General features: G+C 64.9%; 45 protein-coding genes (2 of these 45 cut by a window edge). 37 read left to right on the top strand and 8 right to left on the bottom strand.

The window, feature by feature from the left end; translation table 11 throughout:
- The 12 genes from LQG66_RS21365 to LQG66_RS21310 all read left to right on the top strand — a co-directional run.
- A protein-coding gene (locus LQG66_RS21365) for an N-6 DNA methylase (RefSeq protein ID WP_231317656.1) crosses the window boundary here: on the top strand, window positions 1-782 show its 3' portion. Its footprint begins 673 nt before the window's first position; only the last 782 of its 1,455 coding nucleotides appear in the window; its start codon lies off the left edge, out of view; the stop codon is at window positions 780-782.
- Complete coding sequence (locus LQG66_RS21360) at window positions 779-2,470, top strand: restriction endonuclease subunit S (protein ID WP_231317655.1); 1,692 nt, start codon at window positions 779-781, stop codon at window positions 2,468-2,470. Before LQG66_RS21365 ends, LQG66_RS21360 begins: the two co-directional genes overlap by 4 nt.
- Window positions 2,467-3,390 (top strand): DUF5655 domain-containing protein, encoded by a 924-nt coding sequence (locus LQG66_RS21355; protein WP_231317654.1) that lies wholly within the window; start codon window positions 2,467-2,469, stop codon window positions 3,388-3,390. Before LQG66_RS21360 ends, LQG66_RS21355 begins: the two co-directional genes overlap by 4 nt.
- A gap of 1,136 nt (window positions 3,391-4,526) precedes the next feature.
- Entirely contained in the window at window positions 4,527-5,852 is a 1,326-nt protein-coding gene (locus LQG66_RS21350; protein ID WP_231317653.1) for a DUF3422 domain-containing protein, read from the top strand.
- 196 nt (window positions 5,853-6,048) lie between these two features.
- A complete protein-coding gene (locus LQG66_RS21345) occupies window positions 6,049-6,741 on the top strand; it encodes a DUF2848 domain-containing protein (protein ID WP_231317652.1) in 693 nt (230 codons plus the stop codon).
- Window positions 6,742-7,081: 340 nt separating this feature from the next.
- Entirely contained in the window at window positions 7,082-8,236 is a 1,155-nt protein-coding gene (locus tag LQG66_RS21340) for a glycosyltransferase (protein ID WP_231317651.1), read from the top strand.
- A 27-nt stretch (window positions 8,237-8,263) separates the two neighbouring features.
- Window positions 8,264-10,564 (top strand): GumC family protein, encoded by a 2,301-nt coding sequence (locus tag LQG66_RS21335; protein ID WP_231317650.1) that lies wholly within the window; start codon window positions 8,264-8,266, stop codon window positions 10,562-10,564.
- Complete coding sequence (locus LQG66_RS21330) at window positions 10,561-11,718, top strand: glycosyltransferase (RefSeq protein WP_231317649.1); 1,158 nt, start codon at window positions 10,561-10,563, stop codon at window positions 11,716-11,718. The genes LQG66_RS21335 and LQG66_RS21330 overlap by 4 nt, the downstream gene beginning before the upstream one ends.
- Complete coding sequence (locus LQG66_RS21325; protein WP_231317648.1) at window positions 11,715-13,094, top strand: O-antigen ligase family protein; 1,380 nt, start codon at window positions 11,715-11,717, stop codon at window positions 13,092-13,094. The genes LQG66_RS21330 and LQG66_RS21325 overlap by 4 nt, the downstream gene beginning before the upstream one ends.
- Complete coding sequence (locus tag LQG66_RS21320; protein WP_231317647.1) at window positions 13,091-14,611, top strand: lipid II flippase MurJ; 1,521 nt, start codon at window positions 13,091-13,093, stop codon at window positions 14,609-14,611. Before LQG66_RS21325 ends, LQG66_RS21320 begins: the two co-directional genes overlap by 4 nt.
- The gene (locus LQG66_RS21315; protein ID WP_231317646.1) at window positions 14,608-15,630 is read left to right on the top strand and encodes a polysaccharide deacetylase family protein; all 1,023 of its coding nucleotides are present in this window, start codon (window positions 14,608-14,610) and stop codon (window positions 15,628-15,630) included. Before LQG66_RS21320 ends, LQG66_RS21315 begins: the two co-directional genes overlap by 4 nt.
- Entirely contained in the window at window positions 15,623-16,801 is a 1,179-nt protein-coding gene (locus LQG66_RS21310) for a glycosyltransferase (RefSeq protein WP_231317645.1), read from the top strand. Before LQG66_RS21315 ends, LQG66_RS21310 begins: the two co-directional genes overlap by 8 nt.
- 4 nt (window positions 16,802-16,805) lie before the next feature.
- Here the strand turns inward: LQG66_RS21310 and LQG66_RS21305 are convergent, their stop codons facing one another.
- Window positions 16,806-17,993 (bottom strand): glycosyltransferase family 4 protein, encoded by a 1,188-nt coding sequence (locus tag LQG66_RS21305; RefSeq protein WP_231317644.1) that lies wholly within the window; start codon window positions 17,991-17,993, stop codon window positions 16,806-16,808.
- Between the two features lie 135 nt (window positions 17,994-18,128).
- On the opposite strand from LQG66_RS21305, the gene LQG66_RS21300 reads away from it, so the two are divergent.
- The 3 genes from LQG66_RS21300 to LQG66_RS21290 all read left to right on the top strand — a co-directional run bounded on the left by LQG66_RS21300 (window position 18,129) and on the right by LQG66_RS21290 (window position 20,958).
- A complete protein-coding gene (locus LQG66_RS21300; protein WP_231317643.1) occupies window positions 18,129-19,361 on the top strand; it encodes a hypothetical protein in 1,233 nt (410 codons plus the stop codon).
- 207 nt (window positions 19,362-19,568) lie between these two features.
- Window positions 19,569-20,480 carry an acyl-CoA acyltransferase gene (locus tag LQG66_RS21295; protein WP_231317642.1) on the top strand — a complete coding sequence of 304 codons (912 nt, stop codon included), beginning with the start codon at window positions 19,569-19,571 and terminating at the stop codon, window positions 20,478-20,480.
- 91 nt (window positions 20,481-20,571) lie between these two features.
- The gene (locus LQG66_RS21290; protein WP_231317641.1) at window positions 20,572-20,958 is read left to right on the top strand and encodes a hypothetical protein; all 387 of its coding nucleotides are present in this window, start codon (window positions 20,572-20,574) and stop codon (window positions 20,956-20,958) included.
- A 41-nt stretch (window positions 20,959-20,999) separates the two neighbouring features.
- Here the strand turns inward: LQG66_RS21290 and LQG66_RS21285 are convergent, their stop codons facing one another.
- Together LQG66_RS21285 and LQG66_RS21280 are read right to left on the bottom strand one after the other, a co-directional pair.
- Window positions 21,000-21,356 carry a hypothetical protein gene (locus LQG66_RS21285; RefSeq protein ID WP_231317640.1) on the bottom strand — a complete coding sequence of 119 codons (357 nt, stop codon included), beginning with the start codon at window positions 21,354-21,356 and terminating at the stop codon, window positions 21,000-21,002.
- Between the two features lie 61 nt (window positions 21,357-21,417).
- A complete protein-coding gene (locus LQG66_RS21280) occupies window positions 21,418-23,415 on the bottom strand; it encodes a glycosyl hydrolase family 28-related protein (protein ID WP_231317639.1) in 1,998 nt (665 codons plus the stop codon).
- A 369-nt stretch (window positions 23,416-23,784) separates the two neighbouring features.
- On the opposite strand from LQG66_RS21280, the gene LQG66_RS21275 reads away from it, so the two are divergent.
- Both LQG66_RS21275 and LQG66_RS21270 read left to right on the top strand, forming a co-directional pair.
- Window positions 23,785-24,156 carry a helix-turn-helix domain-containing protein gene (locus tag LQG66_RS21275; protein ID WP_231317638.1) on the top strand — a complete coding sequence of 124 codons (372 nt, stop codon included), beginning with the start codon at window positions 23,785-23,787 and terminating at the stop codon, window positions 24,154-24,156.
- Between the two features lie 222 nt (window positions 24,157-24,378).
- Window positions 24,379-24,996 (top strand): transglutaminase-like cysteine peptidase, encoded by a 618-nt coding sequence (locus LQG66_RS21270; protein WP_231317637.1) that lies wholly within the window; start codon window positions 24,379-24,381, stop codon window positions 24,994-24,996.
- Between the two features lie 9 nt (window positions 24,997-25,005).
- Here LQG66_RS21270 and LQG66_RS21265 read toward each other — a convergent pair whose 3' ends face one another.
- Window positions 25,006-26,268, bottom strand: a complete 1,263-nt coding sequence (locus LQG66_RS21265) for a hypothetical protein (RefSeq protein WP_231317636.1) — start codon at window positions 26,266-26,268, stop codon at window positions 25,006-25,008.
- A gap of 339 nt (window positions 26,269-26,607) precedes the next feature.
- On the opposite strand from LQG66_RS21265, the gene LQG66_RS21260 reads away from it, so the two are divergent.
- The 7 genes from LQG66_RS21260 (at window position 26,608) to LQG66_RS21230 (ending at window position 35,099) form a co-directional block, all read left to right on the top strand.
- Entirely contained in the window at window positions 26,608-27,762 is a 1,155-nt protein-coding gene (locus LQG66_RS21260) for a polysaccharide biosynthesis/export family protein (RefSeq protein ID WP_486598882.1), read from the top strand.
- Between the two features lie 352 nt (window positions 27,763-28,114).
- Complete coding sequence (locus tag LQG66_RS21255) at window positions 28,115-29,212, top strand: O-antigen ligase family protein (RefSeq protein WP_231317634.1); 1,098 nt, start codon at window positions 28,115-28,117, stop codon at window positions 29,210-29,212.
- 124 nt (window positions 29,213-29,336) lie between these two features.
- Window positions 29,337-29,978: a hypothetical protein gene (locus tag LQG66_RS21250; protein WP_231317633.1), complete on the top strand. Its 642-nt coding sequence runs from the start codon at window positions 29,337-29,339 to the stop codon at window positions 29,976-29,978.
- A 96-nt stretch (window positions 29,979-30,074) separates the two neighbouring features.
- Window positions 30,075-32,342, top strand: a complete 2,268-nt coding sequence (locus tag LQG66_RS21245; protein WP_231317632.1) for a polysaccharide biosynthesis tyrosine autokinase — start codon at window positions 30,075-30,077, stop codon at window positions 32,340-32,342.
- Window positions 32,343-33,095: a hypothetical protein gene (locus tag LQG66_RS21240; RefSeq protein ID WP_231317631.1), complete on the top strand. Its 753-nt coding sequence runs from the start codon at window positions 32,343-32,345 to the stop codon at window positions 33,093-33,095.
- The gene (locus LQG66_RS21235; protein WP_231317630.1) at window positions 33,083-34,225 is read left to right on the top strand and encodes a glycosyltransferase family 4 protein; all 1,143 of its coding nucleotides are present in this window, start codon (window positions 33,083-33,085) and stop codon (window positions 34,223-34,225) included. Before LQG66_RS21240 ends, LQG66_RS21235 begins: the two co-directional genes overlap by 13 nt.
- 34 nt (window positions 34,226-34,259) lie before the next feature.
- A complete protein-coding gene (locus LQG66_RS21230; RefSeq protein WP_231317629.1) occupies window positions 34,260-35,099 on the top strand; it encodes a glycosyltransferase in 840 nt (279 codons plus the stop codon).
- Between the two features lie 62 nt (window positions 35,100-35,161).
- On the opposite strand, the gene LQG66_RS21225 is transcribed toward LQG66_RS21230, so the two are convergent.
- A complete protein-coding gene (locus LQG66_RS21225; protein ID WP_231317628.1) occupies window positions 35,162-36,655 on the bottom strand; it encodes a hypothetical protein in 1,494 nt (497 codons plus the stop codon).
- Window positions 36,652-37,791, bottom strand: a complete 1,140-nt coding sequence (locus LQG66_RS21220) for a glycosyltransferase (RefSeq protein ID WP_231317627.1) — start codon at window positions 37,789-37,791, stop codon at window positions 36,652-36,654. The genes LQG66_RS21225 and LQG66_RS21220 overlap by 4 nt, the downstream gene beginning before the upstream one ends.
- A gap of 250 nt (window positions 37,792-38,041) precedes the next feature.
- Here LQG66_RS21220 and LQG66_RS21215 point away from each other — a divergent pair, with 250 nt between their 5' ends.
- The 3 genes from LQG66_RS21215 to LQG66_RS21205 are packed head-to-tail and all read left to right on the top strand — an operon-like array spanning window position 38,042 to window position 41,313.
- Window positions 38,042-39,427 (top strand): lipopolysaccharide biosynthesis protein, encoded by a 1,386-nt coding sequence (locus LQG66_RS21215; protein WP_231317626.1) that lies wholly within the window; start codon window positions 38,042-38,044, stop codon window positions 39,425-39,427.
- A 6-nt stretch (window positions 39,428-39,433) separates the two neighbouring features.
- Window positions 39,434-40,543 (top strand): glycosyltransferase family protein, encoded by a 1,110-nt coding sequence (locus LQG66_RS21210; RefSeq protein ID WP_231317625.1) that lies wholly within the window; start codon window positions 39,434-39,436, stop codon window positions 40,541-40,543.
- Between the two features lie 5 nt (window positions 40,544-40,548).
- Entirely contained in the window at window positions 40,549-41,313 is a 765-nt protein-coding gene (locus tag LQG66_RS21205; protein ID WP_231317624.1) for a class I SAM-dependent methyltransferase, read from the top strand.
- A 36-nt stretch (window positions 41,314-41,349) separates the two neighbouring features.
- On the opposite strand, the gene LQG66_RS21200 is transcribed toward LQG66_RS21205, so the two are convergent.
- Window positions 41,350-42,807 carry an exopolysaccharide biosynthesis polyprenyl glycosylphosphotransferase gene (locus tag LQG66_RS21200; RefSeq protein WP_231317623.1) on the bottom strand — a complete coding sequence of 486 codons (1,458 nt, stop codon included), beginning with the start codon at window positions 42,805-42,807 and terminating at the stop codon, window positions 41,350-41,352.
- A gap of 253 nt (window positions 42,808-43,060) precedes the next feature.
- On the opposite strand from LQG66_RS21200, the gene LQG66_RS21195 reads away from it, so the two are divergent.
- Entirely contained in the window at window positions 43,061-43,519 is a 459-nt protein-coding gene (locus tag LQG66_RS21195; protein ID WP_231317622.1) for a hypothetical protein, read from the top strand.
- Between the two features lie 15 nt (window positions 43,520-43,534).
- Here the strand turns inward: LQG66_RS21195 and LQG66_RS21190 are convergent, their stop codons facing one another.
- Window positions 43,535-44,179 (bottom strand): ParA family protein, encoded by a 645-nt coding sequence (locus LQG66_RS21190; RefSeq protein WP_231317621.1) that lies wholly within the window; start codon window positions 44,177-44,179, stop codon window positions 43,535-43,537.
- 484 nt (window positions 44,180-44,663) lie between these two features.
- Here LQG66_RS21190 and LQG66_RS21185 point away from each other — a divergent pair, with 484 nt between their 5' ends.
- From LQG66_RS21185 to LQG66_RS21150, 9 genes are all read left to right on the top strand, one after another.
- Window positions 44,664-45,992 (top strand): calcium-binding protein, encoded by a 1,329-nt coding sequence (locus LQG66_RS21185; RefSeq protein WP_231317620.1) that lies wholly within the window; start codon window positions 44,664-44,666, stop codon window positions 45,990-45,992.
- Window positions 45,993-46,212: 220 nt separating this feature from the next.
- On the top strand, window positions 46,213-46,815 hold the full coding sequence (locus tag LQG66_RS21180; RefSeq protein ID WP_231327880.1) for a class I SAM-dependent methyltransferase: 603 nt from the start codon (window positions 46,213-46,215) through the stop codon (window positions 46,813-46,815).
- Between the two features lie 193 nt (window positions 46,816-47,008).
- A complete protein-coding gene (locus LQG66_RS21175; RefSeq protein WP_231317619.1) occupies window positions 47,009-49,276 on the top strand; it encodes a peptidase domain-containing ABC transporter in 2,268 nt (755 codons plus the stop codon).
- Window positions 49,266-50,609: an HlyD family type I secretion periplasmic adaptor subunit gene (locus tag LQG66_RS21170; protein ID WP_231317618.1), complete on the top strand. Its 1,344-nt coding sequence runs from the start codon at window positions 49,266-49,268 to the stop codon at window positions 50,607-50,609. Before LQG66_RS21175 ends, LQG66_RS21170 begins: the two co-directional genes overlap by 11 nt.
- 10 nt (window positions 50,610-50,619) lie before the next feature.
- Window positions 50,620-52,647 (top strand): tetratricopeptide repeat protein, encoded by a 2,028-nt coding sequence (locus LQG66_RS21165; protein WP_425601232.1) that lies wholly within the window; start codon window positions 50,620-50,622, stop codon window positions 52,645-52,647.
- Window positions 52,648-52,686: 39 nt separating this feature from the next.
- A complete protein-coding gene (locus LQG66_RS37270; protein ID WP_256460581.1) occupies window positions 52,687-52,812 on the top strand; it encodes a hypothetical protein in 126 nt (41 codons plus the stop codon).
- Between the two features lie 118 nt (window positions 52,813-52,930).
- Window positions 52,931-56,761, top strand: a complete 3,831-nt coding sequence (locus LQG66_RS21160) for a glycoside hydrolase family 99-like domain-containing protein (protein WP_231317616.1) — start codon at window positions 52,931-52,933, stop codon at window positions 56,759-56,761.
- A 75-nt stretch (window positions 56,762-56,836) separates the two neighbouring features.
- Window positions 56,837-57,280 carry a hypothetical protein gene (locus LQG66_RS21155; protein WP_231317615.1) on the top strand — a complete coding sequence of 148 codons (444 nt, stop codon included), beginning with the start codon at window positions 56,837-56,839 and terminating at the stop codon, window positions 57,278-57,280.
- A 111-nt stretch (window positions 57,281-57,391) separates the two neighbouring features.
- Window positions 57,392-57,671 carry the start of a polysaccharide pyruvyl transferase family protein gene (locus LQG66_RS21150; RefSeq protein ID WP_231317614.1) on the top strand. The gene runs 821 nt beyond the window's last position, so the window shows 280 of its 1,101 coding nt (coding positions 1-280); its start codon is at window positions 57,392-57,394; the stop codon falls past the right edge of the window.

Genomic DNA, 57,671 nt, shown 5'->3' with positions numbered 1-57,671 from the left:
TCGAGAAGAAGCAGCTTCCGCACATGCTCTGCGTTACCAACATGCTGCTGCACGGCATCGAGGACCCGAGCTTCGTCCGCCACGACAACACGCTGGCCCGTCCTTTGATCTCCTGGACCAAGGACGAGCGTATCGACATCGTCCTCACCAATCCGCCATTCGGCGGCCGCGAGGAGGACGGCATCGAGAACAACTTCCCGACCTTCCGCACCAAGGAGACCGCCGACCTGTTCCTCGCGCTCATCGTGCGTCTCCTGAAGCAGGACGGCCGCGCCGCCGTTGTGCTGCCCGACGGCACCCTGTTCGGCGAGGGCGTCAAGACCCGGCTGAAGGAGCACCTGATGGAGGAGTGCAACCTGCACACCATTGTCCGGCTGCCCAATTCCGTGTTCAAGCCCTATGCCTCGATCGGCACTAACCTGCTGTTCTTCGAGAAGGGAACGCCGACGAAGGAGATCTGGTTCTACGAGCACCGTGTGCCCGAGGGCCAGAAGGCCTATTCGATGACCAAGCCGATCCGGCTGGAGCACTTCCAGAACTGCATCGACTGGTGGCGTGGTTCGGAGCGAAAGGGCCGCGCCGAAACGCCGCAGGCGTGGCGCGTCTCCATCGATGAGGTCAAGGCGCGCGGCTACAATCTCGACGTCAAGAATCCGCATGCGGTAGCCGACGATCACGGTGACCCCGAGACGCTGCTCGCCGATCTGCGCAAGGCCGAGGCCGAGACGGCGGTGTTGCGCGATCAGCTCAAGGCGATCCTGACAGAGGCGCTGGCACGATGAACGCCGAGCGTCTGCTGGCGCATTATGAGGAGATTGCCGAAGCGCCGGACGCGATAGCGCGGCTGCGGCGGTTCATTCTGGGTTTGGCGGTGCGGGGGAAGCTAGTGCCGCAGAACCCGAGTCACGATCCGGCATCGGAGTTACTAGAGAAGATCGCCAAAGCAATAAACTCATCTGTGCCCAGCGCCGATAAGAGCGAGCCACCGCTCTTTGACTTGCCGCCAAGTTGGGTTTGGGCTCGACTTGGCCAGCTGGTTCTTCACTCGGACTCTGGATGGAGTCCTAGGACAGAAAACTATGCTCGAAGTGGTGATGAGTGGGGAGTGCTGAAGGTCAGCGCTGTCTCCTGGGGCGAATTCCGCGCGTCCGAAAATAAGCAGGTTCTGCCAGGAACGGAACCGAGAGCTAACGCGGTGGTGAAGAAAGGAGACTTTTTAATCTCCAGGGCGAACACTGCCGAGTTAGTTGCTCGTGCAGTCATCGTGAACGAAGATCCCGTCAGGCTGATGATGAGCGATAAGATCGTCCGTCTTCGTCTCGTCAATGAGTGCGATCATCGATTTGTCCTGCTGGTCAATAATTATGCGGATTTTTCTCGAGAGCACTACAGTAAACATGCTTCTGGGGTTAGTCCTTCCATGAAGAATGTTTCTCGCGATGTGATCTTGAGCTTGCCAGTCCCGCTTCCGCCGCTGGCCGAGCAACATCGTATCGTCGCCAAGGTTAAAGATTTGATGGCTCTTTGCGATCGGCTCGAAGCAGCGCGAGCCACACGCGAGTCGACGCGCGATCGGTTGGCAGCAGCGAGCCTCGTCCGCCTCAACGCACCTGATCCCGAAACTTTCCAGTCCGATGTGCGTTTCGCGCTCGACGCGCTGCCGGCGCTCACCGCGCGTCCCGACCAGATCAAGCAGCTTCGTCAGACCATCTTCAATCTCGCCGTCCGCGGCAAGCTCGTGCCGCAGGACCCGAACGACGAGCCGGCGCAGGTGCTATTGAAACGGCTGCGAGCTAACCCTTCGGATGCGAATTTCCACCTGAAAGACCCTCTCGCTCGTGGCTGGGAATGGGCCGCGATCGAGGACTGCTTTACTGTTTCGGGCGGAATGCAAAAGACTCCGGCTCGAACCCCGAAGACGAACGCGTTTCCGTATCTTGGTGTTGGAAATGTATATCGCGGTCGTTTGGAGCTTTCCAACATAAAGAGGTTTGAGCTTCTGGATGGTGAACTCGAAAGGTTCCGCCTTGAACCGCAAGATATTTTGGTTGTTGAGGGAAACGGAAGCCCTAGCGAAATCGGGCGCTGCGCTGTTTGGAACGGCGAGATTGCAAACTGTGTTCACCAGAACCACCTCATTCGCTGTCGTCCAAAGGAGGTTTTGCTGACTCCATATGTAGCATTGTATCTGAATTCGCCGGACGGAATGAGCGAGATGAAGAAACTTGCCATAACCTCGGCAGGCTTATTTAGCTTGAGCGTCGGTAAGATCAGAAAAATCCCATTTCCGCTTCCTCCCCTTGCTGAGCAGCAGCGCATAGTCGCCAAGGTCAACTCGCTAATGACGCTTTGCGACGAGCTTGAAGCGGTACTTCTTTGTGCGGCGAAGGTCCGAATTGATCTATTCGACGCTCTTCTTCGCGTAGCGCTATCGCCTGAGGCGGATCGTGAGCTGGAGGCGGCCGAATGAGCGATATTAAGTTGTTTCGTGTCGGCTCGGGAAAGGTTGATGAACTCGTCGGAACGACGGACACGGTCGAGAAGTCTGTCCAAACCCTATTCGAGCGAAACTTGGAGGCTCTGCTGGGTGTCCGCTTTCTGGCCTCGGAGTTCGTGACGTCCAACGGTGGTCGCGTCGACACGCTGGGACTGGACGAAAACGGCTGCCCGGTCATTCTCGAGTACAAGCGCGCATCGAACGAGAACGTGATCAATCAAGGCCTCTTCTACCTCGATTGGCTGATGGACCATCGGAAGGATTTCCAATGGCTGGTCATGGAGAAGTTGGGCAAGGAGCAGGCCCAGACGGTCGACTGGTCGGCGCCGCGCCTGATCTGCATTGCCGGCGATTTCAATCGCTATGACGATCACGCGGTGAAGCAGATTCAGCGCAACATCGAGCTGATCCGTTATCGCCGTTTCGGTCCTGATCTCCTGATGCTCGATCTGCTCGTGGCGACGTCCGTCAAGGCGCAGGCCGCGGTCGTATCCAGTTCCCAGGGCAGCGAGCCAGGATTGGCTGGTTCTGGAAGATACAAGACGATCAGTTCGGTCATGGAAGAGCTGGACGCCGCCATGATCGATCGTTTCGAGGCCCTGCGGGCCTACATGCTGGCGCTGGGCGACGACGTGCAGGAAACGAAGCTGCAACTCTATATCGCTTTTAAACGGATCAAGAATTTCGCGTGCGTGGAATTTAGGCCCACTGCCTCGAAGATCCTCATGTTTGTGAAGGTCGATCCTTCCAGCGTGACGCTGGAGCCTGGCTTTACACGTGACGTTTCAAATCTGGGACATTTCGGTACGGGTGACCTGGAGATCACGCTCACCAAGCCAGAGGACCTGGAGCGGGCAATGCCGCTGATCAAGCTGAGCTACGAAAACTCCTGAAACTTTGATTTTCGTCCGCCCTCCGGTTCGAGAGCCTGCTCACGGCGGCTCGATCGGCACGTCGCAATGATCCAAATCGGGCTGTTCTGGCTAGTTTGCGGGCCCAGCCTGGTTGGGTCCAAAAGATTCCTATTGCTAATTTTCAGAAATTATGCTCTTATCTCCCGCATCCCGTCCTCATGCAGAGGGGCGTACGCGTCGTCACGATACGTTGAGGCGGGGAGCGGTGGCCGCGGGCTTGTCAGGTGCTGTTGCGCTGGACGATTGGCAGCTCGCGGACGTTCAAGCCGTGTGGTCCTGGCGCCCCGACGCTGGCGCTAAGTCCGTGTGACATGACGTGTCATCAGGATGACGGGGGCAAACAAGCCCGGTCCCCGGGGAGAGCGCGGAGCAGACGTTAAAACTATCGCGCAGGGAGGGCCGGGTCATCCGGCTGAACCTGTGGTTCCTGCCCCGTGCAATTTTTCCGCACGGGGGCCACGGGCCTCAGTCGAGGTCCGGCCTTCCCTGCGCCCTCGGCATTGTCGGAGGGCTTCATTGAGATCAATCTCGGGTGCGATCGCGCCGCGGGAGGTGTTGGTGTGTCCAGGCGAGTCATCGGCGGTGTGCTGCGTGGACGCCACGCGTGGCCTCTGTGATCTTCAGATGTATGAGCCCAGCTATCTCGGCGCGGGCGGTGCGCTCCCTCTCCCCGTTCTTCACGGGGAGAGGGTTGGGGTGAGGGGCAGACACACGGGCAGTGCGAGTGGTTAGACCTGTACCCCCTCACCCGGATTGCATCTTCGATGCAATCCGACCTCTCAGCGCGAGCGAAGCTCGTCGCGCCCCCGCATCCGCCTTCGCTCTGCGAGCTGCGGCGGACAAGAGCGGGGCGAGGTGCACCGAGCAAGCCGCGCGATGTGGGCTCGAACTGGCCCGAAGAGGAAGCTGCAGCAGTCGCAGTGCCATCCCCCACAACATCGCCGCAGCCGTGGCGCCGTCATCGAATTGCGCTACAGTGGTGTCACACACTGCTGGCGCGTTGGCGGCCGGGCGACAATGGAAGTCAGGGGGATGCACGGCATGACGGGGGTGATCAATTCAGGCGCAGCGCGATCGTCTGCGTCAGGTGTCGCTCTCACGCACGGACTCCCCCGATGACCGCCTCGCTCGACATGTCCGCCTTCACGCCGCATGCCCTTCGCGAGAGCGTGCTGAACGAGGTGCATGCGCGGCCGTTCACGCCGCTGACCCAGCCGGTGCTGGTGATCCGCTTCGGCTTCATGGCGAAAGGCGACAGCGCGGCGACCGACCGCGCCAGCCTCGCCGCGTTCTGCGCGCAGCACGGCGCGCCGCCGCCGGAGCCTGGTATCAAGCATCACCAGGTCGATCTTGGCCCGGTCAGGCTGCGCTTCGAGCAGCATTCGGAATTCGCCACGCTCACCTGGATCTGGAGCCCGCGGGCCGGAGGGAGCCCGCGTCGCTTCGGCGACATTGCGCCGGAGCTGCAGGCGCTGATCGCGGCGCTGCCGCAGGCCGGCGAGCTGCTGGTGGCGGTCAAGCTCGAGGTCGAGAACGGGGTCGATCCGGTGGCGCGCGCCGAGCAGATTTTCGACAAGAGCAGCCTCGCCATCGTCGCGATCAAGGGCAGCGCCGGCGCGGTCGCCTCCGACTTCCGCCTCGACGACGACGGCTTCACCCGCATCCTGGTCTGCGCCGACGGTCCGACGCCGGAGCGGCTCGGGGCGCTGGTGCAGCGGGTGCTGGAGCTCGAGACCTACCGCACTCTCGCGCTGCTCGGCCTGCCCGCCGCGCTCGCGCTGGCGCCGCAGGTCGACCGCATCGAGCGGCGGCTCGGCGAGGTGCTCGAGGAGATGCAGGGCGCCGAGACGCTCAAGCTCAACAACCATCTGCTCACCGAGCTCACCGAGCTCGCGGCGTCACTCGAGCGCGGCGCCACCGGCAGCCTGTTTCGATTCGGCGCCAGCCGCGCCTATTACGACCTGGTGCAGGCGCGGCTCGCGGTCATCGAGGGCGAGGCGATCGCGCCCTATTCGAGCTGGTCGTCGTTCCTCGCCCGCCGCATTGCGCCGGCGATGCGCACCTTGAACGCGCTGGAGGGGCGGCAGTCCGAACTGTCGCGCAAGCTCGCGCGCGCCGCCGACCTGCTGCGGACCCGGGTGGACGTCGAGCTGGAGGAGCAGAACCGCGACCTGCTGCGCTCGATGAACGAGCGCACCAAGCTGCAGCTGCGGCTGCAGAGCACGGTCGAAGGTCTGTCGGTGGCCGCGATCGGCTATTACGTCGTCAGCCTGTTCGGCTACCTCGCCAAGGGCGCGCACGACACCGGCCTGCCGGTCGAGCCGACGCTGGCCACCGCCGCCTTCGTGCCGGTCGCGATCGCGCTGATCTGGTTCACGACGCATCAGATCCGCAAACGCCACCTCAAGGAGGATCACGAGGCGGAGCAAGAGAAGGAGTGAGGGGGCGGCCGTCCTTCGAGACACCCGCCTGCGGCGGGCCCTCAGGACGAGGATCGCTCTCTGGGCGGAATTCAAGACCCTCATGGTGAGGAGCGCCTCTTCGGCGCGTCTCGAACCATGAGGCCCCAATCGCTGGCTTGCCAGCGGGCGGCGGGGCGGGTAAGCGGCGCGCTGGTCATGAAGAGGCGATGAGACGATGAGCGGCACGACGATCGAGGTCCTGGTTCACGCTGATGGTGCGACGACGCGGCAGCAGATCACGCCGAAGCGCCTCGTCATCGCCGGCTGGACCGGCCGCGATCCGGTCGCCCGCGACAAGCACATCGCCGAGCTGGAAGAGCTCGGCATTCCCCGGCCGGCGACGACGCCGATCTATTACGAGGTCGCGGCCAGCCGGCTGACGACCGCCGACAGCATCGAGGTCAGCGGGGCTGACTCCTCCGGCGAGGTCGAGTTCGTGCTGGTGAAGTCGGGCGGGAAGCTGTTCGTCGGCGTCGGCTCCGACCATACCGACCGCAAGGTCGAGACCTACAACATCACCGTCTCCAAGCAGATGTGCGACAAGCCGGTCGCGCCGGAGCTGTGGCTGGTCGACGACGTCGCCGCGCATTGGGACCGGCTCATGCTGCGCGCATTCGCGACCATCAATGGCGAGCGCGTGCTGTATCAGGAGGGGACGCTGAGCGGCATGCTGGCCCCCTTCGACCTGATCGCGCGCCGCTACGGCGATGCTGGTCTCCCCGAGGGCACCGCGATGTTCGGCGGCACTTTCGCCGCCAAGGGCGGCATCCGCCCGGCCGACCGCTTCGAATTCGAGCTGGTCGATCCCGTGCTGAACCGCGTGATCCGCCACGGCTACGGGATCGCGCAGCTCGCCGTCGCCGGCTGACCGGGCGGCCGGCGCGATCACGATCGTGTGCGGCCGGGCGTTGAGCGCGCGAGCGCCCGCGCGGCAAGGGGCTGGCAAGGGCCTGTTAAGCAAGACGGCCTAGGGTGTCGGAGTGTGCCGAAGCGGGACCACCGCGCGTCAGGCGTTCCGGTCCGGCACGATCATGTCGCGACATGAGACGCGGAGCGGCTGGCAAATCCTTAACCGATCCCTACCTGATCAGCGTGCATTCGACGGGTCGGAGGACAAGGGCGATTAACTAGAAGTTTAGGAACCGGTTGTGCGCGTGGATACCTCCCTTAAGGGTTTTATTAAATACCCCGGGAATTGGGAGAGTGCGATGCGCGTCGCGATCGTCCACGATTGGCTCTACGTTGTCGGCGGCGCCGAGAAGGTCCTGCAGGAGATCCTGCGCTGCTATCCCGGCGCCGATGTCTTCACGCTGTTCGACCTGCTGCGCCCCGAGGACCGCGCCAGGCTCGGATTCGAGACGTCGCAGACGAGCTTCCTGCAGAAGATGCCGTTGTTGCGGAAGTATCACCGCTCCTATCTGCCGCTGATGCCGCTCGCGATCGAGCAGTTCGACCTGTCGAACTATGATCTCGTCATTTCGAGCAGTTGCGCCGTGGCCAAGGGCGTGCTGACCGGGCCGGAGCAGCTGCACATCGCCTATGTGCATTCGCCGATGCGCTATGCCTGGGACCTGCAGCACCAGTATCTCAAGGAGAGCGGCTACGCGACCGGCGTCAAGGGCCTCGTCGCCCGCACGCTGCTGCATAAGATGCGGATCTGGGACGCGCGCACCGCCCACGGCCCCGACGCCATCTTCACCAATTCGCAGTTCGTGGCGCGCCGCATCAAGAAGATCTACGGCCGCGACGCCAAGGTGATCTATCCGCCGGTGACGATCGCGCAGCGCGATGCGATTCTGCCGGTCGGCAACCACTTTCTGGCCGCCAGCCGGCTGGTGCCCTACAAGCGCATCGAGCCGATCGTCTGCGCCTTCAACACGATGCCGGATCTGGAGCTGGTCGTGGCCGGCGACGGTCCGGAGGCCGCGCGGCTCAAGGCGATCGCGGGGCCGAACATCAAGTTCGCCGGCTTCGTCCCCGACAAGCAATTGCGCGACCTCATGACCACCGCGCGCGCCTTCGTGTTCGCAGCGGAGGAGGATTTCGGCATCATCCCGGTGGAAGCGCAGTCCGAAGGCGCCCCCGTTCTGGCGTTGGGCCGCGGCGGCGCGCGCGAGTCGATCCTCACGACGGGCCCGCGCCCGACCGGCATGTTCTTCGACAGGCCCGCGCCGGAGGCGATCGCGGCCTGCGTGCGGTCGTTCGTGGCCAGGGAGAAATCGATCTCGCGTCTCGACTGCCGGCAGCGTGCCGGCTTCTTCTCGGCCGAGCGCTTCCGCAGCCAGTTCGCAGCGGCGGTCAATGAGGAGCTCGAGCATTTCCGTGCGGGACATCAGGGTCGCGCGACGCGGCTCATTGCGTAGAGTTCGTATGTGGTGAAAGTACAGATCATGAGGCAGGCGGATGTAGCGGAAGCCTTGTCCGGCTTTGACGCCGTTGCCCGGATCTGGCGCCGTCGCGGCGTGTTCGCCATCGTGGCGGGCGCGACGCTGCTTGTTGCGATCGCCGCCCTCGTCCTGCTCCCGGTGCGCTATCTCGCCACCGCCTCGGTGATCATCGCCGAGCAGGAGCCCGGCGCCAACACCTCGGCGGCGTGGGCGCAGAAGATCGGCGATCCAGCCGACATGGAAAGCCAACTGCTGGTGATCCGGTCGCCGCGCCTGTTGCGCCAGATCATGTCGACGCCGGGCGTCGTCGACGCCGTGGTCAGCGAGTGCGAGCGTGGCCGTCTGCTCGGGTCGACGGATGCCTGCCAGCGGCTCAAATCCGATACCGGCGCGTTCATCGATCACGTCGAGAGCCGGTTCAGCGTTGCGTCGGCCGGCCGCTCGCGCGTCATCAACATCTCCTATCAGTCCGGCCTCGCCGAGGTGTCGCAGGCGCTCGCGAACGCGCTGACGCAGACGTTTCTCGAGGATCAGCGCACCGAGGGCGCCAACAGCCGCGAGGTCGCGAGCTCCTGGCTGTGGCAGGAGCTGAAGCAGCTCGACCAGCAGCTGCGCGAGTCCGACGAGAAGATCCAGAAATTCCGCCGCACCAAGGGGCTGATGCGCGGCGCCAACGCGCCGATCTCCTCGGAGCGATTGACGAGCATCGGCCAGCAATTGTCGCAGGCCGAGGCGGCGCGGGCCGAAGCTGCGGCGCGGCTGCAGGAGATCAAGTCCGAGCAGGAGCGTGGCCCGACCGACGCACCGTCAGTGCTGCAGAGCCGGACCATCGCCGACCTCAAGCAGCAGCTGACGAGCGTCAGCGCGCAGCTCGCGAGCGCGGCCGGTGTGCTCGGCCCGAAGCATCCGTCGATCCTGGCACTGACGCGCGAGCAGGCGACGATCCAGCAGCGGCTGGTCGACGAGATGCAGTCCATCGCGGCCAGCGCGCAGAAGGCGTTCGACGCCAATGATACGCTGGTAAACACGCTGAAGAAGCGGATGGACACCGCCAAGGCGGAGGCCGGCTCGGCCACGCTGGACGAGGCGTCGATCGAGAGCATGGTCCGCGACACCGAGATCAAGCGGCAGCAATATGCCGAGCTGTACAAGAAGGCGAGCGAGCTCGAGACCGAGCGGCGCGTCCTGCGCGGCAGCACGCGCCTCGTCAGCCTCGCCGAGCTGCCGAGCAAGCCGTTCTTCCCGAAGAAGATCCCGTTCCTGGCCGCCGGAATGACGCTTGCAATCATCTTCGGCGTCGGCGCTGCGCTTCTGGCTGATCAGCTCGGCTCGCGTGCGATCAAACACTCGGCCCCCGTCGCTCCTCCGGAGGTGGCCCCGCAGCCGGCAGCGGCCGTGGCCGCCCGCGACGAGGTTGCGCCTGACGTCGATGATGCGCCGGCGAGTGTTCCCGAACTGCCGGAGCAGGCCGCAGAGCCGTCAGCGCCGGTAGAGCCGTCATTAACGCCCGAGCGAAGATCTCACTTTCCCAGCGTCGCGGATGTCTCGATCCTGGCCTGCCTGCCGCGGCTGAAGACCCTGCGGCAGATGTCCGCGCTCGGCGCCATTCTGCAGGGCCATCAGCCGCTCGCGATTCCGCAGGTGTTGCGCCTGGCCTCGGAAGACACTGAATTCCAGCACGCGCTGCACGATCTCGTTCGCGAGCTGGGGCTGGATCAGCCGCAGCGGCCGCAACGCATCGCCGTGACGTCTCCTGACGCAGGCGACGGCAAGACCACGACCGTCTGCGCGCTGGCCGAACATCTGGCCGCAGCCGGACGTCGCGTGCTCCTCGTCGAATGCGAGCTCGCGCGTCCGGCATTTGCACAATTGATGGCGCTGGCACCGACCTCGGGATGGCTGCGCGCGCTGGACCACGGGGCACCTGTGCGTGACGCGGTCATGCGTACTGATCACGCCCATCTCGACGTGCTACCGGTCGGCACGACGACCGGTCCGGTCGGCGACATCCTCGAAGCGCTCACTCTCGACGCACTCCTCTCTGGTCTCGACGGCTACGACGCGATTCTTGTCGACACGCCGCTCCCGGCGCAGGGGGGCGATTTCCTGACCGGCATCGACTGGGCCATCGTCTGCGTGGGCAGCGATCGATCCTCGATCGAGCCTGCCGTCAAGGCGGTGAGCCGGAGCAGGGCGCTCGGAGCCGGCGATGTCGGCATTGTCGTGACGATGACCGAGTCCGAGCGGCGCGCGACGTCGCGGCCAGAGCAGGTCTCGACCGCAGCCTATGCCAGGGCGGGATGATGGCGACCGAGCGCGTGCTGTTCGTTGATCACACCGGACAGATCGGCGGCGCCGAACTGATCCTTCTCGACGTGGTGCAGGATCGAACGCAGTCGTCGGCATTTCTGTTCGAGCAGGGGCCGCTCGCCAAAGCGCTGGCTGAGCGCGGACTTCCCGTCACCACGTCACGCTGGGGGCAGGGCCTGGCGCAGTTCCGCCGCGACAGCTCATGGCTCAAGGTTCTGCCGCTGTTCGGTCGGCTGGCCGCGATCACCGTCGAGCTTGCACGAACCGCCCGCAAGCATGACGTCGTCTATGCCAACTCGCAGAAGGCCTTTGTGCTGTCGGCGTTCGCCAACATCGTGGCGCGGAGACCGCTGATCTGGCACCTGCACGACATCATCAGTCCTGCGCATTTCGGCACCCTGCAGCGCCGCCTGCAGGTGTTCCTGGCCAACAGTTTCGCGGCAAAGGTCATCGTTCCATCCGAGGCGGCTGCCGCGGCCTTCGTCGATGCCGGCGGCCGGCGGTCTCTCATCGAGGTCGTGCCGAATGGTCTCACCGTTCAGCCCGAGCCCGTCTCGCGGCAGGAGCTGAGGCGGCGGCTCGGCCTGCCACCCGGATCGCTGGTCGGCGTCTTCAGCCGGCTCGCAGCCTGGAAGGGGCAGCACGTCCTGATTCAGGCGTTGGCCGATCTGCCAGATGTCCACTGCATCATCGTTGGCGATGCGCTGTTCGGCGAGCAGGACTATGCGGTGCAGTTGAGAAGGCTGGTTGCCGATCTCGGTCTCGGCGATCGGGTCCACTTCCTCGGCCACCGCGGCGACGTGCCCGTGCTGATGCAGGCGGTGGACGCGATGGTGCATCCGTCGATCGATCCCGAGCCGTTCGGCCGCACCCTGGTCGAAGCCATGCTGGCCGGCGTGCCGGTGATTGCCACCGATGCCGGAGCTGCGCCGGACATTCTCGAACATGGCCGGGCCGGCCTGCTCGTGCCGCCCGGTGACGCGCGTGCGCTGGCGGAAGCTTTGGAGGCCGTCCTTGCTCAGCCGGAGCTTCTGGAGCCTCAGCTGGACTATGCGTCGCGCCGGGCGCGCACGCATTACAGCCTTGCGCGCATGCTCGAGTCGATCGGGCTCCTGATCCGCCATGTCCGCGCGGGAGCGGCGGTGTGAGCACGATCCTCACATCTTCCCCCACCGAGCGGAATTGGCGCGTGCCCGGCTGGGCCGCCGCGATCCTGGTGCTGATGCTCACCGCGACCGCGGCGAGCGTGCTCGGCGGCGCATCGCGCGCGCTGTTCGTGCTCGGGTGTGGCGGCGCCGGCTGGTACGCGTGGCGGCAGGGGCCGGCCGTGCACCTGCAGGCCGCGCTGATCCTCTTCAGCTTCGCGCCCTTCGTGCGGCGCATCGTCGACCTCTCGGCCGGCTACGATCAGTTGGGTCTGATGCTGATCGGCCCGCTGTTCGCCATTCTCGCACCGGTGGCATCGCTGCCGAAATTGCTCGAGGAACGGCAACTGCCGGCGCGCTGGATCTGGCCGCTCGGACTCGTCGCGGTCTGCGTCGTCTACGCCGGGCTGTTGTCGCTCGCGCAGGCTGACTGGACCAATGCCGCCTCGGGACCACTGAAATGGCTGGCGCCGCTGCTGTATGCTGCAGTGCTGATGCTGAGTGCCGATCGCCGTGAGCTGATCGATGCGGCCACTTCCGCCTTCGTGATCATCCTTCCCGTCACCGGTCTCTACGCGATCTATCAGTATGTCGATCCGCCGGACTGGGATCGCTATTGGATGGAATTCGCGCCGATCATCTCGATCGGCCAGCCGGTCCCCTACGGCGTGCGCTCGTTCAGCACCATGAACGCGCCCGCGGTCTACGCCAGCTTCACGGCGGCCGGGCTACTTCTCGTTGCGTTCAGTCGTCGCTCGTGGCCCGCGCTGCTTCTTGCGTTGCCGGCGGGGCTCGGTTTCCTGCTGTCGATGTATCGCACAGCCTGGATCTCGCTCGCGGTGGGGTTGCTGTTCTGCCTGCTGTTCTCGCAGACGCGGCGCCGCGCCGGCCTGATCCTGATCGGCCTAGGCGTCGCCGTGGTGCTGGCGGCGACATTGACGCCGTTCGGCGACGTGGTCGCCGATCGCCTCTCGTCATTGAGCGAAGGGACGCAGGACGGCAGCGCGCAGGAGCGGCTGCAGGAGTTCGTCACGCTGTGGAATCTGCCGGATAGTTCGTTGTTCGGTACAGGCTTCACGATCACCGACGTCGGCGCCGCCGGCGCGATGCCGGTCGACGGCATGATCATCGCGTGCTGGCTGACGATGGGCATCATCGTTGGCGGCTTCTGCCTGGCGGCCTTGTTCTGGGCGATCGGCAATGCGTTGGCCTCCGCGTGGGCGGACCGATCGTCGGAGGCCGTCATCGTCGGTGCGTTGGCGGCCGGCGCACTGATGCAGCTTCCGCTTGCCAACATCACCTCGGGCGAGAACGGCTTCCTGTTCTGGACCTTCGCAGCCCTCCTGGTCCCGCCGGCTCCGAGGGAGGAGGCGACATGAGCTCCTCCGGTCATTCGCTCCGGCGCTTCAGCGCGCTGCTGATCAGCGGCGCGCTGGCCAGCAAGATGCTCGGCTTCGGGCGTGAAGTCCTGATGGCGCATGTGCTGGGCGCCTCGCTCGTTGCCGACGGCTTTCGCGCTGCCATGGCCGCCGTGCTGATTCCGCTCGCGTTCCTGCAGAACGAAAGCGTGCCGGCGATTATGATCCCGATGCATCGCGAGGCGCTGCAGCGCCCGGATGCCGCCCGCAGCCTGGGCGCGCTGACGATCGTGATCGGCCTGGTGTCGCTGGTGGTGATGGCGATCATCCTACTGCTCGGCGAAGTGTGGGTGAACGCGGTCGTCGGCGGCTTCTCGGCGGAAGGGCGCGAGCTCACCCTGCACTTCGTGCGCATGATGTCGTTCGGCATGCCGGCCTCGGCGGTCCTCAACGTGCTGGCGGCCGGCGAGATCGCGCTCGGGCGCACGCGGCTGACCAATGTCCGCGCCAGCCTCCTGAACGTGGCCGTGATCGGCGGCATCGGCCTGCTCGTTCTGACGGGCGACGCCTATGCGCTCGCCTGCTCCTTCACACTTGCGTTCAACGGTCTCGCGGCGTGGGGCCTGTTGACGCTGTGGCGCGAGGGAACGCTGACCTTCTCCGGCCTCACGGGCCGCCTGGTGGTCGACAAGGGCATCGAGTTCTTCCGCCGGCTGCGCGTGCTGCTGGCGCTGCCGCTCGCCGAGCAGGGCAATGTCTGGATCGAGCGCCTCACCGCGTCGCGCCTGACCACGGGCGCCGTCGCCTCGTTGGATTACGCGCGCTCGCTGACGGAGAGCGCGTTGCTGCTGATCAGCCAGCCGCTCGGCATGGCCGTGCTGTCGCAGCACGCGCCGGCTGATCCGCGCGCGCAGACCGAAGCGCTGCTGCGGCCGCTGCTGGCGCTGACGCTGCCGGCGTCCGCATTCCTGCTGCTGTTCTCGACCGATATCGTCCGTCTCATCTATTTCCGCGGCGCATTCGGCGACGAGGCGCTGCTGCTGACATCACACGCCTTGAAGGGGATCGCCTGCGGCGTCTGGGCGGCGACGCTCGGCTGGATCCTGATCCGCCTGCTCAACGGCGCCGGCCGCAACGGCGTCGCCGCGCTGATCATCGTGTCGGCCTATCTCGCCAACATGGCGTTCAACCTGGTGGTCCCCCTGTTCGATCCGTCACCGGCTGCCGGCATGCAACTGCTCGGCATCGGCGAAGCCATCCGCAGCCTCGTGCTGCTGTTCGGCGTCGTGTTCGTGCTCGGAGACGCGCGAAAGCTGCTGACCGTGATCGGTCTCGCTCTGCTGCCGGCCGCGCTGATGGTCGTGCTCGGGCTGATGATTCAGGATGCCGTGCCAGGTCTGCTCGCGCGCCTGTTCGCGGGCGGCATCGCCTATCTGATCTGCCTCGCCCTGGCGGTCGGCATGCTGATGCCCGCCGTCGCAAGCGCTGCGCTCAGGCATGCTCGCCGCACGTTCCGGATGAAGGGAGAGCTGAGTTGACGTTGTTGGCGCTCGCTGCAGCAAAAGCCATGATGGCCTCCAGTGCGTTCGTCCTTCCGCTCGCCAAGGCCGCCGATCGCGTGCTCGGTCCGCGCGGCTGCTGCCTGACCTTCCATCGCACCGCTTCGTCGCAGCATTGGGAGCGTTTGCCCAATCGCGACTTCTACGTCGATGCTGATTTCCTAGATAGGTTCCTCGGTTATGTGCTCGGCCAGGGCTGGGACGTCGTGACCATCAGCGAGGCGCTGCGTCGGACGACGAGCGCCGAGCCGGCCGGTCGTTACATCAATTTTTCGATCGACGATTGCTATCGCGACACGTTCGAGCTGCTGGTGCCGGTGTTCCGCCGGCACAACGTGCCGGTGACGCTGTACGTGACCACGGGCATTCCCGACGGCACCTTGCCGCTGTGGGCGGCGGGCCTGGAAGATGCGCTGCTGCACAAAGGCCACGTCACGGTCGATGGCGCGCGCATCGAATTGTCGAGCGCCGGGCAGCGTCGCGCCGTGTTTGCGCGGATCGCGGCCAACTGGGACGGTCCACAAGCTGGCAATCGCTACGCCGCGTTCTGTGCCGCCAACGACATCGACATCGACGCGATGCACGGGAAGCACGCGATCTCCTGGGACATGCTGGATGTGCTCGCGCGGGATCCGCTGGTCGAGATCGGTGCGCATACGGTGTCGCATGCGCGCATCGCGTCGCTGTCGCCGGACGACGCGCTGAGCGAGCTGGCGGACGGCCGGCTGCGCCTGAACGAGCGTCTCGGGATCGACGTCCAGCACTTTGCCTTTCCTTATGGGCGTGCAGCCGATTGCGGTCCGCGTGATTTCGCGCTGGCGCGGCAGGCGGGATTTGCCAGCGCCGCGACCACGCGCAAGGGACTGGTTCTCGCCGGGCAGGATGCGTTCTCCATCCCCCGCAACACCATGAATGGCGCTCATCGCAGTCTGGCTGCGATGGAGATGCATCTGACGGGTCTCAGCGGCGCCGCAGCGAAGGTGATGGGCCGTGTCTAGCAGCGGGCGCTTGCGGATCGTCTCGATTGCGCATCCGGCCACCAGCAGCGAGGCTGGCCGGTTGCGCTATCGCCATCTCGCATCCCGGCCCGACGTCGATCTGCACCTCGTCATGCCCGAGGTCTGGAAGGAATTTGGCCGCACGATCGTCGCCCCGCCCTGCGATGAAGGCTTTCCCATCCATCGGCTGCCGATCCGGCTGCCCGAAGCCGGCCCGATGAAGTGGTACGTCCATTTCTATCCAGCCCTGCGACGGCTGCTGCGCGAGCTCGATCCCGACGTCATCCAGCTCTGGGAAGAGCCGTGGAGCATCGTGGCGCTGCAGGCCCAGATGCTGCGCGGGCGCGCGGCGCTGGTGATCGAGGTTGATCAGAACATCCTGAAACGGCTGCCACCTCCATTCGAGGCGATCCGCAAATTCGTGCTCGGGCGAACTGATCACGTCCTTTCGCGCAGTCCCGATGCAACGAATGTGGTCAGGGCGCGAGGCTATTCGGGGCCGGTGACGCCGATCGGCTATGGCGTCGATCTCGCGACGTTCACGCCGGCCGTGGCCAGACTGGCAAAGCCCGCCGGAGAGCAGCTCCGGCTCGGCTATGTCGGCCGGCTCGTGGTGGAGAAGGGGTTGGACGACGCGCTGGAGGCGCTCGCGCGCAGCAAGTCACCGATCAGGCTGAGCATCATGGGCGAGGGGCCGCACGAAGCGCATCTGCGCCAGCGTGTGGATGAGCTCGGATTGGGTGACCGCGTCGATATCAAGGGGTGGGATTCGCCGGCCGCGGTCGCGTCCTTCCTGCGCAGCCTGGATACGCTGCTGCTGCTGACGCGGACGACGCGCGCGGTGCGCGAGCAGTTCGGCCGGGTGATTATCGAGGCCCAGGCCTGCGGGATTCCGGTGATCGGATCGACCTGCGGCGCCATTCCGGATGTGGTCGGCGACGGCGGATGGATCGTGCCCGAGCGGGATCCAGGCCGACTGTGCCAGCTGCTCGATGAGCTCGATATCGATCGCGTGCAGCTCGCTGCGCGGGCCGAAGCCGCACGTGCCAATGTGCTCAGGCGCTTCACCTACGATGCCGTCGCGAGCGCGATTGAAAATGCCTGCCGCGCTGCAGACCAGTCGAGAACTGGTTCCCGCGTCGTTCGGAGCCAGCCGCTGCAAGCCAATTAGTCAGCTACGATGCCTCGGCGGAGAGCGGCAATGCGGGTCGGCGCACCGCGCGCTTCTCGGCATCGATCTGCCTGAGCAGCTCGATATATTGCAGCCCAACCTGATCCCAGCCATAGGCCTGCGCGGTCGCGCGCGCGCCGTCCCGGAGTTGCTGCATCAGTGCGGGATCGGCGAATGCCGCAGCGATCTTGGCGGCGATGTCGTCGGCGTCGGCCAGGATGCGGAAGCCGTTGACGCCGTCGCGGAGATAGTCCTCGATGCCGCCGACCGGCGTTGCGAACACCGGCACCGAGCAGGCCATCGCTTCCATGCAGACCAGCGAGAACGTCTCATAGCTCGTCGGCAGCACGAAGGCGTCGGCGGCGGAATAGAGCGCCGTCATGTCGGAACGCGGGCCGGCGAAGATCAGGCGATCCTGTGCCTTGCGTGTCAGCTTCCGGTACGGCGCGGGATTGTCCGAGCCAACGACCAGCAGTCGGACATCGTCGCCCAGCCGGTCGAGTGCGCCGACCGCATGCGCCAGTCCCTTGCGATGAAATTCGTGGCCGACGAACAACAGCAGTCTCGCGCTCTCCGGTATGCCGAACTCGCGGCGGATGGCCTGGCCGCGGGTTTCGTCGCGGCGAAAACGATCGAGGTCGATTCCGTTCGATATGACGTGGATGCGCGACGGCGGCACGCGATAGATTCGCTGCAGCTCCGCGGTCACGCGCTCCGACACGGCCACGAATGCGCGATAGCGCAAGCCTCCGATCATGAACCGGTCGCGCAGGCTGACCCAGAGATGCATCGGATTGAGCAGCCAGCGCCAGCTGCCGGCGGCGCGCTTCTCCGCAAGGCTCTGCGCATTGACGGCATGAACGATCAGGACGTCGCCCTTGAGACTGTCGCCGTGGCTGATGATGACGGCGTCGGGATGACGTGCGAGCGCCCGCGTTGCAGCGAGCGTGAACAGGGGCACCACGATGGCGCGTCCGATATGACGGAAAAGCCCGCGGGTCGGAATGCGTGCAAGCCATGGCGCGACCGGCTCGACCCTGATCGACTGTTCGAGATTCTCAGCGACCGTGCTCGCGAGGACGATGTTCGATAAACCATTTCGACCGAAAACGCGGGCCAGCTCGATGGCGACGGTTTCCACGCCGCCGGCATTGCTTATCTCTTGCACGACCTGGACGATCTCAAAATTCATCACAGAAATCTACGGGATCAGACATTGCGACTTCGTTCCAATCTGGTGGTTATTAGCATAGCCCTGTTAACGATTGTCTCGTTCGTTCAGTCGAGCACGGCCCGGTCGGGCGAGTTGGTCGGACCCGCATCGCGGATGTCCGACCGCATTGGCGGCGGCAATCTCGTGACGCATCTCGCCGGCAAGAGCACGCAGATCTATCAGGCGCTGCATGGGGTCGGTGCCGGGATGGGGCGGATGGATTCCTACGGCTGGCGCACGCTCGCGCGGGTGCCGACGCCGCGCGATTTCGATGCCGCCATGCTTGAGGCGCACAAGAGCGGCATCACGCCGCTGATCCTGCTCGAATATGAAGGCAGCTATCAGACCCTGAACCCGCCGCAGCCGATCGGGTCCTATCAGGACTGGTTCGCCGCAGGGCAGGCGATGGCCAAGCGTTTTCGCCCCGGCGGCGACTGGGGCCGGGAAAACGGTATTCCCGACTGGGGCGCGACCGTCTTCACCGCGATCAACGAGCCGGATGTGCAGGCGTCGATTCCGCGCAAGGACTATCACGACGCGCTGGCGGGGCTCGCCGACGGCGTCCATAGCGTGGATCCCATGCTGCGCGTCGTCCCCGGCGGCTTCGCCACCTGCAACTCGCACGGCGACGCCACGCTGCGCGGCTATGGGCCTGCGATCGCCGATCTGCTCGAGGACGGCCGCCTCGACGGCGTCGATCTACATACCTACTACAATGATCGATGGTATCCGATGACCAGGGGACGGGAGTTCTCGGTGCAGACCTGCTTCGATCGGATCAAGCAGGCGATGGGCCTGAGCCGGGACGTCAACTTCTACGCGACCGAGTTCAATGTGGCGCGGGCCGGCGCATGGCAGGATGAGCACGTCGCGGCCAAACTGTTTCTCAACGCGGTCTGGGACCAGCTTGCCGTGGTCGGGAAGGATGGCCGGTCGCCAGTCTCCGTCCTGGCATTCCCGTGGAATCTCGGCGATACGCCGGATGTCGATGGCCTCGCCTATGCGATGGCTGCGAGCAACAATCCGTGGGTGCCGGAGGCGCGGAGTCTCGTCCTGAAGACGGTGCTACAGCTCGCCGGTCACATGAAGATCGTTGCGACCGACCGCCGTCTCGCGCTCTACACGTTGAGCGGACCCGACGCCGATCTGATCGTCTGGCAGAACATCGCAGGCTGGACCGACCGGCCGGGCCGGGCGGTCGAGATCGAGCTGCCTCAATGGGCACGCAGCATCGAGGTCTGGGGATGGGATGGGCTGCAGCGCCGGATCGAAGCGAGGCCCGGCCGCTTCTTCGTCGACGGGCTCAACGCCAATGAGACCTACATGTTTCGTGTACCGCGGCCGTGACGATGGCGGCGGTTGGCGATTGCCGGCTCGACCGTCGCGGCGTCCGACGGCCGACCGCGCCGATCCCGCGAAGCAATCTGTTAACGCAACGGTGAGAGCGGTCGCCGGTTCGCGTGCGACGGGACGGAGTCTTGCCGGAATTGCGATAAAGGACGTTCACTTCGGATGATGAGCCCGCACATCGAATCTCGATCGGATGACGCTGGAATGCAGCCGCTCAGAAAGACCGACGTTGCGAACGATACGCAGCCGGCACCAGCCGCCGGCGGCGTGCGTGTCCGCGAAATCAGGACAGCGGATCTGGCGGCGGTCGCGGCGCTGCTCACGCGCGGCTTTTCATTCCGCAGCGAAGCGTACTGGCTGCGCGGCCTCGATCGCCACGCGACGCGTCCAAGGCCGACTGGCTTTCCTACCTTCGGCTACTGCCTCGATCATGGCGGCGTGCCGGTCGGGGTGATCCTGCTGTTGTTCTCGGAACTTCCGGCCGACGATGGCACGACCATCGTCAGGGCGAATGTCTCGAGCTGGTATGTCGAGCCTGCGTTCCGAGCTTTCAGCTCGATGCTGGTTCGGGCAGCGACACGCGACAAGACCGTCACCTATTTCAACATCACGCCTGCGCCGCACACCTGGCCGCAGGTCGAAGCCCAGGGTTTCTCGGTCTATTGCAAGGGGCAGATCTACGCGGCGCTGGCATTGTCGCAGCCGCCAGCGAATGTGAGGGTTGGCGAGTTCGCGGAGCGCGATGCGGCAGGGCTCTCCGCATTCGAGGCCGATCTGCTGCGGCAGCACGCGGCCTGGGGCTGCCTGAGCCTCGTCGTCCATGACGGGCCGACGGCCTATCCATTCGTCTTTCAGAAGCACCGTGTGAAGAACGTTCTGCCGGTGTATCGCTTGTTGTACTGCCGTGACGTCGCGAGCCTGGTCAGGCTGGCGGGCAATATCGGACGATTTCTGCTCCGGCGCGGCGGCCTGCTGGTTCGCTTCGATGCCAACGCGCCGGTCGCAGGCCTTGCCGGCTGGTACTCGGACAAGCGCGGCCGCAAATATGCCAAGGGGCCCCATCCGCCACGCCTTGGCGACCTGGCCTTCACCGAGGCTGCGCTGTTCGATGGGTGAGCATTCATCCATTCGGGCAGGAGCGCGCCTCACCTTGGGGCCGCGCCGGGCAGGATCGCCGTCAACGCCGGTGCGCGGCTCGGGGCGTGGAATGGACGGCTGGATGCGAGGCCTGATGGTCGCGAGCTGCCTGGCGCTCTCATCGGGGCTGCCGTCGGGGGCGGCTGCCGAGGACGTCGAGGGAGCGGAGCCGGCAGATCAGCTGTCGCCGGACAGTGTCATCTCGCGCGAGGCCTGGACGCAGAAGGTGCGGCAGGCCCGCGAGCGGGCAGAGCAAGCCCGGCGGGAAGCGGCGGCGCAGCCGCGCGAAGAGGCACCCTTGCCGCCCTCACGGGAACGGCTCGCGACCGATCGCGTGCTGCGCGACGAGACGCTTCAGGCCGGGGACGTCGTCGCGACTGAAAGCGGCCTATTCCTGGTTCGCGGGAGGGCGGCGGGCGGCGAGCTGATCCTGCAGCCCCTGCCGCGGCGGCCATAGCAGCCGGGCAGGACTGGACCCGGCCGCCTTCCCCCGGAGCGCTAGCAGACCCAGATCGTGAGAGGGCCGGCAAACACGTCGTCGCTGTGCAGCATGCACGCGTCGGATGGAGTCCGAGCATCGATCTTCGTCAACGTGCGCGACGCGTCGAATGCGCGTTTCAGGCCGATCGGCGACGTCAGCAGGCCCGCGTGGGCTGACGGTACGCTGGCGAGCATCGCAGCGACGGCAACAAATGTGAGTGTGTGTTTCAGCATGATATGTCCCTCCGCGCTGCAATCTACGCGGCGGAGTTTGAGATCCCGCTGAAAATTCGCTTCAGATCGCAGCGACTTCTTGCATCGTTTGTTAAGCATCGCGGCGCTGCGCCTGAAAGCGGCAGCCCGGCCGCCGGTCATCTGCCGTGTCGCCTCTGGCCAATTGTGTTCGACGAGATGGGCGGCGCGTCCTGCGTCAACGTCAGGCGTCTCGTTCGACCTCACAGAACGCGATACGCGCAGACTTCACGGTGATGCCGGCCGCCAGCCCTGCCGGTTTGTCGATCCAGGCCGACACCTCGACCAGATTGGCCGGCCGGCGGTCGACCTTGCCGGTGAAGGAGGTCCAACTCGGCCCGGCGCCGGGTCGGGTCCTGACCGGGCCGGCGACCGTGAAACGCTCAGGCTGGTGAAAGGCGCCGCCGAAGAATGTGACCGCAAGGTCGATATCGATCTCCGTCGCGCTCGCAGGCGCGAGATCCACCGTCAGCGCCTCGGCGCCCATCACCCGGATGCGGACATGGGCCGGGAACGACGGAGCCTCGGCCCACGCCGATATCTTGATCGATACGACATCGCCGCAGCAGATCGTCATATCCGCGACCAGCGGGAACGCGAGCTGCAGGCGGGGCTTATCGGCCGACCAGACGGCTCCTGGCGCAGCCATCACGGCGGCCGCGGGTTGCGCATCGATCCGGCGGCAATCGATATAGCGCGCGTGTGCGAGCATTTCCGGCGAGGCGAGCCGGGTAAACGCGCAATGGCGCAGCACGACCTCGCTCAGAGGAGGAGCCGGCGCGCCCGAGGCCGGGACACCGGAGGGACGTTCTGCGCCGGACGCGTCCATCGCCACCTGGCCAGGGCCGCGAACGCCGTCGAACAGGATATTCCTGTGTCGGCCCTTGTAGAACCAGATCAGGTTTCGTTCGGGACGGATGCCGCGTGCCCTGACTTCACAATCAGCGATCGTTACGTTCCGGACCTCCCCGTCAGGGTAGTCACAGTGCAGGATGAAGCCATGATTGAAGCCAATCGTCGGGTCTGATGTCTCGATTGTGAGATGGCTCATTGCGAGTCCGAGCTCACCGAGCTGATAACGTTCGGGTTCACGCACCCAGTAATCGAGCACTTTGTCGACCGATCTTGCGGTCACCTCGATGTTCTCGAAGCGATGCCCTCCGCTCATGACCTCGAAGACGTTGCCGAGATCCGTTCCGGCCGCGGCGATCCTGACGTTACGCAATGCGGTCCGGCGCGAGAATTCCTGACAGTAGAACACCGGGTACCGTTCTCCGGCGCGCGCCGAGCCGGCCATGTACACGTCGATATCGTGGAAATTGGCGCGGACACATCCGGTCTCGATTTCAAAGACGGAGGCGCTGGTTCTGTCTGGACGCCAGCTGACCTCGGCAATGATGTCATGGGCTGTACTGCGCGTGAATCCGTTGAAGCAGGCCAGCGCCATCCCGCGGGTCCAGCAATTGCGGATGACGCTCTTGTAGCTGCCCTGGATGAAGAAGGGATAGCCGTCCTCGCATTCGATGCGCAGATCATGGATGCAATATCCCTGGACGACGTCCTGCGTCACATTGGCGGCCAAGAGACCTCGCCATCCATCATCGATGGCATCTTCCAACACGATGCGATTGCCTGCGACGGCGGCGACGCGATTCATCTCCACGTAGTAGGGCAGGACGTCTCCCGGCGTGACGATCGCATCCTTCGATCGGGCGATGACGATGTCGCCGGGCTTGAATTGGGCGGCGTCCGCTGCACTGGCGAATTCGAGCTCACGGTCGCCCGCTGCGATATCGCGCACTGTGAAATAGCGGTAATCGGCGTAGGAGCTTCGCCCGAATGCGGCACCCTTCGGACTTATGAATGCCGCATTGCTCCCGATGATCACAGATGCGTGTCCATCGCCGAAATAACGAACGTTGTTACGTATGGTTATGTTCTTTCCCACGCTTCCCAATCGGTACCGGCCGGCTGGGAAGTACATGCTACCCCCACCGAGCTGCCCCAGGTGGAGGCCGGCGTTTTCGATCGCCTGCCAGTCATCTGCGATGCCGTCTCCCCTGGCGCCGAAATCGCGGCGCACGTCGACGGTGACGGCCTCTGGCGCCCGTCGGTCGGTCGCGTCGGCAACGCCCGCGAGCAATGTCGCCGGACCGGCCGCGATCAGATCTCGTCTTCGCATGTGCGCACCCGGTGAGCTGTTTGGTCGCAGGATTGAGAAGGTGTCTTTGGTGCAGCGCAAAATCGAGGATCGGCAGGGGCGAGGTCAACCCCCGTCTGATCGCGAGCCACTGCCGGATTTGTTAGCGTCCGTGATCGATCGGGATTGGGCGGCGGCTTGTTTTGCTAGTAGTTTTCCCGTCGCGCAGCGGCGTGCTGCTTTGCACGCGAGTCACGCGATGTCTTCGTGGATTGGTCGCTTCAAAGCCATAACAGAATGGTTATTCATACCAGACTGTGATAGATTACCGGTTGCAACTTGTGGCCGTAGCGCGTCGTTTGTTAGCCGGATGGGTTGTAGATAGCGGGCGTCCGCCGACGATTAGGTGTTATGAAGAAGCACTCCTACCAGGAAATCATTCAAAAGCTTGCTCAGGCCGATGAAATGGTTCGTGCCGGCAAGTCCCAGGTGGAAATCTGCGAGGTGCTCGGTGTGAGCGTCATGACGTTCCATCGTTGGCGCAAGTTGCGATCGCGCGCACCCGAGCCGAAGCAGGTGGCGGCCGTCGAAGCTCCGCTCGAGCCGCTGCTGCCGACGGCAGCGCCGATGCCGTCCGTCGCCGACATGCGCCGGACACTGGACGAGCTCACGGCCGAGAACCGCCGGCTGCGGAAGATCGTCACCGATCTGCTTCTGGAAAAGGCCCGCGTCGAGGAGCAGTCCCCGGTTCGATCGGCAAACCTGGAGCACCAGAGCCACTGATCCCGGGTCCGTGGATCCTTGGTCGGTGGACACTTGATCCCTGGATCATGGGTGGACCTTAGACGCGACCTCTGGCCCGCTTTCGATCCCCGTTCCGGCCCCGCTTTGCTTAATGAAGCGTAAGGCGTCCGCAGGGATTTTGAGCCAAATTGGACGCTGGCGCCGAACGTCATCCTAATCCGTCTGGGCTAACTCTGCCGCATGAACGCGGGGAGTTCGGCGATGGGACGGAAGCTCAAAATCTATTCAGTGGCGCTGTTCGCCTTGTTGTTGGGCGTCAGCCAGAGTGTGCAGGCCGCAATGATCGGCGCGCCATTGAACCTGAGATATCAGGTCGATCGCATCAAGCTCGACGCGCCGGCGCTCCCGCCGATGGCCCACATCAAGTTCTGCATGGCGTATCCGGAGGATTGCCGGTCGAACGCCATGGTCTTCCGCGGCGGCGGGATTGACCTGACCGCCGACCGCTACGCGGAGCTGGTGAAGGTCAATGCCGAGGTCAACCGCTCCATCATTCCGACCCGCAATACCCGTGGCGTCGCGGCCGAAGAGTGGGTGGTGGGTCCCTCACGTGGCGACTGCAACGACTATGCGGTGACCAAGCGGCACGCCCTGCTGCAGCGCGGCTGGCCGGCGCGCGCGTTGCTGTTGGCCGAAGTCGTGACGAATTGGGGCGAGCATCATCTGGTGCTGGTGGTGCGGACCCGCTCGGGCGACGTCGTCGTCGACAATCTCAACGCCAATGTCCGGCCCTGGTCCAAGACCAGCTACCGGTGGGTGCGGGTGCAATCCCCGTCGAATCCGCGTTACTGGTCGAACGTCGCCGGATCGACGGTCTGAGGCGAGGGGTCATCTGTCCGCCGAACGCCGTTGTGCGAGGCCGATCCCGACAAGCAGGGCAATGACCACTTGCGGGGCTGCTCCAGTCAGGCTCGCATCCAGCAGGCTTTGCGCCATCGCGACCAGCACGACGGCAGCTGCGCAAGCTGAATAGTGGCGGTCGCGGCCGCGCCGCGCAGCACCCGCGATGAGCTTCAAGGCAAGAAACAACCCGCTGGCGAGCAAGGCCAGCAGCCCGATCGGTCCGTATTCGACATAGACCTTGACCGCAGCCGAGGGCGGCGCCTTGCCGTCGGATGATGCCGGGCCGTACAGCTCGGCAAGTGCCGCGAAGGTGCCGCCACCGCTGCCGAGCAGCGGCGTATCGGACAACATCCGCTGCGCGGCAGGCGCCGCGATGGTGCGGTCGAGCCGGGCGGCCGCGATCAATGCAGAGCTCACGTCGTCTCGCCCCGGTCCGAATACGAGCGCAATGGCCGGCAAGGCCACGAGCGCGGTGATCGCAAGGGCGGTACGGGTGCCGAAGGGCGGCAGCGGCAGGCGCGCTGTGAGCAGGCAGATGGCGGCGCCGACGGCTGCCGTGATCAGTCCTGCCGGATCCGGAGCGCGCCCCAGCGCCAGCAGGCCCGTGGCTGCCGTGAGCACGGCCAATGCGAGATCGATCCTGGGGCGCCAGCGGGAGGTGCTTGCACGGTCTCTGTGGCGCGTCGCCGCTGCACCCAGCCCGGCTGCGACGATCAGGCAGAGGCTGCCGACGAGGGTCGGAAGGGCGCCGGGGTCGGCCTCCAGCAGCTTGAGCCTGCCGTCGGCGACGAGCAGTGCCGCCATGGCGACGGTCGACAGGCATGTCGCGCGATAAAGCTGGGCGGCCTGCATCCTGTCTCCAGCTGCGAGCGCTGTGGTGGCGGCGAGCGCAAGCAGGGCGATCGCGTTCGCCAGGCCCGCCAGGGTCAAGCTGGGATCGAGGCTGATGGGACGGCCGAGCACGGTCTGCAGCGCCTCGGATGTCTGCTCCCAGATTGGGGACGCCAGGCCCGATGGCGCCCAGGGGAGCAGCTGTAGGACCGGGATCGCGACCAGAACGATGCCGCCCGGCAGGGCTGGTCGACAGCTGCTCCAGCTTCGCTTCAGGGAAGACGTGTTGGCGAACAGCAGGCTGACCAGGCCGAGCGCGGCGACCGCTGCGGCGAAGCACCAGCTGACAAGGCCGTCGAACAGCAGGGCGGGCGCGGCGAGCGCGAGAACAATGAGCGCTCCATGAGTGCCGATCACGTCAATCCGTCTTCTCGTGGTGCTGACAATCCGCAGGCATCAACAGGGCACATCCCGCGCGGCCGTTGTAGTCCTGGTTTGGCGCAGGCCCAACCACGGTCGCCATCCGCAGCCGTTCCGGCGACTTTGCAGAACAAATTTCCGGAGGGGTTTTTCTATCGTTAACAAAGAGTTAGGGCGTCTGTGGTGATTCTGCAACGTTTTATCTGTTAATAACAATCGGGCGGCCCGCTGCAGCCGCGATGCCTGTTCAGCCGTGACCGGGCATGTTAACGCTATCGTGTTTTTGGGGGTTTGATGGCCATTCTGGGGCTGATGCGTTGGGGATTTGTCGCGACCGTGGCATCTTTGTCTGCGGCCTGCAGCCTCATGCCGGCCAGCGGCCCCAACCAGGACGCCGTTCGCTCATCGGAAGCCGGCAGCGAGCAGAGCCTGCCTTACGCGCTGGTCAAGGTCACGCCGGACGTCGAGCGTGTCCTTGCATCCTTTGCGCCGCGGCTGACCGACTCCGCCACGCAGGCTTTCAAGCGGCCTCCGACCGAAATCCGCTTCGGCATCGGCGATGTCGTCAGCGTCACGATCTTCGAGGCCGCGGCCGGTGGTCTCTTCATTCCGATCGAAGCGGGCGTTCGTCCGGGCAACTACGTCACGATCCCCAACCAGAACGTCGACAACAACGGCTTCATCTCGGTGCCCTATGCCGGTGCGATCCGCGCCAAGGGCCGGACCCCGGCTGAAGTGCAGCAGGCCATCGTCGACGCGCTCAAGAACCGGGCGATCGAACCGCAGGCCGTCGTGACCCTGATCGAGCAGAGAACGTCGCTGATCAGTGTTCTGGGCGAGGTCAATGCGCCGTCTCGCTTTCCGGCAAACGCGGCTGGCGAGCGCATGCTCGACGCGATCACCCGCGCCGGCGGACCCAAGGGGCAGGGCTTCGATACCTGGGTCATGCTCGAGCGTGAAGGCCGCCGGACGACGATCCCGTTTGGCCAGATCGTCTACGAACCGACGAACAACGTCTATATTCAGCCGAACGATACCATCTACGTCTATCGCGAGCCGCAGACATTTGTCGCGTTCGGCGCATCCGGCGCGCAGGGCCAGTTCAACTTCGAGGCCTGGCGCATCTCGCTGGCGGAAGGCGTCGCCAAGGCGGGTGGCCTGAACGACTCGGCGGCCGACCCGGCGGCCGTCTTCCTGTATCGCGGCGAAAGCCGTGAAGTCGCTGAGCAGCTCGGGGTCGACACCCATCGTTTCCCCGGCCCGGTCGTTCCCGTGATCTACAACGTGAATTTCCGCGATCCCAGCGGCTACTTCATGGCGACCAAGTTCCAGGTCCGCAACAAGGATGTCGTGTACATCTCGAATTCGCAGTCGGTCGAATCCGCCAAGATCATGCAGTACATCAGGCTCGTGAGCGCGACCGTGAACGATCCGATCGTGGCCGCCACCAACGGGGTGACCTTGCGGACGGCGATCAAGACGTCGCCCTGATCCGTGCGCGGGCGGGACCATGTCCGCCGCGGACACATCTCCGAGCGTGAGGCCGTCCAAGGGATCTGCCCCGCTTTGGCGTGACGACAATCGGCTGGCCGGTTGGCTGCTCGCAGGCATTGTGGCGGTCGCGCCTCTCCCTTACGCCGCAACGGATCCGACCGCTCTTGCGGCTCTGGTCGGGCTGCTTGGCGTCGCGCTGTTGTGCTGCCGCCCGAGCCTGCGGACGCGTAGCGATTGGATTCTGGTCACGCTCGCTCTGCTGATCATCGGCCTTTATGCCCTCGTCCTGCACGAGCAGCTCAGTTCGGCCCCGTGGCTTCCCGTTTCGCCGGATGCAGTCTGGAAACGGATGTCCGGGCTGATCGGCGCCGACCCGACAGCGCCGCTGGCCCTGGTCCGGGATCAGCCGTTGTTCGCGCTGGGCGCGCCGCTTGCCTGCCTCGGCGTATTGGCTTGCGCCTTCTTCGTCGCAAGCGCCCCGGCGCACGCAGAGATCCTGCTCAAGACGGTGGCGTGGTCCGGCCTCGCCTATGCCGTCTACGGCATCGCCGCCTATCTCATTGACCCGTCGGTGGTGCTGCTGCGTGACAAGGTGCTGGATCGCAACGTCCTGAATGCGACGTTTCCGAACCGCAATACGGCTGCCTTGTATTTCGGCTGCTGCATGGTCGTCTGGGAGCTGATCATGCTCCGGCGGCTGGTCGCGCGCGACGGCTTCCGTCATGGCTGGTCGTCGCTGCGGGCCGTGACCTGGGACCGCAGGCTCCTCGTCCCCGGCGCCGCATCGTTGATCTGCATGACCTGCGTCATGTTGACGGGATCGCGGGCGGGCCTCGTGGTCTCCCTGGCGGGAGGCGTCGGCGCAGCGTCTCTTGTGCTGCGCCGCCAGCTTCCGTCGTGGCGGCGGCTACTATGGGCGCTCCCTCCCGCGCTCGCCGTCATGACTGCTGCGCTCGCGGTGCTCGGCGGTCAGGTCACCGGGCGTCTCGGGGCTCATGGCCTCGAAGGCGGCGGTCGCTGGGAAACCTACGTCTCGACGTGGCGAATGATCCGGGATCACCCGCTGATCGGGTCCGGTCTCGGCTCGTTTCGTTACATCTTTCCGCGGTACCGCAGTGCGGATGCCTCGATCTGGGGGATCTGGGACCGCGCCCACAGTACGCCCCTTGAGCTGGCCGCGGAGCTCGGGGTGCCCCTTGCTCTCGTGGTCTGTCTTGGCTGGGCCGTGGTCCTGGCCTTCCTGGTGAAGGGAGCTCTCCAGCGCCGCAATGGGGCGATCTTCCCGATCGCCGGCCTGGTCTGCGGCACGATGGCGATCGTGCACTCGCTGGTGGACTTTTCCCTTCAGATTCCTGGTCTTGCCATTCCAGTTCTGAGCCTGGTCGGGGTCGGATTGGCACAACGCCATCGCGCCGAGGGCCGGCCGCGTCGGGGCCGCGCGACATAAAGGTTAATTTCTGGTGACGAGTGTCATAGGTCCGCGCGGCTTCGTGCGCCTTTGCCTGTGTGGGTCACCCGTGATATGAAACGGTAAGTTATAGATATGTTAGGTTTTGTGAAGGAGGCGAGCGTTGAGCAATTTGAGATCCTCGATCATTGCAGCCACGTCCCTGGTGCTCGCCTCGGCTGCGTTCACCGGCACGTTGATCCCCGCTTCCGTGATGGCCCAGCAGCAGAGCCTGTCTCAGCGCTTTCTCGCCAATCCGGGGCAGGTTCTGCAGCAATATCCGGACGGCGGCACCGCCCTGGTGTCCCTGCTTCGCGAAGTCGCGATCGCGGATCCGAACAGTCTGAATGTGATCCTCGGTCTCGTGCCCAACGCTAACAAATCGCAGAAGACGGCGATCGGCAACGCGCTCGGACAGGCGGCGAAGGTGGTCGTGAAGACCAATCAGGCCTACGCCAACCAGATCCTGCAGGCGATCGCCGAAACCAAGGATCAGGACGTCTTCGTGGCCTATTCCGGCGGCGCCAACGATCAGGGCACGGCGGCGACCGGCGGTGGCGGAGGCGCGGGCGCCGGTGGCGCCGTCGGCGGTCAGACCAACGCGCTGGGTGGCACACCGACCAGCACCGGCTCGGCGCAGGCGATCGGGGGCGGCAGCACGCCGACCGGCAATTTCACCTACAGCCCGTCGACGACCGGGACCGGTACATCCAATGGGTCCGTCTCGACGACCACATTTACGATTTCCACGACGACGTCCCCGTAAGCTGCCCCGCATTTGCTCTTGCAACGATAACTCAGCGAGTGCGGCAGGCCGCCGCACGGGACGATCAGCCCGCGGCCGACGAATTGCGAGTTCGCGATGAACGTTCTTCCTAATCTCGATCGCGTCGTCCCGGTTGCGCGCGCCGCAGCCGAGCAGGTTGCTTCATCGGCAGAGATGCTGGCGAGCCTGAGCGGCTTCGTCCATCGGCAATACCGGTTCATCCTGGCCGTGATCGCGATCAGCCTCTGCCTGGGCGTCGGCTATTTCGTGGCGACGCCTTCGACCTACACGGCAACGGCCAGCCTGATCATCGACAGCCGCAAGAACCAGCTGTTCCAGCAGCAGTCCGTGCTCGGCGACATTCCGATCGACAGTGCGTCGGTCGAAAGCCAGGTTCAGATCATCAAGTCCGAAACCATCGCGTCGGCGGTCATCAGGGACCTGCATCTGACGGAAGACCCGGAGTTCGCGGGATCACCCGGCTTGATCGCCACGGTGTCCGGATGGATCGGCGAGCTGTTCGGGAGCGATCGCAGTCGCTCCGAGTTCGACAGGCTGCGCCGCACGACCGAGAGCTTCGCCAATCGTCTGACCGTGCGTCGTGTCGGCCTGACCTATATCATCGAGATCGGCTTCCGGTCCTTGTCGCCCGACCGCGCCGCCCAGATCGCCAACGCCGCCTCCGACGCCTATGTCGTCGACCAGCTGGATGCCAAGTACAAGGCGACGAAACGCGCCTCGTCATGGCTTCAGGACCGCATCAAGGAACTACAGGAGCAGGCGTCGGCGGCCGAACGAGCCGTCGTCACGTTCAAGGCGCAGAACAACATCGTCGAATCCGGCGGCCGCCTGATGAACGAGCAGCAGCTGGCGGAGCTGAACAGCCAGCTCGTGGTCGCCAAGGCGCAGTTCGCTGAAGCCAAGGCGCGTTTCGATCGGATCCAGACGGTCATCCTTGCGGACAATCCCGATTCGACCGTCGACGGCACGGTCACCGATACGCTGAACAATCAGGTGGTCAGCAAGCTTCGATCGCAGTATCTCGATCTGGCAACCCGCGAAGCGGACTGGTCGGCGCGGTACGGTCGCAATCATCTGGCCGCCGTGAACCTGCGCAACCAGATGCAGGGCATTCGCAGCTCGATCATGGACGAGCTGCGACGCCTGGCGGAGTCCTACAAGAGCGATCTCGAGATCGCGACGCAACGGGCAGCCAGCACCGAAAAGCAGGTCGAACAGGCGGTATCAGCCTCGCGGACGACCAACGAGGCGCAGGTCGCATTGCGCGATCTCGAGAGCAAGTCCCAGAGCTATCGGGCGCTCCACGACAACTTCCTTCAGCGCTACATGGAATCGGTGCAGCAGCAATCGTTCCCGATCACGGAGGCGCGCGTCATCACCCAGGCGGCGCGGCCGCTCAAGCCGAGCGCGCCGCGGCTAAGCTTGGTGTTGTCCATCGCCGGCGCCACGGGTCTGTTGTTTGGCTTCGGGCTCGCGCGTCTGCGGGATCTCTCCGATCGTGTTTTCCGGACCACGGATGAGGTGGAGACGCAGCTGCAGGCCCATTGCATCGCCATCCTGCCGCGGATCGAACCCCAGCCGGGCTTGCCTGTTCCGTCCATCGCCCAGCGCACACCGAGACAGGTGGTTCCGGATGGCGGACTGTACTGGCACGTGGTCCACAATCCGTTCTCGAGCTTCACCGAATCGGTCCGCGCGATCAAGGTCGCGGCCGATATCGCTGCTCGAAACGGCGCCGGACGCGTGATCGGCTTCACCTCGTCGCTTCCCAACGAGGGCAAGTCGACGGTGGCGGCCGCATTCGCCGAGCTCCTGGCGCAGAGCGGCGCGCGGACGATTCTGATCGATGGCGACCTGCGCAATCCGTCGCTGACGCGCGGGCTGATGCCATCAGCGGAATTCGGCGTTCTCGAGGTGCTCGCGGGCAAGCGCGACCTGGGGCAGGTGCTGTGGCGGGAGCCCGAGACGGGGCTCGACGTCCTGCCTGCCGTGATCCCCTCACGCCATGCCCAGACCAGTGAGGTCCTGGCGTCGTCTGCGATGCGCAATCTGGTCGATGATCTGCGCAAGCGGTACGACTACATCGTCGTCGATCTCTCGCCTCTGGCCCCGGTCGTCGATGTCCGTACCACGACGAAACTGATCGACTCCTATGTCTTCGTGGTCGAATGGGGGCGCACCAAGACCGACGTCGTGCAGCACGCGATGAATTCAGCGCGCCATCTGCGCGAGCAGCTTCTCGGGGTCGTGCTCAACAAGGCCGAGCTCAGCATGATGTCGAGATACGGCTATGGCGGCTATTACCGGAACGACTACTATCACCGTTATGGATATTCCGAGTAGATGACGGCTTCCGGCCTCGTTCGCGCCGGCCCGATCTCTCTGGCTGGTGTTCTCCTGGTCTGGACCGCGATCGCGCTGCCGGCGTTCTGGCGATCCGCCGATGCCGAGCGGATCGCGGCGCAGATCGTGGGCGGACGCAGCTTCCAGCTCGATGCGGTCAGACAGGCCTTGGTGGAGGAGGGTGGCCAAACCTCCGCCGGTCGTTGTCAGCCGGCGGCGCGCCGCGCGGCGGCCATCCTGCGCCTTTACCTTTTCGAGGACGCCGCCTCCGCGCCGCGCCGCGATGAGGCGGATCGGTCGCTGGCTGAGCTCCGCACCGGGCTGCGATCAGCGCTTCGCTGCATTCCGACCGACGCCTATCTGTGGCTGGTCCTGTTCTCGATGGAGAGCCGCAGCGGCATTCGGCCGGAGCATCTCGACTATCTCGGAATGTCCTATGCGAATGCGCCGAATGAGGGTTGGATCGCGCTGAAGCGCAACCCGGTTGCGCTCGGCAGCTTCACGATGCTGAATGATGACCTCGCGCGGCTTGCAGTCAACGAGTTCGCGCAGATCGTGCAGAACGGGCTCTATGACGACGCGGCGGCGATCTACGCAGCAGTGGGACCCGAGGCCCGGATTGCCGTGCTTGTACGGCTGATCGAGGTGCCTCTGTCGCATCGCGAGCGGCTGTCGAGGGCGTTGGACGCCGTACTGCCCGGCGTGCCCATTCCTGGCGTGGATCGGAGCGACGATCAGCCATGGAAGCGCTAGGAGATTCGCGGGCGACCACGGTCCTGGCCGTCGCCCATCAGTTCGCGCTCGGCTTCGGGGGCGTCCCGGAGAGCATCCTGCTGCTGGCCCGCGAGCTTCGTGCGCGCGGACTCGCGATGGACGTCCTGAGCAAGGATGGCCTCGTCCACGACGCCGGGCGCCTGCCGTCGCTGCCGCCGCGAGGCAATCGCCTCTCGCTCGGCCAACTCGTCGATCTCGAGCTGACGCGCTATCGCGCGATCTTCGTGGCGGGAGCCTGGAATCCCATGGCGCTGCTGGTCGCCTCGCGCGCGCGGAGCCGTGGCATCCGGATCGTCTACAGTCCGAAGGGAAATCTCGCCCGCGCGGAATTCAGACGGCTTCGCGATCTCAAGAAGTTCCCATATCTGGCGACGGCAGAGCTGGCGCTCATGGCGCTGAGCGACCGGATCATCTACTCGTCCGTTCTCGAACGGCGGAATTCGCTGCTCTCATCGCTGTTTGCCGCCAAATCGAACGTCATTCCAGAACCGTTCCTGGGGCCTGAGCTCACCGGCGCCCGGTCACCCGGCGGCAAGACCGTCCGTTTCGGCTTCATGGCCGAGATTGCGCCGAGAAAAGGCCTGGCAGAGTTGGTCGAGGCCTTTGTGACCTGGCTTCAGCTGGAGCGCCCCGACGCGGAGCTTCACATTGCCGGGGAACCGAGACCTGCCTCGGAGCGGTATCTGGAGGGTATTCGCAGGATCGGCGAGGCGGACACACAGCGGGGGCATATCGTCTGGCGAGGCCCGCTGCGCGCAGACGCGCGCGACCGCTTCTATGACGAGATCGACTTCTTCGTGTGTCCGACGCGCTTCGAATCGTTCGGTTTAACGCCGCTGGAGGCGTTATGGCATGGCACACCTGTTATGGTTACCAATAACCTTGGAGTGTTAGAGTTTATATCGGACCCGAATTTTATGTTAAGCTTGGCGACTGGGAGCCCGGCAGACATCCTGACCGGGCTGAGGCTGGCAATGAGGGGCCGGGATGCGTATGTTACCGCAGCGGGTGGATGGCGATCTCGCCCCTGTCCGCGCCTTTCGGGGTGCGAACTCGCCGCAGCCTTTGCCCAAGAATTCGATTGCGGACCGCTCCCACCGGTCGGCTAGTTCGGTCGTCGAGGCCTTCGCGGAACCGACGACGGTGGCCGTCGTCATCGTCAATTTCTTCAAGGCCGAGCGGCTGCTGGATTGCGTGCGCAGCCTGGCGCGCCAGGGTGGCGCGCATCGAACGGCAGTCGTGGTCGTCGAGAATTCGGCCGACGCGGAGGAGCACCGGCAGCTCGCGGCCGGAGCCGACGAGCACCAGTTCCTGCTGGTCGATCCCCAGCTCAATCTCGGCTACACCAAGGGATGCAATCTCGGTATTCGCGCGCTGCCACGAACGGATTTCGTCGTTCTTTGCAATCCCGACATCATTTGGGATGAGCCGGGAAGCCTCGACCGACTGATTTCGATTGCTGCATCCGATCCGTCCATCGGTGTGCTTGCCCCGCTCCAGGTGAGCGACGATGGTGCCCTGGTCGAGACGGCACGAAAGTTTCCGACACTGCTGCACCAGTTGATGCGCCGCCTCTGGCCGCAGCGTGGCAGCGAGATCCACCTGATTGATCCCCTCGCCAAGGGCAACGCGGACCTCGTCGATGTCGACTGGCTGCAATCGTCCTGCGTCCTGATTCGCCGCTCGCTCTGGGAGCAGCTGGGCGGTCTGGATCAGCGCTACTTCCTGTTCATGTCCGACGTCGAGTTGGGACTGGCGACGTGGAGCGCGGGGATGCGCGTCTGTCTGACGTCGTCGGTCCGCGTCAGGGCCGACGGAAAGCGGGCGAGCTCGGGCGGCTTTGGCGCGCTGTTGACCAGCCGAACCCAGCGGAGCCATCTGATCGATGCGGTCCGCTATTATCTTGCCAACGGCTTCCGCGCCGGTCGCAGGCCGTCGCCGCGTGTCCGGCGCTTGCAGCAGTCCCTTTCTCCGTCCGAGTGACAGAGGGGCGGGCATCCCCTTCTCGCAACCGACCTCCGCGACGAATGCTCTCGCCAGCAAAGTCAGCGCCCGCTGCGCAGGGGCCATTGCCCTGGCAGCTTATGCCCCGGCAGCTTGCGCGGGCCAGCGCTCGTGGCGCCGGGCGGCGAACGTCGCGACAGTGACGGCAGCGCCTCTGCAATCCACATCAAGGGAATGAACGCCGCGAGATTGCGCAGCGGCACCAGATATTCGTCGAGCGTCAGTTCGGGTTTCAGCACCAGGCTGATGACCGTGAACGTTCCGAACATGACCGTGATCGGCGATCCGATCCGCTGGATGGCCGAGATCGCTCCTCGCATCAGCACCACCAGTCCGCTGGTGTAGAGAAGAGCGCCGGCGAGTCCGAAATCGGTAACGCCATCTGTCAGGATGGTGTTGGCTTCGTCGATGACGGGCAGGCCGAGCTTCGGGTGGACCAGCGTTTCGACCATCTGATAGGCGATGATCTGGTCCTTGTTCGGATCCAGCGCCGAGGGGATGCAGAGGCGGAGATAATATTCCAGCGCGTCTCCGTAGAGCGGTCCGGACGATCCGACCGCACTGATCAGGTCGGAGAGGTAGCCGAGCACGAAGGTCCGTTCGCGCACATTGTCGTAGAACAGCGTATTGAAGCGCTCCTTCAGGCTCGGCGACAGCATGAAGTCGAGCCCAAGCCAGAGCTGGTCCGAGAGCGCGGCCGTGTTGCCGAGCTCCCATGTCGCGAGCCGCAGCGCGAAGAAGTAGGAACTCGTGACGTAGGCAAACAGGCCGCCGATGGCGATCGCGGCCACCTTGTGACCGAGCGAGAGACGGCGCAGTCCGCCGCCAAGCGCGAACCCGATCGTTGCGATCAGCAGAACGAGCAGGATGGCGCGGCGACCGGTCGGCACGACCGCAAGCGTCACGAGCGTCACCACCATCGCGTAGAACAACCGGGATAGCGGCTGCCGGCCTCGTGCAGCCAGATAGCCAGCCACGCCCGCCAGAGGGCCTTCGACGAGACTGGCTGCCGCGCCGATGACGGAGATCCGGCCGGCGGCGTCGGTCTGGATTCCCATATAGCCGAGATCGCCAAAGGCGTATCCCAGCGCGATCAGGCCGAGGCCGCCGCACGCCAGCAGCAAGGAAAACCAGTTGTCGGCCGTCGAGTCGAGGATCGCGGCGGTCGCCGGACGTTCCAGGCGCCCGATCAGCAGCAGCAGCCCGCAGATGATGTGGACGAGCGCGAGCGCCGACGAGATCAGCTCGATCGGGCGGTCCTTGGTCAGGATTGCGAATTCCTGCGGGGAGCTCGCGCTCAGATAGGTAGAGATAGAGCCGCCGTCATAGGCCAGCAACAGCGCGGTGGCGAGCAGCCACGAGATCCGCGTCTGGTCACGGCCGTCGATGCTGACATACAGCACGACCAATCCAATCGCGGAACCGATGATTGACGCGGCGGCGAACACCACCAGGCTGGGCCACAACAGCAGCGCGAAGCCTGCGATGAGGATGGCAGCCCCGAGCCGGCTCACCGTCGCGACGGGCTTCATCATTGGAGGCTCCCGGCCGGAGCGGCTCTCCCGGCCAGCTCGGTCAGGAAGTCCGAATAACGGGCCGCCGCGGCGCGCTCGGAAAATTGTCGTGCATGGTCGCGGGCGGCCTGCTTTTGCGCCGTCAGCCAGTCCCAGCGCTCGGCGATCAGTTGGGCTGCCTGATCCAGCCGGCCGGGATCGATCAGCAGCGCGGCGGGGCCGGCGATACTGCGCATCGGCTCACGATCGGAGGTGATGACGGGGCAGCCGCACGCCTGCGCCTCGATGATCGGCCAGCCGAAACCTTCGTCGAGCGATGGAAACAGCAGCGCCTCGGCCTGGGTGTAGAGCGCTTCGATCAATCCGTTGTCCGCCTCGCTGATCACGATCAGCCCCTCTGGTGCCGCCTGCATCGAATCCGGCAGGGGAGGTCCCACCGAGACCATCAGGGCATCCCTCAGGCCGGCGATATGAGTTTGACGCAGGAGGTCGAACAGCTGCAGCGCGCCTGGGCGGTTCTTGTACCAGAGATTGCTGCCGATATGCAGCAGAAAGGGCCTGTCGGCCGGGACGCCGGCGGCGTCGATCAGTTGGCGAGCCCGAGCCGGTGTCATCGTCCCGAAGCCGATCACGGGATTGGCGATGACGCCATCGCCGCCCGTCACGGGCCCGATCAGGCGGACGAAATCGGCGCGTGTCGCATCGGATACGAAGACCAGGTTGGGGACGTGGCGCAGGCTGACGCGGATCATGCGCTGAAGCCAGGCGTTGGTTCCGGACAGCCGCTGGCCCCGGACTTCGCCGGCGAGCACCTTGATCGGAATCAGGTCATGGCACGTCAAGCTGACGCGGTGGCCGGATAGGGCGAACACATAGGGCGCATTGGAGTGATCGCAGACGTGGATCAGATCGTAGCGTGCTGCGAGGCGCCTCAGCCGAAGCGGAAACAGCACGAACTTGTCGATGAAGCCGAGCCATTTGCGCGCCGTCCGGCTGCGCATGGCCGGCCTCGACAGGTGCGGCGCCGGGGCGAGCAGGTCGGCGTGCCATCCCGTCGTACGCAGGGCCCCGACGAGCCAATCCGCATAGCGCAGCATCGAATATTGCCGGTCGGCTTCATAGTTGCCGATCAGAAGGATGCGCTTGGGATGAGGCATGCTCGCCGTGGTCTGAGCCTGAGGATGAAAGCCCGCTTTCTAGCGGAAAACACCGATCGAGCGGTGGATATGCGCCGGCCCGCCGCACGCAAGTGCCGATTAAGGTAAAAGGGCGCGAAAGCGCGACCGTCGTGCCATCTTTGGCTACAAGGTGGGCGTGCAGCCGACCTCCGACTTGACGATCCCATATGAACCTCATCTCCCAGGCGCAGCCCGGCCGAAATGCGGGCCTTCCTTACCGTCGGTCGCCATGGCGGGCCTAGCACGGCGCCTGGCCATCGGCCTGGTCGGGCAGGGGCTATGGCGCCTTGCGATGGCGCTCAATCCGATTCTGCTGGTGCCGGTGCAGATCTCGCATTGGGGTGTCGACCTGTTTGGCCAATGGATCACGCTCACGGCGCTCGTGTCCTATCTGCCCTATGTCAATCTGGGGCTGGTCGCGACCGCGACCAACGACGTGATCATGGCGGCTGCGGCCGGCGACCGCGATCGGGCGCGACGCAGCTTTCAGATGTCCTGCAATCTGGCGCTGGGGCCGCTGCCCGTCATCCTGATCGTGGCCGTCATGGCTGTCGCTGCCCTGCCGCTTGCGCGCTGGTTCCATCTCGACGGGATCGGCGCCTCCGCGGTCGTCTTGGTCTTCGCGTTCGCAGCCGCCCAGCTCTGCTTCGAGACGCTGCGGGGGCTGATGGCGGCGGTTCTCTACGCCAACGGACGATACGGTGTCGCCTACAACATCGCGACCGCGATCAAGCTGATCGAGCTCATCGTCTGCATCGGCGCCATCGTCGGGCTCGGCGCGCAGCCGGTGCATGTGGCCGGTCTGACGGCGACGATGGCATTGCTCGATCTCGTGGTGGTCGGCGTGGTCGCGCGCCGGCTAGCGCCGTGGGCACGCATGGATCTGCGCATGGCCGATATCGCTTGGCTGCGCGAGCATCTCAGGCCTGCGCTCGGTTTCAGCGGCTACAATCTCGCCACCCAGGGCGTCATGATCCAAGGACCCCGGCTGGTGCTGGGTGCGCTGCTTGGCGGACCCGCCGTGGCGGTCTATGCCGTCTATGCGACCGCGATGCGCTTGGTCGACCAGTTGTTCCTGACCGTGATGGCGCCGGCCGGCGTCGAGATCAGCCATGCCGCGGGCCGCAAGGACAGTTCGCAGCTCGTTCGTCTCATCGCCTTCGTGGTCCAGCTGTCGCTGCTGGCGTTTGCCGGTGTTTCCCTGGTCCTGATGAGCCTGGGACCCACGATCTTCGACTGGTGGACCCGGCATCAGATTGCGTTTCATCATGGGCTGATGATTCTCTATCTCGTGATGTCCGGCGCAGGGCTTGCCGGCCGGATCGCCGCGCAGGCGCTGATCAGCGTCAATGCGATGCGCGCCGTCGCCATCATCACGTTGCTGGCCGCGTCCGCCTCCGTCGCGCTCGGGGCCGCCCTGGTGCCGGAATCGGGATTGGTCGCCGTGCTGATCGGCGGAATCGCGGGCGAAGCGGCGATATCGATCCTGCTGTGGGGAGCGCTGCAGCGCTGGCTGGCACTGCCGCTCCGCCAACTGATGATCGAGATTGCCGACCTCTCGGGGTCCGTGACCAGGTTGCGGCACCAGGCCGCCGCGCTGCTCGGACGACGGTGAGACGCGATGACCGGGCCTTCATTGCTCTATGTCGGCGACAATGGCGCAGGGACCACGTCGCGCGACCGCGCCGATGCACTGGAGCAGATCGGGGCTACCGTCACGCGCCTGCCGCCAGCTGCGCTTTCTGGCCTCGCCGCACGTGTGGACTGGCAGCTGCGCGCGCGGCTGCAGGTCGGGCCAGTCATCGCGCGCACGAATGCCGAGCTGATCAATGCGGCGCGCGACCGTTCGTACGACGTCTTGTGGATCGACAAGGGCTGGATGATCCGGCCGTCGACGCTCAAGAGCATCCGGGAGCGCTTCGGTGCGGTCGTGCTGTTCAACAACGACAATCCCTGGGGCGAGCACGAGCGCGGCCTGTGGCGCCTGCATCTCGGCCTGGTGCCGCTGGTCGACGAGATCATGACGCCGAAATACAGCGTGGTGCGCAACTACGAGCTTGCCGGCGCGCGCCGCGTATCCGTGGTCGATTTCGGCTTTGCGCCGGCGCGCCATTTTGCCCCGGAGCAGGCGGCCGCGATGGTGCACGACATCAGCTTCATCGGCACGGCGCTCAAGGATGGCGGCGGCATCCGCCCGCATCGCACCGACATCATGCTCGATCTGGCGAAGCGCATGCCTGGACGTGTCAGTCTGTTCGGCCACGGCTGGCAGCGCGCGGTGCGCGGCCATGAGCAGCTGTTCCGTGTCATCGCGGACGGCGCCTGGGACGACGCCTATCGCCAGACCATCTGCGCCTCCCGCATCAGCATCTCCTTCATCACCAAGGACAATTGGGAGGAGCTGTCGCATCGGGCCTTCGAGATCACGGCCTGTGGCGGGCTGTTGCTGGCCGAGCGCGCCTCGCGCCTCGAACAGAGCTTCCGCGACGAGCACGAGGCGGTGTTCTTCCATGGCGTCGACGACCTCGCCAGCAAGGCTGCGCTGCTGCTGGACGACGAGCCGCGCCGGGTGCGGATCGCGAAGTCCGGATGGATGCGCGCCCAGTCGTCCGGCTACGACAACGCGTCGCGGCTCGCCGAGGCGATCATGCGTAGCCCCGTGCTGCGGTCTCTGTTTCCCGGATTGAGCACATCGGCCGGGATCGGGCCGCTGGCGCAGGTCGAAGGATGAAGCCCATGAATTCGCCGGCTCCGCCCCCTGCTCCGGACCAGGATCCCAACCAGTTCATGTATCAGCGCTACGTCTCGTCGGGCGGCTTCGGTCCGGCGCCGACGGAGCAGGCCGATCTGGCGCCGCGCATGCCGATCATGCGCGATCTGGTGCGGCGGTTCTTTCCCGCAGACCGGGACGCCGAGATCCTCGATCTCGGCTGCGGCAACGGTGTCCTGCTGCTGGCTGCGCAACGCGAGGGCTATCGCCGCCTGCAGGGCGTCGACGGCTCTGCAGAACAGGTCGCCATCGCGCATCGCCTCGGTATCCCCGGCGTTCGCCAGGGGGACCTGTTCGGAGAGCTGGCGCGAACGGGCGATGGCACTGTCGACGCCCTGGTGACCTACGACGTGATCGAGCATCTGACGAAGCAGGACCTGCTGCGTCTGACGCGCGAGGTGCTGCGCGTGCTCAAGCCCGGCGGGCGCTGGATCATCCATGCGCCCAACGGCGAGTCGCCGTTCTTCGGCCGCATCAGGTACGGCGATTTCACGCACGAGCTCGCGTTCACGCGTCAGTCGCTCGGTGCCGTCCTGCGCGCGGCCGGATTCGCCGACGTCGGCTGCGTCGAGGACGCGCCGATCCCGCACGGGCTGAAGAGCGTGATCCGCCTCCTGCTCTGGAAGGGAATCCGGTCTCTGCTGCGGCTGATCATCGCGGTCGAGACCGGCGAGACGGCCGATGGCATCTACAGCCAGAACCTGATCGCGGTCGCCGTGAAGGCCGCCTGAGAAGAGGGGATCGGCGATCGCTGGATGGCTCCGCCCTCAGAAGCTCTGGCGGTAGTTCTTCACCGAGAGGAACAGCATCGCCGTCAATACGATGATCTTCAGGTCGAACAGGAACGACCAGTGATCGATGTAGAACAGATCATAGTCGATCCGCCGCTGCATCTTCTCCAGCGTGTCGGTTTCGCCGCGCAGCAGGTTGACCTGGGCCCAGCCGGTGATGCCGGGCTTCATGTTGTGCCGCCGGGACAGCGGCGGGATGCGTTCCTCGAACATCCTGTTGTGAGCCAGCGCGTGGGGGCGCGGGCCCACGATCGACATCTCGCCGCGCAGGACGTTGACGAGCTGGGGCAGCTCGTCGATGCTCGCGGCCCTGAGCCAGCCGCCGATCCACGTGATGCGCGGGTCGTGGCGTGTGGCCTGACGAAAATCCTCCGCGGCGGGACTGCAGCGCATGGTGCGGAATTTGAGCACCGTGATCGCCTGATTGTTGAAGCCATGCCGGACCTGCCGGAACAGCACCGGCCCCCGGTCGGTCAATTTGATGAGCGCTGCGACGGCCAGCATCAACGGCGACAGCGCCACCAGCAATAGCACCGACGCGATGATGTCGAAGCCGCGCTTCAGGGCCTCGTCCACCGCCGACAGCGGGCGGCCCTGGACCTGCACCGCGGCGACATCGCCGAATTCCACGACCTCGGACGCCGACAACAGCCCGTCCAGCCCGGGCACCATGACATGGACCGCGACCGGCAGCTGCGACAGATGATCGATGAAGCTCGGCATGCGCCCGATCTGCTCGGCCGTCGGCAGGACGAAGATGTCGTCGGCCCCGGCCGTGCGGCAGGCATCGACCAGCGCGCGCGCGCCATCGGGGCGCTCGAATTGCGTCAGCGTGAACTGGGCCACGGTGATGATGCCGTTGTCGCGAAGCCGTTGCGACAGTCCGTGGGATTGTCGCAGGTCCCCGATGATGAATGCGCGGCGAAGCGCAAGCTCGCCCCGATGCAGCGCCCGCTGCTGCCGCGAGATCAGCACGCCGCGCAGGGCCAGGGCCGCGAGGCACACGGTCATGAACTGCACGACCAGCGCACCGCGCGAATACTCGTCGGAGATCTTCAGCAGAAACATCCCGGACACGAGAAAGGCGAACGCCAGAATGGTGGCCCGGATCGCGTTCCACAGCAGCCGCTGATGCCGGAAGTTCTGCAGGTGGGTGAAGTCGCGCAGACCGAGCGCGGCGCCGCAATACAGCGCGGCCAGCAACACGGAGGCGCTGGTATATTCGGTCGCGATGGGCAGCTCGGGCACGACGAGACGGTGATAGAGCAAGCTCGTCAGATAGGCGACGGTGGAGACCGTTCCGAATTCGAGCGCAATGAACTTTCCCGCCGACGTGGCGCTGCGCGACAGACGGCTGCGACGTGGCGCATCGGCGCCCGAATGAGACCGGTCAGGTCGCGGTCGCGGCGCGGGCGATGGCCGCAATTCCGTCACATGATCAAAATCGGCCCGATCGAAATTCGTCTGCTCGAAGGCCGTCGCGGCTCGCTCGGGCGCCGACCCGCGTGCTTTGACCGGGGCATGTCGTGGCGAGTGCAGCATTCCGCTTAAACCCGTCCCTAACAAATGAGCGAGATATTAACATTTGCTATATTAACCAGTTGTTGACCATAAACAACCCGAACGACCCTCCCTGCCGAACAATTACGGCGCAGGGAGCTCACGCGACCGGCGGCGAGGCGACCCGATGAGCTTGTTTCTACGGATCACGATGATTGGCGCCGTGCTGGGAGGGGCGGGGGCCGTGGCGACGTCCTGGCCCGTCGCGGCGCAGACCTCCCCGAACTCGACCGCTGCTGGCTTCGCCGGGCGTCCTCAGGTCGGCGGAACCTATCAGCCGCGCATGACGCCGGAGATCCCCGTGACGGGTACGGCGACCGAATCGCAGCGGCACAAGGACTTCTCAGGGAAGCCGTGTATGGCGGTGAGCGGATCTGCGCGGCCCTTCGTCACCAATCCGAAGCTGTTCGATCATGTCGTGAACGCCGAGAACGGATGCCCGAACGCGATCAGGCTCCAGGTCTGCTATCTGCTGGCGACGGGGTGCGTGGCGATGGAGGTGCCTGGCTACGGGCGCAAGGAGGCCATCCTGGGCACGATGCCGTCGCAGAAGGACTTCAGATTCCAGTTCGTGGAGAAGTTCTGACGGCGCTGCGGGCCATCACTTGCGCTTCGGCAAGACCTTTTCGATGACGTCGGCCAGGGCGCGGATGTCGTGGTCCGCGGCCTGGCCCGGGGCATAGCTCGCGACCGACTGGCCGACCGAAAAGGCGCGTACGAAGGCTGACCGGCTGGCCACCGACGGCGCGAGCGGCTCCTTGAACTGCCGGAGCTCGTCGACCAGTTGCCGGCCTTCCAGCGTACGGCGGTCAATTCGATTCGGCACCAGCAGGACCTTGACCGGCTTCGAGCGGCGGCGACGGACGGCATTGATGATCGTCATCGTGTGCGCGGTGGCTTCGATGTCCAGGCCGGAGGCGGTGCACGGCACGAGAATCAGGTCAGCCAGCGCGATGGTCGCGCCCATTTCCCGCTCGGTCGGAGCCGTATCCAGCACGAGGAGATTGGCCTTGATCTGTCGAACTTCCCGCGCCCAGGCCGCGACAGGCGTTTCCTCGAGGCCCAATTCGTAGACTGGAATCTCGAGATTTCCGGGTTCTGCCCAATGACAGGCGGAGCGTTGCGGATCGACGTCGACCAGCGCGACATCGTAGCCGCGGCGCCCGAACTCCGCGGCCACGCAGATTGCCATCGTCGTCTTGCCGACCCCGCCTTTGCGCTGGGCTACCGTGATTATCGTTGCCATCGATCTCAAGATTACACGTTATCAGATAAGTTTGATCAGTTTCACGGCAGGTAGTTGCAAGTACATTGCGGTGCAGCAACTTAAGAAATGTTCAGCTATACACAGACAGACGTTTCGTTGCCCAAAGTATTAACGGTGAAGACTTGGAAACTTCCCGTGATTTCGTTGGGAGACTGAGGAGTCATGGGACAAGTTCCACCAATCAGTACTGCTGTTCGGCAAGGCAAGGATCAAAATCCACTTAACCGAAGTATGATGCACCCCACTATTTTCGCTGTTTTAGTTGCCATTTCATGAAACATCAGACTTGACTCCTCGGTGTGCTCGTTTAACGTTTACTTAACAAACCAAGTAGGATCGCGCCGATTTATTGGGCGCGTCCCGAGGGGCGACCGTTGTCGATGCGATTTCATCTGATGAATCTGCGCAGCCAATCTGTCGTGTGTTTGAGCTTTTGTGTGGATTTTAACATTGGGGTCCTGGCATGACCGTTTCATATTTGACGAAGACGGAGCTGAACTCCGATCTCACGGCGTCCGGCCATTTTGATCCGAGCGTTCAGGCCGCGCTGATCTCATCGCTCGAATCGTCGGGCGTCTACACCTCCGGCTCCGAGGACGGCAAGAAGGCGTGGGTCGAGAGCGGTGCATACTCCGGCGGTGGCGTTCCGCCCATCGTTCAGGTCCTCGAAGTTACGAACTCGACAACGGTCCAGACCGACTCGACCTTGAAGGCGATCGTCATGGATGACGCTGGTGGCAACCAGCTCTTCGTGACCGACTCGCAGAACGCGCATAACGGCATCTTCATTGCCATGGGATCCGGCAATGACAGCGTCAATCTGTTCGATAGCGGCAACGACACCGTCTATGGTGGGTCGGGCGCTGACGTGATCGGCGGCGGTGCCGGCAACGGCTATCTCTACGGCGGTGACGGCAACGACAGCATCTATGGCGGCAGCGGCTCGGACACGCTGGTCGGCGGCGCGGGTGACAACTTCCTGCAGGCCGGCACCGGCGCGCATCAGTTGCTCGAGTCCGGCGGCTCGGGCAACAACACGCTGCGCGACGTGTCGTCCGGCACCAGCACCCTGGTGGCAGGCACCGGCAACGATACGCTGTGGGGCTACGGCTCCGACACGCTGATCGGTGGTTCGGGCCATGACGAACTTCACGGCGGCGCCAACTCGCTGCTCATTTCCGGCAGCGGCAGCGGTGGCTGGAACGTGCTCGGGTCGGGCAGCACGCATTCCAGCGAGGTCAACATCCTCCAGGGCGGAGCGGGTGCCGACAGCCTCTATGGCGGTGGCGGCAACGACACGCTGTACGGCGGCTCCGGCAGCAACTATCTGTTCGCCGGCACCGGCTCGCATCAGCTGCTCCAGGCCGGCACCGGCAACAGCTATCTGTACGATTCGGGCTCGGGCGGCGCGCCGGGCACCGACACGCTCACGGGCGGTTCGGGCAACGACACCATCATCGGCCAGCAGGGCGACTACTTCTCGGATACCGGCGCCGCGGGCTCGCACAACGAGTTCTGGGTCTATGGCGGCACCGGAGCCAACTCGACGCTGCAGGGCGGCGCGGGCGACGATACCTTCCATGTCGAAACCAAGATCGGCAACGACACGATCGTCGGCGGCGGCGGTACCGATATCGCCGGCTTCAAGGACCGTGCGTTCTCGGATGTCCAGTCGCTTACCTACGACTCCGGCTCCGGCAGCTACAATCTGGTGTTCAACAACGGTCAGCAGATCCATCTCTCCGGCGTGTCGGAACTCTACTTCACCGACCAGGTGGTCAAGCTCACCTGATTTTATTACGGATCGCGATGAAGAACCCCGCCTCGGCGGGGTTTTTCTTTTGCCGGCCATGCAACTGGCGGATTTACGCTGTCCGGTGATATCGGGATCCGAATCTGGCCGGGGCATTCCCGAACTGATAGCGTGGCTGCCTGCCGGCGGGCGTTTCCTGCGGCGCCGCTTCATCAACCGAATGAGTTGGGATCATTCCTTGCCGTCTTCGCTCAAGCGCATGCTGAACGCCGGGTCCGGACCTGGACCGGCTCGCCGCATCGCCCGCCTCATCGCCGAGAGGCACTGGGAGGAGGTGCGGCTGGACATCGATCCCGAGGTCAAGCCCGACGTCGTCGGCTCGATCACGGAGCTCGATGCATCATTCGCTGCTCAGTCGTTCGACGCCGTGTGGTCGTCCCACGTTCTGGAGCATCTCTATGCGCATGAAGTCTTTCCGACGCTGCGCCAGATGCACCGGGTCCTCAGGGCCGACGGGTTTGCGCTGGTCATGAGCCCCGATATCGAGGCTGTCGCCCAGCATATCCTCGATCACGGCATTTCGGCTGTTGCCTACAACTCGCCGGCCGGCCCGATCCGCCCGCTGGACATGCTCTATGGCCACACGCGGGCCATCGAAGATGGCCATTATTACATGGCCCATCGCACCGGATTTACGGCCGAGCGCCTGGGCAACCTGCTGATGACGGCGGGATTTCCGACCATCAACGTCCGGCGCGAGAATTTCGAGATCTGCGCGCTGGCGTTCATGCCCGATGCGGATGTTGCCGAGATAGAGGATTCGCTGGCGCGAATCGGCTTTGACATGCGCGAGGCGGCCTGAGCCGAACGTCCGCCCGTGGCGGCCGCTCACATTAATCACATGTTCGAACCAGCCGCGCGCCGCGCGCGATGAGCGCCGGCCGGGCGTTGGCTTTCTCCGTTGTTATGCGGTATGGTATGGAATGTTATAGCTTGTTTGGCGCAGTGGATCGGTGATCGCTGCGAACGACATATTGCTCAGGAGCATCCCAGCGATGTCCTCGTCTTCCGCCATTGTCTCGCAGCCGGCATCCTTCTCCCCTTCGAGCTTCGATGCGGCCCAGGACGGCGCCGCGCCGACCGGGCTCGCCGCACTCGTGATCGTAGCGCGCCAGCACGGCCTGCATCTGACCGTGTCGCAGCTGATCCACGACAACGTGTTGTCGGGTGCCGAGGTCACGACGGCGGAGATCGTCAAATCCGCTAACAATTCCGGGATGACCGCCAAGCTCGTGCATCTCGATTGGGACGGCCTCAGCCATCTCAAGAAGGCCCTGCCGGCGATCGTCAGGCTGAAGGACGCCAGCAGCATGGTGCTGTTGCGCCTCGAGGGCGACGAGAACAACCCGCGCGTCGTGCTGCGCGATCCCAACGTCGAAGACGACACGCTGCTGGTGATCGATCGGCTCCGTCTCGAAGACGTGTGGACCGGCGACGTCGTCCTGGTGAAGCGCGACTACGAGATTTCCGACGAGACTCAGCCGTTCAGCCTGGGGCTGATCACGGCGCTGATCTTCCGTGAACGGCGGATCGTGCGTGACGTCACCATTGCTGCGCTCATCCTCGGCATGATGGGTCTCGCGCCGATCATGTTCTATCGCCTGTTGTCGGAAAAGGTGCTCTATTACAAGGCCTTCAGCACCTTTAGCGTCCTTTGCGTCGCGATGCTCGTGCTGATCGCCTTCGAGTGTGCCTTCGCATTCCTGCGTCAGTTTCTCGTGCACCAGCTGACGGCGCGGCTCGACGTCAAGCTGTCGACTTACATGTTCGACAAGGTGCTCAACCTTCCCATCGACTTCTTCGAGCGCAACCAGGTGGGCATGGTCGCGCGTGACATGCGTGAGATCTTCCGCATCCGGACCTTCCTGATGGGGCAGCTGTTCGGCACCATCCTCGACTCCACGACCCTGATCTTTTTCCTCCCGGTCATGTTTTTCTTCAGCCCGATCATGACGTTTGCCGTTCTGGCGTTCGTTGGGCTGATCGCGGTCTGGCTTGTGGCGATGCTGCCTGTGTATCGCAAGCGGTCGCATGCGGTGCTGGCAGCTGAAGGCGTTCTCGGCGCTTTCATGGTCCAGACCCTCAACGGCATCCGGACGATCAAGTCGCTGGCTCTCGATGCCCGCCAGAAGCACATGTGGGATGTCTACGTCGCGCGCGTCGCCAAGGCACGTGTCGCTGAAGGCATGGCCGGCACCATCATTCAGGCCGTGGTGCGGCCGCTGGAGCGGCTGGCGGTCACCGCGCCCTATGCGTTGGGCGTTTATCTCGCGATCACGACCGACGATCCGCTCTTCGTCGGCGCATTGTTCGCGTTCCTGCTGCTGGCGCAGCGGGTTGCCGCGCCGCTGATGCAGATGGCACAATTGATCAACCAGTATGACGAAGCCCGCTCCGCGGTCGGCATCGTCGGCAATCTGGTCAATCAGCCCGCTGAAGAGGGCCGTTCCGGCCACGGCGTCCGCGCGCCGCTGGAAGGCCGCGTCGAATTTTCCGGCGTCACCTTCAAGTACAAGGGCGCCGTATCGCCGGCGCTGGACAATCTCTCCTTCGAGATCCCGGTCGGCGGCACGCTCGGCGTCATGGGCAAGAGCGGCTCCGGCAAGACCACGATCACCCGCCTGCTACAGCGGTTGCATTCGGACTACGGCGGGCTGATCAAGATCGACGGCATCGACGTGCGCGAGTACGACGTCGATCATCTCCGGCGCAATGTCGGCGTGGTGCTGCAGGAGAACTTCCTGTTCTCGGGCACCATCCGCGAGAACATCTCGGCCGCCAAGCCTGACGCGACCTTCGACGAGATCGTGCGCGCGGCCCGCCTGGCCGGCGCGGAGGAGTTCATCGACAAGCTGCCGCGCGGTTACGAGACCTACATCTTCGAAGGCTCGCCCAACCTGTCCGGCGGTCAGCGCCAGCGGCTCGCGATCGCGCGCGCGCTGCTCGTCAACCCGCCGATCCTCATTCTGGATGAGGCCACGTCGGCGCTCGATGCCGACAGTGAGGCGATCGTCAATGCCAACATCGCCCGCATCGGCCATGGCCGCACCATGATCATCATTTCGCACCGGCTGTCGTCGCTGGTCGATTGCGACGCGATTCTCGTGCTGAACCGGGGCGTGATCGACGACATCGGTCGCCATGACGAGCTGCTGGAGCGCAACGAGATCTATTCCGGTTTGTGGCACCAGCAGAACGCCCATGCGATCGCGGGGCCGAAACGCGGCCGTCCTGGCTATGGAGGGCCGACCCTTGTCTCGTAGTTCCGCGGTCGCGACCGTTCGTCAGTTCCAGTCGGAAACCGACGCGATCCGCGAGGCGCCCGAGCCGTTGGCCGCGCGCGCCACGCTGTATGTGCTCGTCGCCTTCATCCTGGCCATGATCGCCGTGATGTGCCTGATGCGCCTCGACCGGGTCGTCTCCAGCGTCGGCGGCAAGATCGTGCCGCTGGATGCGATCAACGTGCTGCAGGCGCTCGATGCCTCGATCATCAAGAGCATCGACGTGCGCGAAGGCGAGCAGGTCGCGAGCGGCCAGCTGCTGGCGACCCTGGACCCGACCTTCACCCAGGCTGACGTGGCGCAATACAAGGCCCAGGTCGCGAGCCTCAGCGCGCAGGTGCTGCGGGACAAGTCCGAGCTGGCCAACACGGCACTGGTTTTCCCGCAGGAGAACGACGCCGAATTCGCCAGCTACGCCGCCTTGCAGAAGGCGCTGTATCAGCAGCGCAGGGCGCAGTATCTGGCGCAGATCGCCAGCTTCGATTCCAAGATCGGCCAGACCGAGGCGACGATCGCGAAGCTGCAGAAGGACGACGAGCGCTATGCGCAGCGCGACGACGTGCTGCAGAAGATCGAGGCCATGCGCTCGACCCTGGCCGACAGCGGCAGCGGCTCGAAACTCAACCTCTACCTCTCGCAGGATTCGCGGCTCGAGATCCTGCGCCAGATGGACAACACCCACAACAGCCTGGTCGAGGCCAAGCATCAGCTCCAGTCGCTGAGGGCCGACCGCCAGGCGTTCATCGAGCAGTGGAACGCGCAGCTGAGCCAAGACCTGGTGACGACGCAGAACTCGCTCGACACCGCCAAGGCCGCCTATGACAAGGCGATGAGGCACCAGGACCTGGTGCGTCTGACGGCGACCGAGCCGTCGGTGGTGCTGACGCTGGCCAGGCTGTCGGTCGGCTCGGTGCTCAAGCCTGGCGATCCCTTCATCACGCTGATGCCGGTCCGGGCCCGGCTTGAGGCCGAGATCAAGATCGCCTCGCGCGATGTCGGTTTCGTCCGCCCGGGCGATCCGTGCTCGTTGAAAGTCGATGCCTTCAATTACTCGGAGCATGGTACTGCGCAGGGCAAGATCCGCTGGGTCAGCGAAGGTGCGTTCACGCTAGATGACGACGGTAAGCCGGTCGATGCCTTCTACAAGGCGCGCTGCTCGGTCGATGCCGCCAACTTCCGCGACGTGCCGGCGAACTTCCGGCTGATTCCGGGCATGACGCTGACCGGCGACGTCCATGTCGGCACACGCTCGGTCGCAGTGTATGTGCTTGGTGGCATGCTGCATGGTCTCGGCCAGGCGATGCGTGAGCCATAGAGTTCGTCTCATGAGTCGCATCAGGCAGGCGCTGGCGGGCCTTAGACCCCAACCCTCTTCACTCGAAGCGGGAAATGTTCGCCACGCGGCCGGGGCGTATCTGGACGCTGTTCGCATCTGGAAGCGAGCGGCGGACGCTGGCTCGGCCGAGGCGGCATTCCGGATCGCCCAGGCCTACCGTAATGGCGAAGGGGTCGCACGGTCCTACCCGGACGCGGCTGTCTGGTACCGACATGGCGCCGAGGGCGGGTTTCTCGATGCTCAGTACGAGTTGGCCCTCATGCTGCAAGACGGCGTTGCGGCCCCGGTTTGGGCGAACGCTCCAGAGACGTGGAGACGCGCCGCATCCGCCAAATTAGGAGATCAGTTTAGTACAGAGCAGTTGCTCTTCCCGGTAGGAACGGCTGTCGCGAAAGACAGCGAGGAGGCACTGCTATGGGCGTCCAAAGCGGCAGAAGCCGGACATGCCGCGGCACAAGTGCGCATGGGCGACATTCGACGCTATGGCTGGGGTGACGGCAAGATCGATCTTGCCGCCGCCCAAGATTGGTACGCGAAGGCCGCCGCGCAAGACTTTGCCGCGGGTGCCTTTGCCCTGGGCGACATCTACTTCCAAGGCCTCGGCCTCAAGGCCGATCCTGAAACCGCCGTCGGCTGGTACCGCAAGGCGGCCGAGGCCGGCCACGTCCGCGCCAAGGTCGCGCTCGCCTTCAGCCATCTCAAGGGCATTGGTGCCGCGCAGGACCACATCGAAGCCGCGCGCCTGTTCGCCGAAGCGGCCAAGCATGACGACGTGCTGGCGCTCTACAACATCGGCCTGATGTATCTGAACGGCGACGGCATCGAGAAATCGGTCGACCGCGCCGAGACGGCGCTGCGCAAGGCGGCGCGCAAGGATTATCTTCCGGCGATCCAGACGCTCGCCGAATTCTACGCCAAGGGCCTGGGCTCCGAGCCCGACATGCGCGAGGCGGTCCGCTGGTACGAAACGGCCGCAGAACGCGGCGACGTCCAGGCGCAATTCCTGGTCGGGCGCTTCTACGCGTCGGGCACCGGCGTGCCGCCCAGCCCGCGTTCGGCCGCGAAGTGGTTCCTCAAGGCCGCCGAGGGCGGTCACGGCACCGCCGCCTTCAACATCGGCATCTTCTATCTCAACGGCACCGGCGTCGGGCGCGATGTCGCCGCCGCGATCCGCTGGTTCGAGAAGGCGTCGGAAGCGGGGCTGCGGGCGGCGGAGGTTCAGCTCGGCCGCGTCTACGCGTCCGGTGCGGGCGTCGAGCGCGACCAGGCGCGCGCCGAGCGCTGGCTCGGCAAGGCCGCCGACAGCGGCGATCCCGAGGGCAAGGTCGCGCTCGCGCTGTTCCTGCTGCAGTCGGACAAGTCCACGCTGACCGTGGCGCGTGCGACCAAGCTGCTCGAGGAAGCCGCCAATGCCGGCCACGCGCCGGCGGCGCTACAGCTCGGCTATCTGCGCGAGGGCCGGTTCGGCGGCGTGCCATGGGTGGCTGATGCGGTCATCTGGTACACGCGCGCGGCGGAGGCGGGACTCGCGGAAGCGATGTTCGTGCTGGCGCGCCTCTATCTCGATTCCAAGATCTCGATCCCCAATCCCGTCGTCGGCGTCGGCTGGCTGGAGAAGGCGGCGCAGGCCGGGCATGCCGGCGCGCAGTTCGATCTCGCCGTGCTGTATTGCACCGGCAACGGCATCGCGCAGAATCTGGAGAAGGGCGTGGCCTGGTACGAGGCCGCGGCCCATGGCGGCCACACCTTCGCGCAGTACAATCTGGCGGTGATGACGTCGAAAGGGCAGGGCTGCGCGCGCGACTCCGACAAGGCGCTCGACTGGTTCCGGACTGCCGCCGAGTCCGGCATGGCTGCCGCGCAGGTCGCGCTCGGTGATGCGCTCGCGACTGGCAACGGACTTGCACGGGATGTCGATGCGGCCGTGCTCTGGCTCGAGAAGGCCGCCGCGCAGGGGCATGACGGCGCCAAGCAGCGGCTCGCGCAGCTCAGGCCGGCTGTATCCGGCCAGACCTGACGCGTGGACTGACGAGCGCTGCGAGGGGAGCCGATCACGATGATCGCTCTGCAATCATTCGATGCGTCCTCGTTCGGCGAGGCGCTGCAATACGAGGCACCTATGCGACGCATCCCATCGAAATTAACGCTCAGCATTCATATCGACGACAGCAACATTGCCTAAAGCGGTAGACCACCGGATAACATCGACATTGAAATAATGATTGCGTGACATGGCAGATTTCCTTTCGAAGCTGGCGCGCGACGCCGGACAGCGGGAGCCCCGAGCGAGGCGTGCGTTCATGGTGACGCAATCCGACAATGATGCGGACACCGCGAGCCCGGACGGGGTCGTGGTGGAGACGATCGCGGAGCCGGCGGATCCCGCCGCGGAGCTCGGTGCGGCGCGCCTGCTGCTCACGGGCAACGGGCTGTTCGACGAAGAGTTCTACGCCGCGATGTATCCCGACGTCGTCGCGGTCGGCGCCGATCCGTTCGAACATTTCTTCCTGCATGGCTACAAGGAAGGCCGCAAGCCGAACGCCATCTTCGATCCGCTGTGGTATCTCGCGCAAAACCCGGATGTCGCCGCCTCGGACCAGCAGCCGCTGCTGCATTACGCTGAGATCGGCGAGCCCGACGGGGTGCGCCCGAGTCCCTATTTCCAGCCCGGCTTCTATCGCGAGAAATACGCGATCCCGCCGAGCGAGAGCCCGCTCGGGCATTATCTGAAGAACCGCAGCGGCCCGTTCAGCCCGATCCCGGAGTTCGACGCGCAGTACTACCTGCAGACCTATCAGGACGTCGCCGCCGCCGGCGTCGATCCGTTCGAGCACTTCGTCTTCCACGGCTACAAGGAGGGACGGAATCCGTCCGCCGATTTCGACACCAAGTTCTACATCCAGCGCTATTTCAAGGGTAAGACCGACCAGAACCCGCTGCTGCACTATCTCGAGCACCGCCACGAGGACGGCATCTATGCGATGCCGCCGGAGCACGAGGCGACCATTCCGGCCGAGATCAAGCGCTTCACCAAGCCGAGCCCGCTGTTCGAGGAGCTGCGGCCGCTGCCGCCGAGCGCGAAGCCGCGCGCCAAGATCCTGGCCTACTATTTGACCCAGTTCCACGCCTTCCCCGAGAACGACAAATGGTGGGGCACCGGCTTCACCGAGTGGACCAACATCGCCCGCGGCGTGCCGCGCTTCAAGGACCACTACCAGCCGCGCGTCCCGCGTGACCTCGGCTTCTATTCGCTGACCGACATCGAGACCATTCGCCGGCAGGTCGCGCTGGCGCAGGCCGGCGGCGTCCACGGCTTCGTGTATTACTACTACTGGTTCAACGGCAAGCGGCTGATGGAGAAGCCGCTGGAGCAGTTCCTGAAGGCCCGCGACATCAAGATGCCGTTCTGCCTGATGTGGGCCAACGAGAACTGGACCCGGCGCTGGGACGGCATGGAAGGCGAGGTGCTGATCTCGCAGGACTATCTGTCCGACGACGATGCCCGCCTGCTCGGCGACTTCAACCGCCATTTCAAGGACCCGCGCTACATCCGCATCCAGGGCCGCCCGCTCCTGATGATCTACCGTCCGCGGCTGATCCCGGACACCGCCAACGTGATCGCGCGCTGGCGCGCCGTGTTCGCCAAGAAGTTCGGCGAAGACCCGATCATCATCATGAGCCAGAGCTTCGATGATTTCGACCCCGCGCCGAACGGGCTCGACGGCGCCATCGAGTTTCCGCCGCACAAGATCACCAAGTTCACCCAGCTGCGCACCTCCGAGCACAAGATCCTCGACGACACCTTCTCCGGCCAGATCTACAGTTTCGAGGACGTCGCCAAATATTCGCTCGACGAGCCGGCGCCGGCGTTCCCGCTGATCAAGACCGCCGTGCCGAGCTGGGACAACGACGCCCGCCGCCAGGGCACCGGCCTCGTCATCCAGGGCTCGACGCCGCAGAAATACGAGACGTGGCTCGCCGCCCTGGTCGAGCGCGCCCAGAAGAACACGTTTTTCGGCGAGCCGATCGTCTGCATCAACGCCTGGAACGAATGGTGCGAGGGCGCCTATCTCGAGCCCGACCTGCATTACGGCTCGGCCTATCTCAACGCCACCGCGCGCGCCGTCACCGGGCTGACGCGTGATTTGTCCTCGCCCAAGATCCTGCTGGTCGGCCACGACGCCTTCCCGAGCGGCGCGCAGCACCTGCTGCTGTCGATCGGCAAGACCCTGCGCTCCAGCTTCAATTTCGAGGTCGAATATCTGCTGCTCGCCGGCGGCGCGATGGAGCAGGACTATCGCCAGGTCGCGCCGCTCACGGTGCTGAAGCAGCCGAGCGAGCTGCCGGCCGCGCTGACCCACTTCAAGGAGAAGGGCTTCACCTCGGCGGTCGTCAACACCTCGGCCGCGGGCCTGGCCGTGCGCATCCTGTCGCAGATCGGCCTGCGGGTGATCTCGCTGGTTCACGAGCTGCCGCGCATCCTGAAGGAGAAGAACCTCGAGGACACCGCCCGCAACGCCCTGATGCGCGCCGACCGCGTCGTGTTCGCCTCGGAGTTCGTCCGCGACAAGCTCGCCGAGGCGCTCGAGATCGACCGCAACGACCAGCGTTTCCTGATCCGCGCCCAGGGCAGCTACAAGCAGATGACCCGGGACGTCGATGCCGGCGACGTCGTGCGCCGCGAACTCGGCCTGTCCGACCAGGATGCGCTCGTGCTCGGCGTCGGCTATGCCGATCTGCGCAAGGGCTTCGACCTGTTCCTTCAGCTGCGCAACCAGATCCGCCACGCCGAGGGCCGGGTGCATTTCGCCTGGGTCGGCGGCCTCGATCCGTCGTTGCGCGAATGGCTGGACCAGGAGATCCGCCGCGCCGAGACCTCCGGCACCTTCCACATGCTGGGCTACCGCTCCGACATGCAGGCGCTGTTCTCGGCCTCGGACGTGTTCGCGCTGACCTCGCGCGAGGACCCATTCCCGACCGTGGCGCTGGAGGCCTTGAGCGTCGGCGTGCCCGTGGTCACCTTTGCCGAATCCGGCGGCATTCCCGGCTTCATGGTGCAGGAGCGCGTCGGCACCGTGGTGCCGTATTGCGACGTCGCCGCGATGGCCCGCGCCATCGAGCGCTACCTCGGCCAGCCGCTGCCGTCGGCCGAGCGCAGCCGCATGGTCGAGCTGGTGGCGACCAAGTTCGATTTCCTCGACTATGTCCGCGATCTCGTCCGCCTCGCGGTTCCGAAGATGCCGACCGTCTCGGTCGCGGTCCCCAACTACAACTACGCCCACTGCCTGCCGGAGCGGCTCGGCACCATCTTCGACCAGAACCATCCGGTCGAGGAGGTCATCGTGCTCGACGACTGCTCGTCGGACGACAGCGTCAACGTCATCATGAAGGTCGCCGAGGAGCGCCAGCGCGATCTCACTCTGGTGCTGAACGAGCAGAATTCAGGCTCGGTGTTCGCGCAATGGACCAGGGCGGCCGAGATGGCGCGCGGCGAGTTCCTGTGGATCGCCGAGGCCGACGATCTCTCCGAGCCCACCTTCCTGTCCAGCCTGCTCGCGCTGATGAAGAGCGATCCCTCGATCGGCTTCGGCTTCACCGATTCGAAGGCGATCGACGGCGACGGCGCTCATCTCTATGCCAGCTACAAGCCCTATTTCGCCTCGATCGAGCCCGGCGCGCTAGCGCGCACCGAGGTGTTCGAGGGGCTGGATTTCGCCCGTCGCTATCTCAGCGTCAAGAACACCATCCTGAACGTCTCCTCGGTGCTGTGGCGCCGCGAGGCGCTGTTGCGCGCGCTCGACAATTGCCGCGGCGATCTCGCATCCTTGCGGATGGCCGGCGACTGGCGGATCTATCTGGAGTGCCTGGCCGCGCCGGGCGCCAGGATAGCCTATGTCGCCGATCCCCTCAACGTCCACCGCCGCCACGCTGCCTCGGTCACCCATTCGCTGAAGGCGCAGAAGCATGTCGACGAGATCGCGGCCATGCACGACGTCGCCCGCGGCCGCTTCGGCCTCGACGACCGCGGCCGGTCGTCCCAGGCGGTCTATCTGGCGGAGGTGACGGCCCAGCTCCTGGGCGCGCCGCTGGAGGCCGCCAAGGCCAAGAAGCCGAAGGCGGCCCAGGGCTGATCGCCACTGGACGGGGCCGGCGGCCGGAATTTTCGTTACCACTTTGGATGATGTCCATAATCGCGGGGTTTCCACATGTACGTTCCATCAGCCGATTCCTTGATGGCCGCCTTGAACGCGTCCAAGGCCGACCTCAACGGCAACGGGCGAATCGAGGTGCCCGCCAGGCTGTTGAAGCTGCTGTTGCAGATTGCGCTTGCCACCAGCGAGTTCGATGAGCAACGCTACCTCGCCGAGAACCCGGACGTCGCCAAGGCGATCGAGCGCGGCGAGATCGAGAGCGCGCATATGCACTATCTCGGCTACGGTTATTTCGAGGGCCGGAAGGGTAGTGGACCGGTCGTGGATACAGATTGGTATCTGGCGAAATACCCGGATGTCGCCAATGCGGTCCGCGACGGACGGCTCAGATCGGCGGAAGCCCATTTCCATACCATGGGAGGTGGGGAGGGCCGCAGCCCCGCAGCGGATTACGAGGCCGAAGCCGCGCAATGGAAGGCCGCCATCAAGGGACAATAGCGATTGAAGGTTGCGGCCGGCTTGGCAAAGTTTGATTTTCCGGCGAGAAATGTTCGCAACAGAACCGGCGCATTCCGGTTTGGAACCTGATAACGTCTCCGGAGGAGCGCCGTGAAAATTTTCCTGCTCGGGGCCACGCCCAGCATATCAGCCGAGCCCGGCGAGGACCCGATGTCCAAGCTGGCGAAGACCGGGGGCAACACCGGCAACCAGGTCATTGCCTATGGTCTGCTCAGCCAGATCGCCTACAGCGACATCTCGTGGGATTACCGGATCGATCCCAAGGAGGTTCACGAGCGCTTCGACATGATCGTGATCGCCGCCGCGAACTTCCTGTTCCCGAAATTCGATTTCGGCGGGATGGCTGATTATATCGAGCGTGCCGATCTAC

Origin of the sequence: Bradyrhizobium ontarionense (assembly GCF_021088345.1) — a bacterium.
Classification (GTDB): Bacteria; Pseudomonadota; Alphaproteobacteria; order Rhizobiales; family Xanthobacteraceae; genus Bradyrhizobium; species Bradyrhizobium ontarionense.
The sequence above is the reverse complement of the archived record's forward strand: the minus strand, read 5'-3'. Positions and strand labels throughout refer to the sequence as shown.

What these genes read in the sequence shown, in the direction of transcription:
- LQG66_RS21350 (WP_231317653.1), top strand. Translation starts at nt 4,527, where the DNA reads ATGACCGCCTCGCTCGACATGTCCGCCTTCACGCCGCATGCCCTTCGC.
- LQG66_RS21190 (WP_231317621.1), bottom strand. Translation starts at nt 44,179, where the DNA reads ATGGCAACGATAATCACGGTAGCCCAGCGCAAAGGCGGGGTCGGCAAG.
- LQG66_RS21165 (WP_425601232.1), top strand. Translation starts at nt 50,620, where the DNA reads ATGAGTCGCATCAGGCAGGCGCTGGCGGGCCTTAGACCCCAACCCTCT.
- LQG66_RS21240 (WP_231317631.1), top strand. Translation starts at nt 32,343, where the DNA reads ATGACGGCTTCCGGCCTCGTTCGCGCCGGCCCGATCTCTCTGGCTGGT.
- LQG66_RS21245 (WP_231317632.1), top strand. Translation starts at nt 30,075, where the DNA reads ATGAACGTTCTTCCTAATCTCGATCGCGTCGTCCCGGTTGCGCGCGCC.
- LQG66_RS21225 (WP_231317628.1), bottom strand. Translation starts at nt 36,655, where the DNA reads ATGATGAAGCCCGTCGCGACGGTGAGCCGGCTCGGGGCTGCCATCCTC.
- LQG66_RS21205 (WP_231317624.1), top strand. Translation starts at nt 40,549, where the DNA reads ATGAATTCGCCGGCTCCGCCCCCTGCTCCGGACCAGGATCCCAACCAG.
- LQG66_RS21295 (WP_231317642.1), top strand. Translation starts at nt 19,569, where the DNA reads ATGCAGCCGCTCAGAAAGACCGACGTTGCGAACGATACGCAGCCGGCA.
- LQG66_RS21340 (WP_231317651.1), top strand. Translation starts at nt 7,082, where the DNA reads ATGCGCGTCGCGATCGTCCACGATTGGCTCTACGTTGTCGGCGGCGCC.
- LQG66_RS21305 (WP_231317644.1), bottom strand. Translation starts at nt 17,993, where the DNA reads ATGAATTTTGAGATCGTCCAGGTCGTGCAAGAGATAAGCAATGCCGGC.
- LQG66_RS21215 (WP_231317626.1), top strand. Translation starts at nt 38,042, where the DNA reads ATGGCGGGCCTAGCACGGCGCCTGGCCATCGGCCTGGTCGGGCAGGGG.
- LQG66_RS21210 (WP_231317625.1), top strand. Translation starts at nt 39,434, where the DNA reads ATGACCGGGCCTTCATTGCTCTATGTCGGCGACAATGGCGCAGGGACC.
- LQG66_RS21320 (WP_231317647.1), top strand. Translation starts at nt 13,091, where the DNA reads ATGAGCTCCTCCGGTCATTCGCTCCGGCGCTTCAGCGCGCTGCTGATC.
- LQG66_RS21300 (WP_231317643.1), top strand. Translation starts at nt 18,129, where the DNA reads ATGTCCGACCGCATTGGCGGCGGCAATCTCGTGACGCATCTCGCCGGC.
- LQG66_RS21255 (WP_231317634.1), top strand. Translation starts at nt 28,115, where the DNA reads ATGTCCGGGCTGATCGGCGCCGACCCGACAGCGCCGCTGGCCCTGGTC.
- LQG66_RS21270 (WP_231317637.1), top strand. Translation starts at nt 24,379, where the DNA reads ATGGGACGGAAGCTCAAAATCTATTCAGTGGCGCTGTTCGCCTTGTTG.
- LQG66_RS21180 (WP_231327880.1), top strand. Translation starts at nt 46,213, where the DNA reads ATGCTGAACGCCGGGTCCGGACCTGGACCGGCTCGCCGCATCGCCCGC.
- LQG66_RS21160 (WP_231317616.1), top strand. Translation starts at nt 52,931, where the DNA reads ATGGTGACGCAATCCGACAATGATGCGGACACCGCGAGCCCGGACGGG.
- LQG66_RS21235 (WP_231317630.1), top strand. Translation starts at nt 33,083, where the DNA reads ATGGAAGCGCTAGGAGATTCGCGGGCGACCACGGTCCTGGCCGTCGCC.
- LQG66_RS37270 (WP_256460581.1), top strand. Translation starts at nt 52,687, where the DNA reads ATGATCGCTCTGCAATCATTCGATGCGTCCTCGTTCGGCGAGGCGCTG.
- LQG66_RS21195 (WP_231317622.1), top strand. Translation starts at nt 43,061, where the DNA reads ATGAGCTTGTTTCTACGGATCACGATGATTGGCGCCGTGCTGGGAGGG.
- LQG66_RS21345 (WP_231317652.1), top strand. Translation starts at nt 6,049, where the DNA reads ATGAGCGGCACGACGATCGAGGTCCTGGTTCACGCTGATGGTGCGACG.
- LQG66_RS21330 (WP_231317649.1), top strand. Translation starts at nt 10,561, where the DNA reads ATGATGGCGACCGAGCGCGTGCTGTTCGTTGATCACACCGGACAGATC.
- LQG66_RS21285 (WP_231317640.1), bottom strand. Translation starts at nt 21,356, where the DNA reads ATGACCGGCGGCCGGGCTGCCGCTTTCAGGCGCAGCGCCGCGATGCTT.
- LQG66_RS21360 (WP_231317655.1), top strand. Translation starts at nt 779, where the DNA reads ATGAACGCCGAGCGTCTGCTGGCGCATTATGAGGAGATTGCCGAAGCG.
- LQG66_RS21155 (WP_231317615.1), top strand. Translation starts at nt 56,837, where the DNA reads ATGTACGTTCCATCAGCCGATTCCTTGATGGCCGCCTTGAACGCGTCC.
- LQG66_RS21280 (WP_231317639.1), bottom strand. Translation starts at nt 23,415, where the DNA reads ATGCGAAGACGAGATCTGATCGCGGCCGGTCCGGCGACATTGCTCGCG.
- LQG66_RS21290 (WP_231317641.1), top strand. Translation starts at nt 20,572, where the DNA reads ATGGACGGCTGGATGCGAGGCCTGATGGTCGCGAGCTGCCTGGCGCTC.
- LQG66_RS21185 (WP_231317620.1), top strand. Translation starts at nt 44,664, where the DNA reads ATGACCGTTTCATATTTGACGAAGACGGAGCTGAACTCCGATCTCACG.
- LQG66_RS21175 (WP_231317619.1), top strand. Translation starts at nt 47,009, where the DNA reads ATGTCCTCGTCTTCCGCCATTGTCTCGCAGCCGGCATCCTTCTCCCCT.
- LQG66_RS21275 (WP_231317638.1), top strand. Translation starts at nt 23,785, where the DNA reads ATGAAGAAGCACTCCTACCAGGAAATCATTCAAAAGCTTGCTCAGGCC.
- LQG66_RS21335 (WP_231317650.1), top strand. Translation starts at nt 8,264, where the DNA reads ATGAGGCAGGCGGATGTAGCGGAAGCCTTGTCCGGCTTTGACGCCGTT.
- LQG66_RS21355 (WP_231317654.1), top strand. Translation starts at nt 2,467, where the DNA reads ATGAGCGATATTAAGTTGTTTCGTGTCGGCTCGGGAAAGGTTGATGAA.
- LQG66_RS21220 (WP_231317627.1), bottom strand. Translation starts at nt 37,791, where the DNA reads ATGCCTCATCCCAAGCGCATCCTTCTGATCGGCAACTATGAAGCCGAC.